The sequence below is a fragment of the Pontibacillus marinus BH030004 = DSM 16465 genome (assembly GCF_000425225.1).
In the GTDB taxonomy this organism is placed as follows: domain Bacteria; phylum Bacillota; class Bacilli; order Bacillales; family BH030062; genus Pontibacillus; species Pontibacillus marinus.
The window spans coordinates 67949-123631 of sequence record NZ_KE384332.1 but is presented as its reverse complement, the minus strand read 5'-3'; the positions used below and the strand labels follow the sequence as shown (position 1 = coordinate 123631).

Here is a 55683-nt window from a genome sequence, read left to right as displayed (position 1 = left end):
GCGACGGAATCCCTCGGGTAGGCGACAGAATCCCACGGCTAGACGCCGAATTCCCTCGCCCCCCTGCACTACCGCCTCGCACTTTATCTCGAAACCAAGTCTTCAAGATAAGGGGGCTATAGAGGAATAATATCAAAGAAGGGCGACACCTCATATGAGGTGTCGCCCTTCTTTGATTCTACTGACAAAAACCAATCACGTTGTAGAGATGGTTACGTTTATTCAGCAGTATCAAATTCATCCAGCGCTTCTTTAGCTGCGCTTTGTTCTGCTTCTTTTTTCGTACGGCCAAGCCCGATTCCTGCACGGTCGCCCTGTATAAATACATGAGCTACGAACTCTCGATTATGAGCTGGACCTTTTTCTTCCACAATCTCATATTCAATTACGCCATTCTTCTCTCGTTGCACAACTTCTTGCAACTGACTTTTATAATCCATCGCATGCGAAAAAGCACCTTTTTTAATCTTAGGATAAACGAACTCTTCTAAAAAGCGAATAACCGTTTGAAAATCTCGATCTAAATATAAGGCACCAATAAAGGCTTCAAATACATCCGCAAGAAGAGCAGGGCGTTCACGGCCTCCTGTCATTTCTTCCCCTTTACCTAAATAGATCAATTCACTAAAGTTTAAGTCATTCGCAAATCGCACTAAGGATGCTTCACAAACTATGGATGCACGAAACTTTGTGAGCTCTCCTTCTGACATATCTGGATGCTTACGATATAAATACTGTGAGATTGCTAGCTCTAACACAGCATCCCCTAAAAACTCTAAGCGCTCGTTATCATCATATTCTTTGGTGCGATGCTCATTCACATAAGATGAATGGGTGAAAGCCTGTTCTAGTAGTGATTCATTATTAAATACAATTCCAATCTGCTCTTGAAATTTCGAAAAATCCACTGTTTTCATGCCACCTATTCTCTATTTTTCACATAAACGATAGGATACAGAGAAAGCCTCGCATTTGCGAGACTCTCCTCCTCTATTATGATTGATGACTGTTTATGTAGTTAACAGCATCGCCTACCGTTTCAATCTTTTCAGCATCTTCGTCAGAGATTTCCATGTCGAACTCATCTTCAAGCTCCATTACAAGCTCAACCACATCAAGAGAGTCTGCTTCTAGATCATCCTTGAAAGAAGCTTCCATTGTGATTTTAGACTGTTCTACATCAAGACGCTCAGCAACAATACCTTTTACACGTTCTAAAACATCTGCCATTCTCGTTCACCTCCCTTCAGTAATTATAGAAGATTCTGTTGAAAAAAACTAGATCATGAACTTATTTTCATGAATAGTTTTCAACGAAAATTACATGACCATACCACCGTCGACATGGATCGTCTGGCCAGTAATGTAATTGGAATCGTCAGAAGCTAAGAACTTCACTACTTTTGCAATATCTTCACCATTTCCTAATCGAGCTAGTGGAATCATACTATTCATGGATTCAACTTGTTCATCAGTCAATTGGTCTGTCATATCCGTTTCAATAAAGCCTGGTGCAACAGCATTAACAAGGATGTTTCGACTCGCAAGCTCTTTTGCTGATGACTTGGTCATACCGATTACTCCAGCTTTAGCTGCTACGTAATTAGCCTGACCAGGGTTTCCGCTCACACCTACAACTGATGCGATGTTAATGATTTTACCGCCCCGCTTCTTCATCATAGGACGAGTCACAGCTTTCGTAGTTAAGAAAACACCTTTAAGGTTTGTATCAATAACTTGATCAAATTCTTCCTCTTTCATGCGCATAAGGAGGTTATCTCTTGTAATACCAGCATTGTTTACTAGGATGTCGATGCCCCCGTAAGTATCGACAACTTCTTTTACCATGCTCTTAACATCATCCTCAGAAGAGACATTGGCTTGAATTTTAATTCCTTCTGAGCCAAGCTCATTAATTTCATCAACTACTTCTTGAGCTTTTTGTTCACTTCCTGCATAGTTTACTGCTACCTTCGCTCCTTGTCTGGCTAGTTCTAAAGCAATGGCACGACCTATTCCTCTAGAAGCACCTGTTACTAAGGCTACTTTTCCATCTAACATCGATTAATCCTCCTTATACCATTCTAAAAATTGTTGTAACGATTCTGGGTCTTGAATTGTAAAAGTCTTCATACGACGATTCACCTTACGAATTAAACCACTTAGTACTTTCCCATTTCCAACTTCTACAAACGCATCAATATCTTTGTCCATCATATTCTTAATGGTTTCTTCAAAACGAACCGGAGAATATAACTGTTCCACAAGCAATTCAAAAATACGAGTCTGATCTTGAATGGCTTCTGCTGTTACGTTTGCATAAACAGGAACTTCAGCATCTTGAATGGAAACATCATCAAGGGTGTCCTGAAACTTTTCACTTGCAGGTTTCATTAGGCGAGAGTGGAATGGCCCACTAACATTTAGTGGCAAAGCGCGTTTAGCACCTTTTTCTTTTAATCGTTCACACGCATTGTCGACGCCTTCTTTTGAGCCTGAAATAACAATTTGGCCAGGACAATTGTAGTTTGCTACATCTACAACTTCGCCTTGATCACGAATTTCTGCTGCTACACCATCAATCGTTTCAGCATCAAGACCAAGAACTGCAGCCATTGCACCTTCACCGGATGGTACAGCTTCCTCCATTAACTTTCCTCTAGTCTGAACGAGTTGTATGGCATCTTCTAATGATAGTGAACCAGCTGCAACTAAAGCGCTATATTCACCAAGACTATGTCCTGCCACCATTGCTGGTTTTACGCCTTCTTCATTTAATAAGTTTGTGATTACGCTACTTGTTAATAATAAAGCTGGTTGAGCGTTCTCTGTTTTTGTCAATGTTTCTTGAGGGCCTTCTAACATGTATTCGGACAATGGAACGTCTAACAAGGAATCGGCTTTATGAAATAATTCTTTTACAGAAGGATATTCATCATAAAAAGCTTTTCCCATTCCCACTTCTTGAGAGCCTTGTCCTGGAAAAACAAAAGCTACTTTCTTCATTCGTTATCCTCCTCCATAAAATCTATGTTCTGTACAGTATCAGCTATGGTTTGATTCACATCATGTTCAATCATATGGCAAGCTTGTTTAATCGCATTGTACATCGCACGGGCATTGGATGAACCATGAGCTTTAATGACTGGAGATGCTAATCCAAATAAGCCAGCTCCACCATACTCAGAGTAATCTAACTGGTCTTTCAACCCTTTGAGATCTTTTTTAACCATGCTTGCGGCCAATTTAGTCTTCCAATTCGTCATAAAAGTGTCTTTTATCATTGAAAACATGGATAAGGCTGTTCCCTCTACTGTTTTCAATGCAACATTGCCTGTAAATCCATCTGTTACGACTACATCAGCTACACCATTTAAAAGGTCACGCGCTTCAACATTTCCTACAAAGTTAACAGGGGCTTGCTTTAATTGCTCAAAAGCTTTTTTAGTAAGGTCGTTCCCTTTTCCATCTTCTGTTCCTACATTTAATAAGCCTACTCTAGGGGCTTGTATACCTCTTACATTTTCAGTATAAATCGATCCCATAACTGCATATTGAACGAGGTGTTGTGGCTTTGCATCCACATTAGCCCCTACATCTAATAATAAAAATCCTTTTCCATCAATCGTTGGAAGTGTTGGACTTAGAGCAGGACGTTCAATTCCTTTGATACGACCGACTACAAATAAGCCTGCACTCATTAAGGCTCCCGTATTCCCTGCAGATATACAAGCACCTGCTCGTCCTTCTTTAACTTCTTTAGCCATTAACACCATAGAAGCGTTCTTCTTGCGACGCACAGCACGAACAGGCTCGTCCTCACTCGTGATTACTTCCGTTGTATGTATAATATTAATAGAAGAAGCATCCTCTACTAATGGCTGGATTTTCTCTTCGTCTCCAATAAGAGTGATTTCAAGGTTCGGGATTTCTTTAACAGCTTGAACTGCTCCTAATACAATTTCTTTAGGAGCATGATCTCCTCCCATGGCATCAATTGCTATCTTCATGGTTAGGACTCTCCTTTATGTTCATTTGAACGATACATAATAAATTCACCCGAAAACACAGTTTCACTTTCAACTGAACTTACCACATTTACGATCGTTCTCCCTTTTTCATCATGCCCTTCTACACTAGCTTTAGCCACTACACGCTCACCTTGTTTAACTTGTCGTTTAAACTGGAGCTCTGATTTAGCTGTTAAAGCAAGTTCATCATTTATTACGGCAACAGCTAATGAATTGGCCTGAGCAAATAAATGGTGACCTCTCGCAATACGGTTTCGGGAAAATACATGCTCTTCTCGTATATCTAATATGGATATCGCTTTTTGATCAAGTTCTAAATCTATAACCTCACCAATAACTTCATCAAGGGGTAAGGCTTTGACCGTCTCATTCCATTGATTTGTAGCGACGGATTTAATTCGTTCGCGTAATTCAGGAATCGATAATTCCATTCGATCAAGACGAATCGTTTGTATGCTAACTCCAAAAGTTTTAGCAAGCTCTTCATCTGTAATGAATGGCATTTGTTCGATTTTTTCTTGTAAGCGTGCTTGTCGTTCCTGTTTATTTCGTTTCATACTTAACACACCGTCCAATTATGACTAGGTACTAATAGTAATATATAATACCTACCCATCTTATGCAAGGGGGAGATTTAGTCGAATACCGTTAGATTGTGGGTGTTTCTTAAGCATTTATACATAATCTTCCTTCAGCTTTCATGCCTTTCTAATTCCTAATCTAACACTTCCCCTTGTAAAACAGGGTCCTTCCGTAGTTCTTCTTTCAACCCTTTATATTCTTCATCGTTATCAAGTGAACCATTCATGATGATCGTTTGAGCATCATTGCGTGCAGTCTCTAAAGCTCGGTAATCATGAACCATATCAGCTACTTTAAATACAGGCATTCCACTTTGTTTAGTACCAAAGAAGTCTCCGGGTCCACGTAATTGCAAGTCATGCTCTGATAATTCAAATCCATCTGTTGTCTCCGTCATAACACGCATTCTCTCTTTTCCGACGTCATTCTTTGGATCTGCTAGTAATATACAGTAACTCTGAGAGCTGCCACGTCCTACTCGCCCACGTAGCTGATGAAGTTGAGATAACCCAAAGCGTTCTGCATCATAAATTAACATAATGGTAGCGTTAGGTACGTTTACACCAACTTCAACAACCGTTGTAGACACAAGCACTTGTATTTCATTTTCGGCAAACTGCCTCATGACTTCTTCTTTTTCATCTACACTTAAGCGTCCGTGCATTAACCCTACTTTTACTGAATCTGAAAAATACTGTTGAAGCTGCATATGAATATCAACAGCGTTTTGAATGTCAAGTTTATCTGATTCTTCAATCAATGGAGCGATAACATACGCCTGGTGGCCTTGATTGACTTCATTTTGTATAAAGGTAAGCACACGGTCTAGCATATGATCTTTTGCCCAATATGTCTCTACAGGTTTACGACCAGCAGGCATCTCATCTATAACAGAAACATCCATGTCACCAAAAGCTGTTATAGCAAGCGTTCTGGGGATAGGCGTTGCCGTCATAAATAAAACATCAGGTGCCAATCCTTTGTCTCGAAGTGTACGCCTTTGGTTCACACCAAATCGGTGCTGTTCATCAACAACAACTAAGCCAAGATCAGAATACTGCACATCATCCTGAATGAGCGCATGTGTACCAACAACAATATTGGCTTCATGCTGTTCAATTTGTTCAAGAATCTCACGACGACGTTTACCTTTCGTAGACCCTGTCAACAGAACAACATTAGCTTTGTCACCAAACATCTCTTGTAACGACTCATGGTGTTGTTCAGCTAAAATTTCTGTAGGCACCATCAAGGCACCCTGTTTTCCTGCTGTGATGGTCCCATAAAGTGCAATAGCTGCCACGGCTGTTTTTCCTGAACCAACATCACCTTGTAGTAGCCTATTCATTCGATAATGAGACTTCATATCATGAAGAACTTCCTTCAATGCTTTTTGTTGTGCTCCAGTCAACGTAAATGGAAGACTATTCATAAATGATGCAAGCGCATCACGATCATATTCCTGCTCATTTCCGAGTGACGACTCTCGCTTCATTTTTCGTAGCAATTGCATTTTTAACTGAAATAAAAGAAACTCCTCATAGATAAAGCGCCTTTTGGCATGCTTAAGCATTCGCCTGTCTTCAGGAAAATGCATGCTTTGAACCGCCTGATCTCGTGCTGGGAGTTTATATTGTTCAAGATACTCATACGGGAGAATCTCTTCTATGTAGGAGTGGTATTGATTAACGGCTTTATGAACCCACTTACGGAATGTAGCAAGCTTCACATCACCTTTAAGAGAATATACGGGGTCAATCGTACCTTGAGATTTGATTTTGCCTTTTTTGTATTGGCTCACGGTGATTTGGAGACGATGTTGGTCCCATTTTCCCGTGACTGTAACTGTATCACCAGGATTTAATTGCTTCTTAGCAAAAGCTCGATTAAACATAACCGCTTTAACAGCAAATTGTTCAACTTGAAGTGTTAGCATTAAGCGAGATTTTTTCCGCCCATAAAAGGTTAGGGAAGGTTCTCCAATAACCTCCCCTTCAATCGTTTCTTTTTCATTATGAACAAGCTCTGTTAGCGGTTTCACCTCGTGAACATCATAGCGGAATGGAAAATAAAACAGTAAATCTTCAATCGTGTAGATCCCCATATTCTCGAGGGATTCTTTCATCTTTTCTCCAATACCGGATACTTGTAAAACCGACTGTTGTAACACCTAGTCTCACTCTTTCTTTAAATTAATTCCGTACACTTTTGCTTCTAATTCACGCCCTGTAGGTGTTGCAGCAAGACCACCCTGTGCCGTTTCTTTTAAAGCGGTTGGCATGGACTGACCAATCTTGAACATCGCATCGATCACTTCATCACAAGGAATTCGACTCGTCACACCTGCTAGCGCCATGTCTGCAGCTACAACAGCATTTGAAGCTCCCATAGCATTCCGCTTCACACAAGGCACTTCAACAAGACCAGCAACCGGATCACACACTAGACCAAGCATATTTTTCAACGTAATAGCCATGGCTTCTGCACTTTGAGCAGGAGTTCCTCCAGCCATTTCTACAATAGCTCCGGCAGCCATACCAGCAGCAGATCCTACTTCTGCCTGACAACCTCCTGCTGCACCAGAAATGGAAGCATTATTTGCAACAACAAACCCAAACGCACCTGAGGTAAATAAGTAGCGTACCATTTGCTCTCGAGTTGGGTTTAATTTATTTTTTACAGCAAAGAGAGTACCTGGTACACAACCAGCACTTCCAGCTGTCGGTGTCGCACAAATTGTTCCCATAGCTGCGTTTACTTCGTTTGTGGCTACTGCTTTACTTACCGCATCCATTAAGATATCTCCAGATAACGGTTCATGATTTTGCATATATTTTTGGATTAATACTGCGTCTCCACCTGTAAGACCAGAGTGTGATTCAACACCCTTAAGGCCATCTTCAATGGCTTTTTCCATAACGTCTAAGTTTTTCTCCATTTGGCCATAGACTTCATCATAGGACAAATCCTTAACATTCATCTCTTGTCGGATCATCAATTCAGAGATTGATATATTTTCACTTTCACAAAGTTCAACCATTTCAGCTACATTTCGAAATAGTACCTTCATTCAAAACTCCCCCTTATTCCACTACTTTAGCTACTTGCAATATATTGTCAAATGCTTCAAGTTCTTTTAACACATTATCCGAGACATTTTGGTCAACTTCGATCACCATTAGCGCTTCTTTCCCAACTTCTTTACGAGAAACTTCCATATGACCAATGTTTAACTCATGCTTAGCGAGCGCCTGTGTAACAGTAGCGATAGCTCCAAAACGATCATTGTGCATGACTAAAATCGCTGGGTGTTCTCCTGATAAACGAAGCTCAAATCCATTTAATTCAGTAATTTCAGCCTTTCCACCACCGATAGAAATTCCTACAAGCTCGATGTCACCGTCATCATCCCCAATACGAACTCGAGCAGTATTAGGGTGATCTGTGTGTGCATCCTCTTCATGAAATTGTACTTTAATGCCTTTTTCTTTAGCTACTTCTAATGACTTACTAATTCGTGGATCATATGTGTCGTAATCTAATATGCCACCCATTAAGGCCACATCTGTACCATGACCTTTATATGTCTTAGCAAAAGATCCATATAAATGAATCTTCACCCACTTCGGTTCTCTTCCGAATAAAGAGCGTGTAACTCGCCCAATACGTGCAGCACCTGCTGTATGAGAACTAGAAGGTCCAATCATAATAGGACCAATAATATCAAAAACGGATTTGTATTTCATTATGCCACCATCCTCTTTTGCTTCTTCATTTCTATATTTATTTTTGTAAACGCATTCATTCTTTTAAAATAGCACAAAACTTTAACCATATCTATTATAACAAAAATCATCTCTTTCGAATAATGGTTGATAAATTCCTAGAAAGTTCTTATAATAAACTCTTGTGGATTAGGTGCAATCGCTTTACTAGTGATTACACGTAATCGGGCGGGAGAGGGCTACAATTGAACGAGGATTGCAAATGAAACAACAGAACCTAGATACAACAGGTCATTCTGTTCGTAAGGATATAACTGCTGGACTTATTGGCTATTTAACAACCGTTTATATTGTTGCTGTGAATAGTTCGATTTTAAGTGAAGCAGGTGTATCGGTTCAAAATGCAATGATCGCGACGATTCTAGCAAGTTTTGTAGGATGTGTGCTACTGGGACTATGGGCCAACGCACCAATGATTTTAATTCCTGGCATGGGAGTTAATGCGTTGTTTGCGTATTCCATTGTTCAAGGAGCAGGGCTCACCTTCCAAGAAGGATTAGGTGTCGTATTGGTATCCTCCGTCTTATTTATCATAGTTGCTATGACAAAACTAGGCGGATGGCTCCAAACAGCCATACCTGATAGCCTTAAGCATGCCATTACAGTCGGACTCGGCTTTTTCTTAACACTTATTGGGTTAGAAAAAGGGGGTCTCGTTGTAAGAGGTGAACATTCTCTTATTGAATTAGGAGACCTCACTTCCCCTATTGTAATGGTAAGTTTACTGACTCTAGGAATCGGAATTTTTCTTTTTGTCAAAAACGTACCTGGCCACTTTTTAATTACGATGGCTTCTGGAACGTTATTGGCCTATATGTTTGGTGTGTTAGACGGAAAAACAGGTGTCAATCAGAACTTAGATGTTCAGTGGGCATTCATGCCATCCTTCTCAGCTATTGATGAACTAGCGTTTTGGATGGGCGTATTTCCATTAACGATTGTTCTTGTGTTTGAGAACATGGGACTCATTAACGGTCAGTTAAGCATGCTAAATCAACAAGATAAATTCCGTAAATCGTTCAAGTCCACTGCATTCTCAGCCTTAACTTGTGCTTTCTTCGGGACGTCACCAACTGTTTCTTCTGCAGAAAGTGCAGCGGTAATTGCATCAGAAGGGAAAACTGGTAAGGCATCGATTACAACAGGAGTTCTTTTCCTTGTAACGATTCTTTTCATTCCATTTATCTCATGGATCCCTTCGATGGCTATTAGTCCTATTTTAATTATTGTAGGGGCTTTAATGGTACAGAATATCCGCCATATTTCTCTCGAGGATCTGTCTGAAGCGATTCCTGCTTTCTTGATTATGGTGATGATTCCGTTCACGTATAGCATTGCGGATGGAATGGCATTTGGATTTATTGCTTACCCGATTGTGAAGTTCGCGATTGGGAAGAAAAAAGAAATCTCTGTGCCTATTGTCATCATTGCATGCATGTTTTTAGCTGAGTTTATTATGAAGTCAATTGGATATTGATCTGGAAAAAGCCGCTTGGACCCAAGCGGCTTTTTTTGTATGGGAGAAATCATGAGATCTTCATTTATAGCCCCCTTGTTGAAGACTTGGTTTCGAGATAAGGTGCGTATGGTTCCGTTGCCTTTGTGCAGATCGGCGGGCTGTGGAACGGGTTGCTTTCCCCGGAAGACCGATCGAGCTTCCTCGTCACTTCGTTCCTGCGGGATCTCGCTCGCCCTTTCTACCGGAGGAGTCACCCCGTTCCACAGCCCGCCTTAGCCGAATGGAGATTAACGGAACCGCCGTAATTCTGGGATGAGGTGTTCTGTTTCCAGGTAGTATAAGCCTATCATGACAAGACTCTGAACAACTTCTCTGAATATGATTTCCAACCAACATGAGGTGGGATAGTCAAATTATGGTCCGTTAGTTTCTATAAACGCGTGGAGGGAAGGAAACGGCAAACTGTCGTGGTACAAAGGGAAGACGAGACCCCGCAGGCACGAGGAGGCTCGGCTTTTCTTCCACAACAGGCTTGCCGTTTCACTGACCGCAACAAACTACTCAATAGCAACGGACTCCTCCCAACCAATATCTCGGAATCAAGTCTTCAACAATCCTGCCATAGCTGAATACACAAAAAATGCCTGCAAGCTAATCGCTTGTAGGCATTTTATAGATAAGTCTTATTCAACTGAAAAGATGAAAGAATAGATCGGCTGGTTTCCTTTGTGGACTTCAACCTCTAAATCTTCAAAGTTTTCCTCTAAGAAAGCTTCTAAAGCTTCAACCTCTTCCGTTGTCGCTTCTTCACCTTGTAGAATTGTAAGAATTTCATCTTCCTCTTCGTCAATCATATCAGATAGAAGACCTTTAGCTGCTTCTAATTTTTCTTTATGAGTAATGGAGATCTTTCCATCCTTAATCCCCATAAAGTTCCCCTCTTCGATATCCAAACCATCGATTTGGGTATCGCGAACAGCATAGGTTAACTGACCTGTCTTCACAGCACTTGCTGCTTCTTGCATACCTTCAGAATTATCCTCGATGGATTGCTCAGGGTTAAAGGCTAATAAAGCACTCATACCTTGAGGTACTGTTTTTGTTGGAACAACGGTTACATTATCCTCAGCAAGGTCTGCAGCTTGTTCAGCAGCCATAATGATGTTTTTGTTATTCGGTAAAAGAATGACATTTTTCGCATGCGCTTCTTGAATGGCCTCTGCTAAATCCTGAGTACTTGGATTCATCGTTTGGCCACCTTCAATAACAACCGTAGCTCCTAGGCTTTCGAACATTTGTTTAATACCTGATCCCATAGCAACCGTAACAATAGCGTAGTCCGCTTTTTCTTCTGATTTTGGTTGGGCCTTTTTCTGTTCTCCTACGATAGAAGTGTGTTGTTCGCGCATGTTTTCAATTTTCATGTTAATTAAACTACCGAAACGTTGTCCAAGATTCATCGCATCGCCTGGATGTTCAGCGTGAACGTGTACTTTTACAAGTTCATCATCGGAAACAACTAATAAAGAATCCCCTATTTCACTTAATTCATTACGGAATGTATCCTCGTCAAATGGGTTCTCTTGTAATTTTTCATCTTCAAACTTCACCATGAATTCTGTGCAATAACCGAACTCGATCTCTGACGTATCCATGAAGTCTTGTGCTAATTTGTGGTGTTCAGCGTTAACCATCTCATCCATTGATGGAGTGGTTTCAGTACTTTCAGGAAGCTCTTCTCCCTTAAGATTAGCTAAAAACCCTTCATAGATCGTTACGAGGCCTTGTCCACCACTATCAACTACACCAACTTCTTTTAAAACAGGTAGTAGTTCTGGTGTGCGTTTTAAAGATGCATTCGCATGCTTAAGTACATCTTCCATGAACTCAATAATATCTTCATGGTCTTCAGCAGCTTTTTGAGCTGCTTCAGCTGAATCTTTTGCAACGGTTAAAATCGTTCCTTCAACAGGCTTCATTACAGCTTTATACGCTGTCTTCACACCTGCATCAAAGGCTTCAGCTAAATCAGCAGTTGTAATGGTTTGTTTATCTTCAACTGCCTTTGAAAATCCACGGAACAACTGAGACAAAATGACTCCAGAGTTCCCACGCGCTCCCATTAACAATCCTTTGGCAAAGCTTTTTGCTACTTCTCCAACATGATCATTTTGAACATTACGCACCTCATTAGCTCCTGAGGTCATAGATAAATTCATATTCGTTCCTGTATCACCATCTGGCACAGGAAACACATTGAGAGCGTCGATCATTTTTGCATTATTCGTTAAATGGTGTGCTCCTGAGAGTACCATTTGGGCAAATGTTGCTCCATCTAACGTACGTGTCGTCACTCCAGCTTCCTCCTTCATTTCAACCTTGATCCCTATTCGTCGTCTTGGGCCACACGAACTCCTTGAATATAAATATTAACGGAGTCCACAGATAATCCAACGGTTTGATTTAAGGTGTATTTTACTTGGGATTGCACATTATGCGCTACCTCTGAAATTTTCGTTCCATAGCTTACAATAATGTACATATCGATATGTACAGATTCTTCCTCTTGGCGAACAATTACACCTCTAGAAAAATTCTCTTTACGAAGAATTTCGGCTATGCCGTCTTTCAATTGGTTCTTTGAAGCCATCCCTACAATGCCGTAGCATTCTACTGCAGCTCCCCCTGCGACGGTAGCGATCACATCATTTGTGATGGTTACATGACCATAGTTTGTATTTAAATCGATGGACATAAGTATCCTCCTTCGTTCTTCTTAAACTTAAGGTCATTTTACTATAAGCTCTTCATTTTTAAAAGTTTTATCCGTTTTATACCTATGCATGTACAGAAAAACCCCTTATTACAATGAATCAAAACCATTAGTCTGTCAAGTTTATTTTCTTGATATATTTTGTGTGAATCCTTGAAAAACTATGAGTGATATGATAAATTGTATAAGTATTTGAAGACATACAAGAAAGCTTTATATGCAAGTAGGAGGGAAAAAATATGAGCCGTAAATGTGAAATCACAGGTCGTAAAACAACTTCTGGAAACCACCGTTCACACGCGATGAATGCGAATAAACGTAAGTTCAAATCAAATGTACAAAAAGTACGTGTTATGATTGACGGAAAGCCTCAAAAGGTTTACGTTTCAACTCGCGCATTGAAATCTGGTAAGGTTCAACGCGTTTAATCATAAACGCTGCAAAAAAAGCACCCAATTTTGGGTGCTTTTTTTGTTTCATAATCTTTTTCAGATGACATGTAATAATAGCATGGTGTAAACAACGTAAACCGTTGTTAATTCTTCTTAAATGTGCCCATAACTACGCGTACAAAACCACCAATAAAGCGTGGGAGTTTAATTGTATAGAACTTCATTCGTTCCCCCTCCTCTACCATACTGTGACCAAGAATTGATTAGATGATAGCCAGGATCTACATTGATACCTCATTTACATCTCGGCTCTTTACAAGTAATAGTATGCCTTCATTAAATGAAAAAGTACCTTTTTCTGAAATAAGCTTATTTGAAATACATAAAGTCGAGCCCCATGGTACGTCTTGATTCTCTAGAGGATAGTAGAAACCTTCCAATGTTATCCCTTTAACCTCAGGTGTGAATGGAATAAAGGAGATATTCGGATAAAGATCATCATACTCTACTATATGTGTTCCAGACTTCCTTAATTCAACCCAATTTCCTTTATCAATAACAATGCCTCGAATGCCTTTCTCTTCAAGAGGGTAAAGAAGTTGCAAATTAATTAAACCATGATCCATACGACCGCCTGTTACCCCAAACAAATATAAAACATCTGGCTGATAGGAGTATGCTTTTTGCAAAGCTAGTTCAAGGTCTGTCTCATCTTTCTCTGAAGGATGCTCCTCAAAATGCTGAGCTTTCTCTTGTATGAGAGACTTTTCTTCATTCGTCACGGAGTCAAAATCCCCTACAGCTTCTGTGGGTTGAATCCCTTGACTTAATAAAACATGAGCCCCTCGGTCTGCTCCTATCCAAAGAACTTCCTCATCAAAAAGTCTTAAATCAGGAATCGCTTCTTCAGGTCCTCCCCCAACAATCGCTACTTTTCTCATATCAAACACCTACCTTACTATCATTACAAAAAACTGCCTTTTGAATAAAAGGCAGTTTTCTTATTATTTATCATTTAAAATGTCTTGAATAGCTTTAGCTCGGTCTTCTTGTTTAAATACAGCACTACCTGCTACAAGAACATCAGCACCTGCATCAACACATCGTTTTGCCGTACCTTTTTTGACTCCTCCGTCGATCTCAATTTCAAAAGAGAGGCCTAGTTCTTCACGCCATGAAGATACTTGCTCAATTTTTGGAACAACTGAATCAATAAAGGATTGTCCACCAAAACCAGGGTTCACAGTCATTAGAAGAACAAGATCTACATCAGCTAAGATTGGTTTAATGAGCTCAGCTGGTGTAGCTGGGTTGATTACGACTCCAGCCTTCACACCATAGCTCTTAATCAACTGAATCGTTCTATGCAAGTGAGGGCATGCCTCTTGATGGACCGTGATAATATCTGATCCAGCCTTAGCAAACTGTTCGATATATTGATCTGGATTTTCAATCATTAAGTGTACGTCGAGTGGTAAATCGGTTATCGGACGAATCGATTCAACAATAAGAGGTCCGATTGTAATATTAGGTACAAAGTGGCCATCCATGACATCCACATGAATATAATCACTACCGCCTCGTTCAACATCTTTTATTTCTTCACCTAACTTTGAAAAGTCTGCAGATAGAATTGATGGTGCAATCTTTGTCATATGTTAATACCTCGGCTTTCTGTTCTGAATTTCCTCTAAAAATTGTAGATAATGCTCATATCGGTATTCAGGAATATCTCCATTTTGTACAGCTTCTTTCACAGCACACTTCGGCTCTTTTTTATGCAAGCATCCACGAAACTTACAATACTCTCCATGCTCTCTCAGTTCAGGAAAACAGTCAGGTAGCTCATCATACTCAAGGGTTTGGAACTCTAACGAACTAAACCCAGGAGTATCGGCTACAAGGCCTCCATACATATCAATCAACTCTACATGACGCGTTGTGTGTTTTCCTCGGCCAAGACTTTTAGAAATATCATTCGTTTCAAGGTCTAATTGAGGTTTCAACGCATTAAGCATTGAAGATTTCCCTACCCCAGACTGCCCAGCTATGACCGTTACTTTATCCTCTAAATATGAGGATACTTCATGCAAGCTGTCTTCTATTTTCGATGAGCCAACCACTACTTGATACCCAAGCGCCTCATAATCTTTTTTATAGGATTCAATAGAAGCTTGACCATCCTCACTCAATAAATCCATCTTAGTTAGAACTATGATCGGTTCAATGTTCATAGATTCAATAAGTACTAAGAAACGATCTAGTAAGAGTGGTTTGAAATCTGGTTCGACAACGGATGATACTATGATCGCTTGATCTATGTTAGCTATTGGTGGTCGTACGAGTTCATTTTTCCTAGGTTGGACGTCAAGGATATAACCTTCTTCGTTTTGATCCATTTCAAATGTAACGTCATCGCCAACTAAAAGTGTAATTTTCTTTTTTCGAAAGTTCCCTCTTCCTTTACATTGATATACAGAACCTTCGGATTGTACATAATAAAAGCCGCTTAACGATTTTATAATTTTACCGATTGGCATTTACTCATTTTCACCTTCTTCATATGGTACAACTTCCTCTTTTACAACGGTATCATCAAGCATCACTTTATAACGAGCTTCTCCCCCTGCCGGGATCGTCAAGTTTAGGTTGTATTGGGTGCTCTCTCTAATTTTTTCTTCCCTTGCAACCTCCGTGATGTCTCGATTCATATCACCTATATAGATTTTAACCTTGTGTTTTTCTGGTTTTTCTTTATCATCTTCATCTTGATTTTCATTCACTCTTATCGTAAATGTCACTACTTTATTTACCGGAGGTTTCTCTTTCATCCCTTTAGAAACCCATACTTCCACTTCAGTCCCAGGAGTAACTTGTGCATATGGTTCAGGCTTCTGTCGAATGACCTCTCCCTCAGGTACGGTTTCAGAAAACTCATATTTGGGTTCTTTTAGAGAAATATTATTGGTTTCTCCAACTACGTTATACACTTCTTCCAATGTTTTTCCTGTCAAATCACGTAGTGTGACTTTCTTAGGACCATCACTCACTTCAAAAATGACTGTTGTGTTTTCTGGAATAACCATCTCCCCAGGGTTGGGCTCAGTTTGGCGAATAATTTCACCCTTAGGTATATCAGGATTATTCATAGTGTATTTAATTACAGAATACCCTTTTCCTTCGAGTAGCTTCTTAACTTGTGAAAATGTTTGTCCCACATAGTCATCAAATTTCACACGCTCTTTTCCTAAACTCGAAAAGACCGTTACACGTGCGCCCTCTTTTATCGTAGTACCTGCCGCAGGATCCGTTTTAATTACATAACCTTCCTTCACTTCATTGGAATGGATTGATTCACGCCTTACTTCAAGGTTTTGCTCACTAAGCTGTTCAAATGCATCTGCATATTCCATGCCTGACACATCTTCAACTTGGACATCTTTAGGGATAAGTAATTTAGGCAAGAAGAACAAACCAGCAATTCCTGCTGCAACAACGAATAAAAGTAAGCCTATTAACCAAGGTTTCCACCTAAACGACTTCTTTGCTTTATTTTCTTTATTCTCATTCTTAAAGCTTGAATGATCTGTATTATGAATGATCGTCTCGTCCTTAGCCCCATCTTCTTTATACATATCGTTTGTTATAACTGGAATTGCCTTTGTAACTTCCTCATCTTCTGGAACAGGTATAACAAACTTCTCTTCATTTTGACGAGAAGGATGAAGAGCTTTTTCCAAGTCTTCTACCATATCATGAACATCATTATATCTGTGAAACGGATCCTTAGCAGTTGCTTTTAATACAACATTCTCAACGCTTTGAGGAGTGTCAGGATTCCACCTTTTTAATGAAGGGGTTTCACTTTGCAAATGTTTCAAAGCAATCGAAACAGCAGATTGGCCTGAAAATGGCAATCGACCTGTAAGCATTTCAAACATGACTATACCAATTGAGTAGATATCTGATTTCTTTGTTGCCATACCTCCACGAGCTTGTTCAGGAGACAAATAATGAACGGATCCTAAAACAGAATTGGTTTGTGTTAAAGATGTAGCACTTAACGCCATTGCAATGCCGAAGTCCGTTACTTTCACTTGTTTATGTTCATCAATTAAGATGTTTTGAGGCTTAATATCGCGATGAATAATATCATTGTCATGTGCATGAGTAATAGCAGCAGTAATCTGTTTTGTAATTTCCAAAGATTCCTCTACTTCAAGTGGACCATAGGTTTGTATGTATTGCTTCAAGGTCATCCCGTCTACATATTCCATCACCATATAATAAATATGTTCCTCTTCACCAACATCATAAATATTGACGATATTCGGATGTGATAAACTTGTAGCTGAATGGGCTTCACGTCGAAAACGAGCAATAAATTCATCATCATTCGCATATTCTAACCGTAACACTTTGATCGCTACGTCGCGATTAAGAATTGTGTCCCTCGCTACATAAACATTCGCCATGCCTCCGCCACCAATGGTTTCACGGATCTCATAGCGATCATTCAGTAAATGGCCATTGAGCATTAGGATGCACCTTCTTCCATAGGCTCATCATAATGCACAAGCACTAATGAGATGTTATCCTCTCCACCACGTTCATTAGCGAATTGAATTAGCTTCTCAGCTGCTTGCTCTAGAGGTAATGGTTCTTCAACAAATTCAATTAATTCATCGTCTGACATTTTGTTAGATAGACCGTCCGAGCATAGCAACAGCTTATTATCCTCTGTCCATCCAATAGTCTTTACATCTACGCTTGTTTCTTCTTCTGTTCCAAGAGCTTTCAATAATACATTTTTACGAGGGTGATGTTCTGCATCCTGCGTAGATATTTGGCCTGTCCGAACGAGTTCATTAACTAATGAATGGTCTTCAGTAACTTGTTTGAATCCAAACTCGTTAGCAAGATAACAACGACTGTCACCAATATGAGCTACGGTAATGAATTCATCCGTACCAATTGAAGCAACGATTGTCGTCCCCATTCCCTGACATTCCTCATTTTCCACCGCATGTTGGAATACTTCTTTATTAATATCCTGGATTTGTTCATTCAACCATTTTTCTGCATCTTCAGGAGTTTCAATCTTTTCAGCTTCTAGCCATCTTTTATGTATAGAAGTTGTTGCAATATTACTTGCAACATCACCAGCACGATGACCACCCATGCCATCAGCCACAACAGCTAAAAACTGATCATGTTGATTGAAAAAGATTCCCCCTGCATCTTCGTTATGGCTACGAACTTGACCTTTGTCTGTTAAAAAATAGCCATTCATGGTTTCACCTCGTCTCTTTCTTACGTTCCATAGCACGTTACTTCCCACAAGTGTTTTTATGTTTACTATAGGATGGATTTCTCCTACTTCCATAATTACCACAAAGGCTATACGTTCTCCTGCATCACTGCAAGCTTTTTGTACTTTTCCTTCGTAACATTCGTGAACGTATAACCTCTGTACTGATATAAACTCTTCATCTAGTTTATCATGAAGTTTTGTCATAAGGGTTAATCAATTTATTTCAGAACCTTTAACCCCCTGTCTATTTTATTCGTTTCACAAGGATCGTTATGCCTTCTTCAATCTCGTTAAAAAGAAACCATCTGTATCAAAATCCTGAGGGAATAATTGTAAACCCCATTCTGTAATTCCTGGTAAGTCTCGAGCTTCTTCAGGAAGTTCATCGAAAAATGCTTGGTCCACCTCATACTCAGGATGATCCTCCAGAAACTGTTGAATACGCTTTTCATTCTCTTCATGGTCAACTGTACACGTACTATAAACCAATTTCCCATTTTCTTTTAGCAGTGAACTCACAGCATCTAACAGTTCTCCCTGAATGTTAGATAGAGCCAAAATATCATCCGTTGTTTTTGAGTATTTAATATCAGGTTTACCACGGACAACTCCAAGCCCGGAGCAAGGTGCGTCCAGTAAAATCCGATCAAAAGTATTTTCCTCATGCATGGAAGGTAAGTTACGTCCGTCCGCCTGCTTAGCTGTAATGTTTTCAAGTCCAAGTTGTTCGGCTTTATCTCGAACAAGCTTTACTTTCTTTTCATGTAGATCATAAGCAAACACTTCACCCGTATCATTTAGCTTTTCAGCAATATGAGTAGCCTTACCCCCTGGTGCCGAGCAAGCATCTAAAACTTTCATATCAGCTTTCAAATCCATCATTTCACCAACAAGCATAGAACTCTCATCCTGAATTGTGACAAAACCTTGTTGAAATAAAGCATGATTTACGATATTTCCTTTAAAAATAAGAATTCCTTGTGGAGATAATAATGATGGTTCACAATCGAAGCCATCTTGCTGCAAGCGATCGATAACCCTTTCTCTAGTAGCTTTCATAGGGTTAATTCGCACGCTCATCGTTGGACGCTGCAAGTTCTGATGACACATACTTTTCGTTTCATCCACGCCATACATATCAATCCAACGCTTCACAAGCCATAATGGATGACTCGTTTCAACAGCCAACCTTTCTACTGGATCTTCGATAGAATCAAGTGAAGGAAGTCCTTTGCGTTGAACATTACGCAAAATCCCATTCACCATAGACACAATTCCTTTGTGACCACGTTTTTTTGAAATCTCAACCGCTTCATTAATAACAGCATGATCTGGTACTCGTTCTAGATATACCATTTGATAAACTGACATATAAAGAAGCCAAAGCACCCATGGCTTTAGCTTACTTTTCTTTTGAACAAAGGGTGTAATATAAAAGTCTAATGTATGTTTGCGTTGGATCGTACCATAGACAATTTCCGTTAACAGAGAAGTGTCGCGATTGCTTAGACCTCTCTTTTCAATTGCTTGGTTAATAAGGAGATGACTATACCCACCTCCATCTCCAACACGTGTTAAAATATCTAATGCCGCATTTCGTAATGCCATATTACTCATCGTCTTCTCCTAACATTTCACCAAGGTAAAGAGCTTGTCCAGCTCCTCTTAAGAAAGAACCAGCGTCCATACGTTTTTTACCTGAAGGTTGTAAATCCAAAATTTTTATGCCTTTGTGATCACCACATAGGACTACAAATCCATCTTCATCGATCTGGACAACTTCACCTGGTCTACCATCAAAGTTTTCCTCAACCTTTTGCCCCCACCAAACTTTCATAGGTTTGCCATTCCATTTTGTAAAGGCAACAGGCCATGGGTGAAGGCCACGAATATGATTGTAATTCGTCCAAGCATTTTTTGACCAATCAATTTCTTCTTGCTCACGTTTAATATTGGAAGCAAACGTCACCTTGGATTCATCTTGTTTCACAGGTTCAATGTCACCCTTGAGCAGTGCAGGTAACGTTTCGCTTAAAAGCTCTGCGCCCGCTGCTGCCAGTTTATCATGAAGGGTTCCAACATGGTCTTGGTCCTCTATTTCAACAGATTTCTGAGACAGAACATCCCCTGCATCTAAAGCTTCAACCATATACATGATCGAAATACCTGTTTCCTTCTTCCCTTGCAAAATGGAATAATGGATCGGAGCGCCGCCGCGTAATTCCGGTAATAAGGATGCATGGACGTTAATACACCCATACTCTGGTCCTTCTAAAAGCTCTTTCGGCAAAATTTGTCCAAAAGCAGCTGTTATGATTAGATCAGGTTCAAAGGCTAATACATCCTCATATTCATGTTTGATTTTCTCTGGTTGCAATACTGGAATATCATGATGCTCCGCTTCCACTTTTACTGGTGGAGGTGTAAGCTCACGTTTTCTTCCTTTTGGTCGATCCGGCTGTGTAACAACGGCTACAACATGATAGCCATCTTTTATAACTCTTTGAAGAACAGGTACGGCAAAATCCGGCGTACCCATAAACACGATGCGTTTCATCCGGATATCTCACTCCTTACATTAGCTGGTATGGTTGAAAATCAATCGTAATTTGTAAATCATTGTTTTGTATCGCATCTTCATGTATTTGAAATAGTCGATTCATAATCTTTAACAACGATGGTTCATCTCTATATTTTATCATGCATTGATATCGATATCTATCCTTGATCCGTGTTAAAGGCGATGGTGTCGGGCCAAGTATAATTGAATTGTCCGATAAGTGGTTCCGCAAAAACTGACCCATTTGCTTCGTAATATCCATCGTGTACATCTGATTCGGGTGAGATACGGTGAGAAGCACTAAAAAATAATAAGGTGGATATTGGAACATCTTTCTCATCTGCATTTCTTTTAAGAAAAATGCGTCATAATCATATTGGCTCGCGAGCTCAATGCTGTAATGCTCTGGTGTGTAGCTTTGTACAATAACTTCTCCAGGTAACTTGTGACGACCCGCGCGCCCACTTACTTGTGTTAATAGTTGAAACGTTTTTTCAGATGAACGGAAGTCAGGTAAATGAAGTAAAGCATCCGCCGCTAATACGCCGACTAATGTTACGTTAGCAAAGTCTAATCCTTTTGCAATCATTTGTGTTCCAAGCAATATATCTGCTTCCTGATTTGCAAATTGGGTCAACAAACGTTCATGTGCACCCTTTCTTCTTGTTGTATCAACATCCATCCTAATAATTCTTGCCTCGGGAATCAGCTGACCTAATGACTCTTCTACCTTTTGTGTACCAGTACCAAAATAACGAATGGAATCACTCTCACAAGAAGGACAAATGGTAGGCATGGCTTCCTCATAAGAACAATAGTGACATTTTAACCGCTCACTACGCCGATGATACGTTAAAGCAATATCACAATGCGGACACTCCATCACATGACCACAGTCTCTGCACATCACAAAAGTCGAATAACCACGTCGATTTAAAAACAAGACCACTTGTTCCCCTTTTTGAATACGGTCCAAGATCTTTTCATGTAGTACATGTGAAAACATCGACCGATTCCCTGCACGCAATTCTTCCCGCATATCAACTTTCTCTACTTCAGGCATGGCTTGTTCATTCATACGCTTCTTTAGACTCAGAAGCTTATATACGTCCTTTTTCGCTCTTGCAAAAGATTCTAATGTAGGGGTTGCACTGCCTAGTACAACAGGACAATGGTGATGTTCTCCTCTTTTAATCGCCACATCTCTCGCATGATAACGAGGGTAATCCTCTTGCTTGTAACTCGATTCATGCTCTTCATCAATAATAATGATACCGACATTTTCAAAAGGAGCGAAAATGGCAGAACGAGCGCCTACAACGACTTGCACTTCTTTTCGTTGTATTTTACGCCATTCATCATATTTTTCACCGTAAGAAAGGGCACTGTGCAGCACAGCAACCTTAGAACCAAATCTACCTTTAAACCGTTCCACCATCTGAGGTGTCAGAGCAATTTCAGGCACAAGAACAATCGCTTCTTTCCCTTGGTCTATCACCTTTTGAATGGATTGTAAGTACACTTCTGTCTTACCACTACCCGTAACACCATGTAATAGAAAGGTGTGGTGCTCCTTATGTTCAATCGATTGTAAAATAGGTTCAATTGCGCCTGCTTGTTCTTCTGTTAGATCAAATGGAGTTGTTCGCTCATACTCCCGATCTTGGTATGGGTCGCGATACACTTCTTTATGAACTTCTTCTAGGAGACCTTTTTCGATTAATGGTTTCAGGGATGCAGTTGTCGTCGACAAAACCTCTAGTAGTTTTCGTCGGTGTACTTCTTCGGGGTTCTCTAAAAAGTAGGAAAGGATCAACCTTTGTTTTTTAGCTCCTTTAGACAGATCTTCATAAGCCTCTTCTAATTTCATAACATCTACAGCTGGGGCTATAAATGTTTCGGTCTTTTTTGTTTCTCGCCCTTTAACTTTGTATTGAACCTCTAACAAACCGTCCTGAATTCCTTTTTGTACTTGCCTATAAGAAACGGTCGAATCTTGCAAATCTTCATAAGAAATAACTGCTCTTCCTGCGAATAGCTTAGCTAGATCGTCATTTAATTCTTCCTCTTCAGCAAGTAGCCACAATTCCTTTTTATATTTTGCCTTAAGTACTTGGGGAAGCATGGCTTGAAAGGCAGTTATGTATAGACATAGAGTCGTTTCAGAAATCCACTTACCCAAATCAATGAGTTCGTTTGTAAGGACTGGGGTGAAATCCATTACATCGACAATATCTTTCAATTTATCTAATTTGGTCTCACCCGTCACCTCAATGACAAATCCCATAATTTTTCTGGGACCAAAAGGAATCACAACACGCATACCTCGCCCAACAACAGATTCCAGATGTTCAGGGATACGATAATCGAAAAGACGGTTTGTTTGACTTGTTGGTACATCAACTATGACACGAGCTATCTTCAATTCTGAACATCCTTTAAATCATCCATTATTCGATGCAAAATTTCATAAGCGACTTCTTCCTTCGATAAAAGCGGATAGTCTTTTTGTTCCCCATGACGGTTCAGATAGCTTACGATATTTGTATCGCCTCCAAACCCTGCACCTTCTGATGAAATATTGTTTACAACAATAGCATCAAGATTTTTCTTTTCTAATTTTTGCTTTCCATAAATATGAGGATCTTGCGTCTCTGCAGCAAATCCTACTAAAAACTGATGTTGTTTCTTTTCACCAAGCGCTTTTAAAATATCCTGAGTTCGTTCCATTTCAATCACAAGATCTCCGTCTTTTTTCTTCATCTTCTGATCGAAAGTATGTTTTGGTTTGTAATCCGCAACCGCCGCTGATTTTATAATGATGTCCTGTTCTTTGTAACGCTCTAAAACACGTTCATACATTTCATGAGCTGAATGGACTTGAATAACAGTTACTCCCTTTGGAGGATCTAGGTTTGTCGGGCCAGACACTAGAGTAACCTCGGCACCTAACGAAGCTGCTTCCTTTGCGAACGCATAGCCCATTTTTCCTGAAGAGTGGTTTGTAAAAAAGCGAACAGGATCGATTTCTTCATGAGTAGGACCTGCTGTAATCAACACACGCTTACCTTTTAGCAACGAGGATGATTCTTCAGACTTTTCTAAAACACTCACAATGGTTTCGGGTTCTTCTAATCGGCCTTTTCCAACATAGCCACATGCTAGATAGCCATCTCCTGGTTCAATAAAACGATATCCAAAGCTTTCTAAGCGTTTAAGGTTATCTTGTACAGCTGGGTGAGCATACATATGTACATTCATAGCAGGTGCTACATATACGGGTGCAACAGATGCCAGTAATGTTGTCGTTAACATATCATCTGCGATTCCATTCGCAACCTTACCAAGTAAGTTTGCTGTAGCAGGAGCTAACACAATTAAATCTGCCCAATCCGCAATATCAATGTGAGCGATTTGCTCAGGTATTTTCTCATCAAATGTATCCGTGTAGACCGGATTTCGTGACAGCGCTTGAAAGGTTAGTGGGGTTACGAACTCCTGTGAGCTCTTTGTCATCACTACAGTTACATTCGCACCTGCCTGAACAAGCTTACTGGTTAACGCACAAGCTTTATAGGCAGCGATCCCACCTGATACCCCTAGTAATACATTTTTTCCTTTAAGCATATTTAGTCGCTCCTATTCTTAAAAAAGAGGTTATTATAGAGAAGCGCAAGCGTCCCATACAAACAAAAATAACAACCTGAGTAGGTTGTTATTCTGCGTCTTCATCTACGGTGTAGTATAGTTTCCCTTGATTTACTTCCTCAAGAGCAATACCAACATACTTTTCTGAATCATAATTCTCAATAAGGTACTTATTTGTTTCTTGCATTTGTCGCGCACGACGTGCAGACAACGTAACTAAAGTATATTTCGAATTAATATTTTGCATTAACTTATCAATGGATGGTTCTAACATCATTATTCATCACGCTCCAATGCTTTTTTATACTGAATCGCAACACGCTCACGTTTGCAATGTTCACTGCGAACAATGGATTGCACCGTCTGAACAGCTTTGTCCACTTGATCGTTGACGACTACGTAATCATAATAGTCCATCATTTCGATCTCCTCTTTCGCAGCAGCTAAACGATTCGTTACTAAGTCTTCTGTTTCAGTTCCTCTACCGATGATACGATCTTTTAAATCCTCTAAACTAGGTGGAATTAAAAAGACAAATACACCTTCTGGGAAGTTTTCTTTTACTTGAAGAGCACCTTGGACTTCGATTTCTAAAAATACGTCATTCCCAGCATCTAGTTGTTGCTGCACGTATTCTTTCGGTGTTCCGTAATAGTTTCCCACGTATTGGGCATATTCAATCAATTGTTTATTCGCAATTAGATCTTCAAACTCCTCTTTTGTTTTAAAGAAATAATCTTCACCATCAACTTCACCTTCACGTGGAGGGCGCGTTGTCATGGAAATGGAATATTTTAGATCCGTATCTTTTTCGAATAACGACTTACGAACCGTACCTTTCCCTACACCAGATGGTCCAGAGAGTATAAATAAAATGCCTTTCTCATCAATCACAATAATGCTCCTACCCTTCTTCTGACATGTCCTCGTGACTAATCACTCGACCTCCAACTGTTTCTGGTTGAACAGCCGATAAGACAACATGATCACTATCTGTAATAATAACCGCACGGGTACGGCGGCCATATGTAGCATCTACCAGTTTATTATTGTCACGTGCCACCGTAATAATCCGCTTAATTGGAGCAGATTCTGGTGAAACGATCGAAATAATTCGATTTGCTGATACAACGTTACCAAATCCTATGTTGATTAGTCGTAAGCTCAAAATGGCTCCTCCTTCGATGTAATGCCAATACTATAATTATATGAAAAATTTTAAAGAAAACACAATCATTATTCAACATTTTGTACTTGTTCTTTTATTTTTTCTATCTCACTCTTTAATAATACAACCCATTCACTGATTTTTGCATCGGTTGATTTAGAGCCTACTGTGTTGGATTCACGGTTCATCTCCTGGACAATAAAATCTAATTTCCGTCCAATTGCACCATGATCGTGTAAGGTTTGACGAAACTGATTGATATGACTAAACATGCGTGTGATCTCTTCTGCAATATCACCTTTTTCAGCAAGCAAACCAACTTCATGTAAGATTCGTGAATCCTGATCTCTCAATTCTTCTTGGGTGTACTCCGCAATGCGACTTTTAATGCGTTCTCTGGTTTCTTCAATAACTATGCCCCGTCGAGATTCAAGGTCTTCAACTGTGCGTTCAATTACAGACAATCGATTTTCCATATCCTCTCGTAAGGCACGCCCTTCATGTAATCGCATATCACGAACTTGTTCAGCTGATTCTCTCACCGCATCAAGTATTGCAGTTTTCATTTGATCTTCATGTTCCTCTTGTTCCTGAATTGTAAACAAGTCATCCATTTCGGTTAAGCTTTGAATAGAGACTTCACCTTGCAATTGATAACGTTCTTGAGCTGTTTTTAGTTGTGTAATAAATTGATCCATCAAATCCCAATCAACATTTAACGTCCTTGTGGTCAGCCCTGAACCCTCAAGCGTAACATATACATCAACACGACCTCTTTGAAAATCCTTTTGAATGATTTTCTTCATTGCATCCTCTAAATATAAAAGTGACCGTGGCATCTTGGTAGACATATCTAAAAAGCGATGATTGACGGTTCGGATCTCAACGGTAATCGTTGTGTCATCCAGTCGTTTTATACTGCGTCCATAGCCTGTCATACTTTTAACCATTCGTATCACTTCCGTTTCTATTCGGTTTTCTTTTCTATAGGTAGTTTATCATGAAATTCAACACATTACCTTTAAAAATCGTATAATGATGAATTCAATGAATATTACCGTACCATAGAAAAAGAGCTGCCGCAAAAGCGAACAGCCCAAAATACCTTTATTTTTAATGCATTGGGAAGAAAACAAGCTGAATAAGAAAAAGAAACCCAAATACATAAAGTAACCAATGAACTTGTTTTCCTTTTCCGCTAACAAGCTTTAATAACGGATATGTGATGAAACCCATAGCAATGCCCGTTGCAATACTAGAAGTTAGTGGCATCGTTAAAATAATAATGAACGCTGGAAATGCCTCATCAAATGTTCTCCAGTCGACACGAGAAAGTCCTTCCATCATAAAACAACCCACAATAATTAACACGGGTGCTGTAATCGCAGACACTCCTGCAATCGCTCCAATGAATGGGGAGAAAAACATGGATACGAAGAACAATCCTGCAACAACAAGTGATGTTAAACCTGTACGCCCACCAGCTGTAACGCCTGATGTCGACTCAATGTAAGCCGTCGAAGGACTTGTACCAAGTGTTGAACCAACTGTTGTAGCCACAGCATCTGCCATTAAAGCTGATTTCGCTTTCGGTAATTTACCATTTTTCATGAAATTTGCTTGCTCTGCAACACCAATGAGCGTCCCTGTTGTATCAAATATTGTCACAAGAAGAAAAGCAAATACAACAGCAAATAACCCTTCTGAAAACACACCAGCTAGATTCATATCAAAAAATGTTGGCATAGGTGGTGCTGATACCACACCTTCAAACTTAAGGTCTCCCATAAACATCGCAATAATAGCTGTTGCAATCATTCCGAAGAATAGGGCTCCCTTTACGTTCCGTGCCATTAGTGTAAGCGTAATAAATAAACCAGCAATTGCAAGGATCGTTGTCGGCGCTTGCAAATCACCAAGCGTAACCATATTCGTTTCACTAGGAACAATTATTCCTGCAAATTTCAGCCCCAGAAACGCTATAAATAATCCAATACCTGATGTAATCCCAAATTTCAAGGAATTCGGTATCGCCTCTATGAGCATTTCTCGAATACTCGTTAAACTTAGAGCGAGAAATAATACACCCGCAACAAATACAGCTCCAAATACAATGTCATAAGAGAAGCCATTTTCCATCACAACCGTTACAAAATATGCGTTTAATCCCATACCTGGTGCTATAGCGATCGGATAGTTAGCGAGGAGTGCCATTAACCCAGTACCTACAATAGCTGAGATAATTGTTGCCATAAATACTTGACCAGACGGCACACCTGCAGCGCTTAAAATGGCTGGGTTTACTACGATGATATAAAGCATCGTTAAGAATGTTGTAAAACCTGCGTTCACTTCTGTTCGAATGTTCGTGTTATTTTCTTGCAATCTAAAAAACTTCTCCATCGTCAACACCTAACTTTTCACGAATAATGATAACAAACAGTTATTATAATATTCGTTTTTAGGTGGTTTTTCAATGGTTTTCTATAAAAAATCTTTGTATTTAATATAAAAAGCTGTTTTTGAGCATAAAAAAGAGCTTGAAGAATTTCAAGCCCTTTTAAGCAAAATGCATGGAGTATTTGTTCTCTTATTTTTTCGTATAGCCAAACAAAACAGTTGGTATTGCACTTAGTGCTAATATGAATATCCAATCTCTAAAACCTAAGTTCATTGTATGGAACACATCTTGTAGTGGTTGATAATAAATAACGACCATCAGTAATAATACAGACGAAATGACAGCTCCTACGAGATATAAGTTTGAAAAAGGATTTCTAGCAAAAACCGAACGATCACTTCGGCAATCAAAAACATGAATAAGCTGCGCCATCACTAACGTAGTAAATGCGACAGTCTGACCATAACGTAAATGTTCTGGATCACCTTGATACGCCAACATAAAGGCAATTAACGTGACAATCCCTATCATAAATCCACGTGATATAATTTTAAAGCCAAGCCCTCTTGAGAAAATCCCCTCTTTAGGATTTCGAGGTGCACGCTGCATAACATTACCTTCAGATTTATCCAATCCCAATGCCATCGCTGGTAGACCATCCGTAACTAGATTCACCCATAAAATTTGAACCGGGACTAACGGTAAGGGAAGTGCCAACAACATGGCAAATAACATGACCAAAATTTCTCCAACATTAGAAGCTAGTAAATAACGAATAAATTTTCTTATATTCTCATAAATGTTACGTCCTTCATGAATAGCAGATTTGATCGTTGCAAAGTTATCATCTAGCAATATAAGAGATGAGGACTCTTTGGCAACATCTGTACCACTCCTACCCATTGCAACACCTATATCGCTCGCTTTAATCGCAGGCGCATCATTTACCCCATCGCCTGTCATCGCTACGACATGACCTTGTTTTTGGAAGGCTTTCACTATACGTAATTTATGTTCAGGTGTTACACGTGCAAATACATAAACATCATCAATAATATCTTCAAGTTCTGTTTGTGACATCGTGCTAAGTTGATTCCCTTCCAGAACTAAACCATCCTCTGTCATAAGGTTAAGGTCTAAGGCAATAGCACGTGCTGTTTTGGCATGGTCACCTGTTATCATAACTGTTTTAATGCCTGCTTCTTTACACTCACGTATAGCTTGTTTCACTTCTTTTCTTGGTGGATCAATCATACCTGTGAGCCCTACAAAAACTAGATCCTTCTCTAAATCAAAATCTTTTAAGGAATCTGTCGGTTTTAAAGGTTTCATACAGATTGCAATCGTTCGTAATGCACCATCAGCCATTTCATAAAGTGCATTCTCTATCTTTTTCTCATCTTTCGGTTTAATTGGCGTCTGTCCATTATCAGTCCTTACATATTTAACTCTCGGCAATAAAACATCAGGTGCTCCTTTTGTAATGACAAAACGATTACGCTGGTCATCCTCTATGACCATGCTCATCCGTTTACGATCAGAATCAAATGGGATTTCATGAATGACCGTATAGGAAGAAAGATCCTTTTCAGCAATCCCTGCTTTTCTTGCCGCAACAAGTAACGCTCCTTCAGTTGGATCTCCGTCTATATAATATTGGTTATCTTTCTGACGAAGGGTGGAGTGATTACATAAAGCCCCGTACGTTAACATGTCACGCATAAGTGGAACTTCCATCGGATTCACTTTATGTTCACCATCATAGTAGCTTCCATCTACATCGTATCCTTCACCAGATACATGAAAACGATCGGATAAAGTAAATGCTTGTTTCACCGTCATTTGGTTTTCTGTCATCGTTCCAGTCTTGTCCGAACAAATAACAGATGCACAACCTAACGTCTCTACAGCAGAAAGCTTACGAACAATGGCACGTTTTTTGATCATCCTTTGTACGCCTAATGATAAGGCTACTGTTACAATAGCAGGCAACCCTTCTGGTATAGCTGCAACCGCTAGTGAAACACCAGCAAGGAACATGTTATATAGCGGATGACCTTGAACCACACCAAGAACAACGACAAAAGCTGTTAATAATAGTGCAGTAATGATTAAGATTTTCCCTAATTCAGCAAGCTTTCGCTCAAGCGGCGTTTGAACACGTTCTGTACTAACAAGCATGGATGCAATTTGCCCCATAGCTGTATCCATGCCAGTACCCACAACAACACCCACTCCACTTCCTCTAGTAACGAGTGTGCCTGAAAAAGCCATATTTAACTGATCGCCTATTTCTACATTTTCATCAACCAGTTCTTGTGCGTTTTTGGCTACAGGCAGAGACTCACCGGTTAGCGATGACTCTTCCATTTCAAGAGATTTCACATCTACTAAACGAAGATCAGCACTTACTCGATCTCCACTAGAGATTTTCACAACATCTCCAACGACTAGTTCTGAAGAAGGCACCTTCCTCCATTCACCATTTCGCAAAACAGAAGCTTGGGGCGCGGACAACTCTTTTAATTTTGAAAGAGACTTTTCTGCCTTTTGTTCTTGAATAAAACCAAGAACGCCATTAATAAATACAATGGCCATTATTGCAATTGCATCTACGTACTCACCGAGTAATCCTGAAATTAACGTGGCAGCCAATAAGACAAGGACCATAAAGTCTTGAAATTGGCGAAAAAATAGAATGAGCCAGTTTGTCGCTGACCCTTCCTCTAAAACATTAGGTCCAAATTTGGACAGCCGTTCCTCTGCTTGGTTTTCTGACAAGCCTTCTCGTATGTTTACAGCGAGTTTTCTTGCTAAGCTTTCTGTTTCATACTGATACCATTTCACGCTACATTCCTCCAAGTATGAAATTCTGTCTTATACTTATTCATACTCGTCCAAGAAAATGCTAGAAAGTCTTTCATGGAAAGTTGCTACTTGAAGAATGAGCTTCTGAGACAGGTATAAACACAGTGGGTTATATACAAACTAGAAAATAAAATTCATAACGTAAGGAACTATGATTTATGATGACGAAAACAACAGATAGAAGATTCTCTATAATTATTGTCCTTTTCATTTTGAGTACAAATCTACCTTATGTTGGAGGTACATTACTTCTCATATACCTGATGTACTTGACTTTTATAATGTACAAAGATCGTTCGTGAAGATGTACAGTTCTTTGCAAAATAAGATTGCATGGTTCTGTACATTTTTTATGGATTATAATAGGGACGTCATCCCTTCTCAATACCAAAGCGCACTTGAAACATGCTATAATGGATAATTGCGAGGTGATTACCATGTCATTTGATGGAGTTGTCACCCGGGCGGTAACTCATGAATTAGAACAGACGTTAACTCCCGGAAGAATTATGAAGATCTATCAACCAACACAAACAGAGCTTGTATTTACAGTACGTAGCGGAGGTAAAAATCATTCCTTATTAATCTCAGCCCATCCCTCCTATGCACGTATGCACATTACAGATATGAGCTTTCAGAATCCAAAAGAACCGCCAATGTTTTGTATGCTACTGCGTAAGCATTTAGTCGGTGGATTTATTGAATCCATCGAACAAGAAGAAATGGAACGTATCATTCGTATAAACGTTAGAGGAAAAGATGAAATTGGTGACGAAAAAACCAAAACACTTGTTGTAGAAATTATGGGGAAACACAGTAATATTCTCCTCGTAGATCAAGAGCGCGAGATGATTTTAGACAGCATCAAACACATCTCCCCAGCTCAAAATCGACACCGAACATTACTGCCAGGCCATTCTTACGTTTTACCACCTGGGCAAGGAAAAACGAATCCTCTCAAGTTAGAAAGCGAACAATTCGTCAAAAAACTTGATTTTAATGCTGGTAAAATGGACAAACAAATTATGGGGATACTAATGGGCTTCTCTCCCATGATCGCAACTGAAATCGCTTATAGAGCACGACTCGGATCATCAGAAAAGTACAAGCAAGTGTTTGAAGATGTTCAATCTATATTGCTCAACCATGAATATACACCTTTAATTATCCGTGACCCTAAAGAAATTTTTTATGTGGTGCCATTGCAATCTAAAGGCGCTGAACCTGAAACTTTCGAAACAGTAAGTGCTATGCTGGATGCTTATTATTCTGGTAAAGCTGAACGCGATCGAGTGAAGCAACAAGCCGGTGACTTAGCACGCTTTATGAAAAATGAAAAAGATAAAAATGAACGTAAAATAAAGAAGCACCACGAAACCTTAAAGAAAGCCGAACAAGCTGATCAATATCAACGATTCGGTGAACTTCTCACCGCTCATATGCACCTAGTAAAGCCTGGTGCTGAGTCGGTTACTGTAGTGGATTATTACGACCCTGAACAATCGGAACTCACTATCGAGTTGAACCCAAATAAATCGCCAAGTGAAAATGCGCAAAGCTATTTCCAAACGTATCAAAAGATGAAGAAATCTGGTGAAGTGGTTTTACAAGAGATTGAGAAAGCAAAGCAAGAAATTCGATATTTCGAACAGCTACTCCAACAAATTGATTCTGCTCGTGAGGAAGACATCGAAGAAATACGCGAAGAATTGCGAGAAGAAGGATACCTAAAAGCAAAAACAGAACAAAAGAAGAAAAAGAAAAAGCCTCACGTTCCTCAACCAGAAACGTATCAGTCAACAGATGGTACAACGATTCTGGTCGGAAAAAACAATAAACAAAATGAATACGTTACGAACAAAATGGCTCACAAAGAAGATACATGGCTTCATACAAAAGATATTCCTGGATCTCACGTTGTCATCCGCAGCAGCGAACCGAGTGAGGATACCCTTTTAGAAGCAGCTCAATTAGCAGCCTACTTTAGCAAATCCAAAGCCTCATCATCCGTACCGGTCGACTATACGAAAATTCGTCATGTCAAAAAACCAAGCGGTGCCAAACCTGGCTTTGTAACGTACGATAACCAAAAAACGTTATTTGTCACACCAGATGAATCGATCATTCGATCATTAAAAGCGTAAACCAAAGCAGTTCAATCTCGATGATTGAACTGCTTTTTTACGGAGCTATTAGACTTATCTTCCATTAAAGCCCCCTATTGTGGAAGACTAGGGTTCGAGATAAATTGCTGTGGAGCTCCGTTGCCGGAAAGAGAGTAAGGGGTTCATTGAAACGGCAATACTCCTGCGGAAGACCGGCCGAGCTTCCTCATTCGCTACGCTCTCTGCGGGATCTCGTCCGCCCTTTCTATCGCGGGAGTTTGCCGTTTCCTTCACCCCTTTGCGTTTATGGGGAATAACGGACCCTAGTTGTGTGAGCTCTAAACCATACGGACATTTGTTCCGTTATTTTACCTTAATCTAACTTCTTTGAAGAGCTTACGGACATTCATTCCGTTATTTGCTTTAAATCACCTTGGAAAAGACCAATTTGTCACAAATAAGGTATCATATGTCCGTAACGACACTCGAAATGTCTTTAAAGTTCAAAATAACGGAACAGATGTCCGTAAGCATCGACTTCTCAATATCGCTGCGGTTCCGTTAGTCACATTCGGCCAAGGTGGGATGGGAAATGGGTTGACTCCAGCGGTCAAACGGGCTAGCGAGACCCCGCAAGGATGAGGAGGCTCGATAGTTCGTCCGCAGGAAAGCAACCCATTTCCCAGCCCGCCAACTCTCTATTTGGCAACGGAACCTCTCTACGCTTTCTTCCATATTACTGCCATATAGTTGAATAATTTAATATACAAAACTATAAAGAATAAAAAACCAGAGCTCATAATGAACTCTGGGTATCCTATAAATTAGAATAATATCGTATTAACTTAATCATTATATATATCTATTACGAAACTGAAAAAATCAAAATAAAGAGTGCGATGGTTCCTATATAAGTAGTGAGAGCATAGATCCAGCCTACTTTTTTATGCTCTTTGACCACAAGAGCATTAAATACTCCAAATACTAACAGAGAAATCAACAGGCTCACTAATGCTTCTATACTAATGATCGAACCATTAAAGGAAAATGCAATCCAAAAATACAAATATAAATAACATGTAAATAATCCAATCAATGCATTTCCAACCATAATCAAAGCTTGTCTTTTGAAGGACATTTTCGTATCACTGCCTTTAGGATTCATGCTTTGTCATGATTGTACACCTGCCTACTGAGAATGGCAAGGTTCTCAAGACTGGTATGTTAAGGAAAATGCATTTGGATCTTCACTCCACTGCATGAGCCGTTCTTTCTCCTTAAGATCCAAATGACCATGATCTGACATATAAGTCAGTAGCTCAGCAAAGTTTGTTAACGCTGTATATGGAAGGGATTCTTGTTTAAAAGCTTCCTCAGCTTTTTTCAATCCATAAGTAAAGATTGCTGATACTCCAAGAACATTCACGCCTTCATCTTGTAAACTTTTAGCTGCTTGAATAGAACTTTTTCCAGTGGAAATTAAGTCTTCTATGACCACTGCTTTTTGTCCCTCTTCTATATGCCCTTCAATTCGATTTTGTTTACCGTGACTTTTTGCCTTATCACGTACATATACCATTGGCAAATTCAACTGTTCGGCAACGAAAGCAGCATGAGGAATGCCTGCTGTGGCACAACCAGCGATAACTTCTACTTCAGGGAAATCTTCTTTTATTTTATTAGACAGTTCTCTAGTGACAGTTTTACGTACATCCACATAGCTCATCACTAACCGATTATCACAATAAACAGGTGAAAGGATTCCTGATGACCACTGGAAAGGTTTCTTAGGGCTTAATTGCAATGCATGAATATCATATAAAGCTTTGGCTATTTGTTGTTCTCTTCTCATCATCCCACTCCTTTTTTGCTTCAGCATAGGCTGTTGTCGGATCTAGTGAACTCGTTACGCTACGGCCGATTACGATTGCATCAGCTCCACGCTTTCTCGCTTCCTCTGGGGTTGCAATGCGGACTTGGTCATCGAATGCATTTCCTTTTAACCTTATACCTGGCGTAACAGTCATAAAATCATCTCCGCATAGTGTATGAATCCAATCAGCTTCATGAACGGAACACACGACCCCATCAGCACCTGCATCACGAGATAACCTCGCATAATGACTTACCGTTTCTTCCATATTTTTCGAGATTAGTAATTCATCTTTTAAAACCTGTGAGCTCGTTGAAGTTAGCTGTGTAACAGCAAGTAGTTTTGGCTTTCTTTCTCCATCTGGCGTTCCTTCTTCTAGTCCTTCTTGTGCTGCTTTAATCATTTCTTTTCCGCCAGCAGCATGAACATTGACTACATCTACACCTAATGATGCCAAACCTCTCATTGCTTTTTTCACTGTGTTTGGAATATCATGTAGTTTCAAATCTAAAAAAATGGGATGCCCCTGAGTTTTTAATCTACTAATGATAGTTGGGCCTTCTTGATAATATAACTCCATTCCTACCTTTACTGGGACCTGATGAAGGTTATGAGCTTGTAAAAAGTGAATGGCCTTTTCCCCATTTGGAAAATCAAGTGCGAGAAACAGAGGATTGTTCTTCAACATGCTTCCAACTCCTTCCCACACATTCTTCTAGAGAATTATATCCATAGTTCGATAAAGTTTGAGGTAACTCTTCAATGATTTCAGGACATATTAACGGGTTTCTAAAGTTTGCTGTACCCACAGCAACGGCACTTGCACCTGCTAATAAAAATTCCAACACATCCTCAGCACAAGTCACCCCTCCCATCCCAATAATCGGTATGTTCACCACTTGAGATACTTCATAAATCATGCGAATGGCAACAGGTTTAATTGCAGGCCCAGATAGCCCTCCAGTTTTATTGGAAAGCAAAGGGTCTCCTTTTTGTAAATTCAATTGCATTCCAACGAGCGTATTAATCATGGAAAGCCCATCTGCACCTGCTTCTTCAACAGATAACGCCATTCTTTTAATATCTGATGTGTTAGGAGACAGCTTTACGTATACAGGTAGGTTTGAAGCTCGTTTTACCGATCTCGTTAAAGTAGCAGCAAGCTCTGGATCCGTTCCAAACTGAATTCCACCCTCTTTAACATTAGGGCAAGAAATATTTAATTCTAATGCGTGAACTCCAGGGGTTTCAGAAAGCTTGGACGCAACCTCAATGTACTCTTCAACTGTACTACCCGCGACATTCGCAATGACAGGTGTATCAAAACGCTCAAGAAAAGGTAGTTCTTGCGAGATGATCTTATCAACTCCAGGATTTTGTAAGCCAATTGCATTCAACATCCCTGAAGAGGTCTCTGCCACTCGAGGCGTTTGGTTACCATAACGGCGTTCCTTCGTTGCTGCTTTAATAACGATCGCACCCAATTTGTCTAGGTCATAAAACTCACTAAATTCACGCCCAAAACCAAAGCAACCGGAGGCTGGCATGATTGGATTTTTTAATGTTAGTCCTGGAAGTTTCACAGATAAATCCATTACAACATCACCTCTTCTACCGGAAATACAGGGCCATCCTGACATACTTTTCGATACCCTTTTTCATCCTTTGTATCAGCCGCTTCACATACACAGGCAAAACATGCACCAATCCCACAACCCATACGTTCTTCTAATGACATAAAACCAGGGATTGTAAGGTGATTGGTAACGGCTTTTATCATCGGTTTTGGACCGCATGTATAATAAAGATCAACAGGCTTCTCTATACGTTCAAAAACGTCTGTAACAAGTCCTTTATGACCATAGCTTCCATCATCAGTTGTGATAAAAAGATCTCCTAGCCCCTGAAACTCTTTTTCATAAAAGACTGCTGAAGATGTTTGAAATCCAAGAACTGTTGTCACTTTATTCCCTTGTGCTACTAGTTTCTTAGCAAGATAGAATAAAGGCGGCACACCAACTCCTCCTCCAACGAGGAGAATATGTTGGTCTTCATTTGTTTGATAAGGGAAGCCGTTTCCTCTTGGTCCTAGGACATCAATAGAATCTCCTTGCTTCTTTTCCGTTAATGCTCTCGTGCCTTTTCCAACAATTTTATAGATTACCGTCACAACATGGTGCTCTACATCAGTGATAGAAAGAGGGCGGCGGAGTACATGCTCCCAACCCTCTCCGATCATCACGTGTAGAAATTGTCCTGGTTCAGTCATGTCCTGAACTTGAGGTCCTGTTAATTTAAGCTCGAATGTATCTTGAGCTATTTTTTGATTTTGCAAGACTTGCATGTTTTGTGGTTTTAGCATGGTACCCCTACCTCTTGTTTCGGCATTGATTTTGCCGTAAACGTCATGGATTCAATCACTCGTAGAATGGCATGTGCTGTATCAAGAGATGTTAAGCAAGGGATGCCATGTTCAACGGATTCACGTCGAATGCGGAATCCATCAGTACGAGGTTGTGTACCATTTGTTAACGTATTTACAACAAATTGGACGGTTTCGTTTTCTACCACATCTAGAACAGTATAGTCTCCTTCTCCAATTTTATCGACAATATTAATTGGAAGTCCTTCATCGGATATCACTTGTCCTGTACCTTCTGTCGCATATAGGTTAAATCCTAACTGATGGAAACGTTTAGCAATCTCTAACAGCTCACTTTTATCCTGGTCTGCAATCGTTAATAAGACTGATCCTGCAGTTGGAATATGAATACCTGAAGCTGTTAGTCCTTTATATAATGCTTTTTCTAAGGTTACATCTCGACCAATTACTTCACCTGTAGATTTCATTTCAGGTCCAAGATAGGTGTCTACACTGCGTAATTTATCAAAAGAGAATACAGGCACTTTTACAAAAACATCATCTGGTTCTGGTAATATTCCGTCTTGTAGACCTAAATCCGTTAGTTTGTTTCCTAATATTACTTTGGTTGCTAGATTAGCCATCGTTACACCTGTGATCTTACTTAAGAAAGGAACTGTACGACTTGATCTTGGATTCACTTCAAGTACATAAATTTCATTGTTATGAAGAACAAATTGAATATTAATGAGTCCTTTTATGCCTAATTCTTTTGCAATTCGTACGGTGTAATCTACACAACGTTGTTTCATTTCAGGAGAAATTCTTTGCGTTGGATATACAGCAATTGAGTCACCTGAGTGAACACCAGCACGCTCGATATGTTCCATAACTCCAGGGATCACTACTGTTTCACCGTCACTAATCGCATCTACTTCGATTTCAATCCCAGTCATGTAGCGGTCAATTAAGACCGGATGATCAGCATGAACCCGTACCGCTTCAGCCATGTATCGTTTAAGCTCATCTTTGTCATAAACAATCTCCATCGCTCTACCACCCAGGACATAGGATGGTCGTACGACAAGCGGGAAGCCTAAGCATTCGGATGTTTCAATAGCTTCTTCTGTACTTGTAGCTGTGACGCCTTGTGGTTGAGGTACACCAATTTTAGAAAGTGTGTGTTCAAATTTATCTCTATCCTCTGATCGATCAATCGCTTCAAGAGAAGTACCCAGTAATTTCACACCTCTTCTTGCTAGGCCATCTGCAAGGTTGATAGCGGTTTGACCACCAAACTGGACGATGACGCCCATTGGTTGTTCATTTTCGACAACATGCATAACATCTTCCAGACTAAGTGGCTCAAAGTAAAGCTTGTCAGAAATACTAAAGTCTGTAGATACCGTTTCTGGGTTGTTATTCATGATAATGGCTTCATAACCCGCTTCTTTTAATGCAAGAACAGAATGGACTGTAGCATAGTCAAACTCTACTCCTTGCCCAATTCGAATCGGTCCAGAACCCAATACAAGTACTTTTTCACGTGATGATCTCTCTGCTTCATTTTCTTCTTCATACGTGCTGTAGAAGTAAGGTGTGGTAGATTCAAATTCCGCAGCACATGTGTCCACCATTTTATAGACAGGAGAGCACATTTGATTTTTTCTATAATCATAGACTTCATCTTCAGTTGTGTTCCATAGTCTTGCCAACGTAACGTCTGATAAGCCCTTTTCTTTCGCGAGTTTAAGGAGGTGTGGATCCCATTGATTTTCACTTAACTCATTCTCAAGTGCGATTAACGCATGAATTTTTGTAAGGAAGAATAGATCGATTTGTGTAAGATTTACCACTTGCTCAACAGAGTACCCTCTTCTGAATGCTTCAGCAATAACAAACAGACGCTCATCATCTGCTTTTTGAAGACGATACTCCATTTCTTCTTTGCTAAGCTCTTTCATTTCTTCGATATAAAGTTCTTCTGTTCCAATCTCAAGTGATCTTACGGCTTTTAGAAGGGACTCTTCAAAGGATCTTCCAATCGCCATAACTTCCCCTGTTGCTTTCATCTGTGTTCCTAATACACGGTGGCCCTGAATGAACTTATCAAAAGGCCAACGAGGAATTTTGGTTACGATATAGTCAAGTGCAGGTTCAAAGCATGCATACGTTTGTTCTGTAACTGGGTTTTTCATTTCATCAAGCGTCAAGCCAACCGCAATCTTTGCAGCGATTTTCGCAATTGGATAACCAGTTGCTTTTGAAGCTAGTGCAGATGAACGACTTACCCTTGGGTTTACTTCAATAATGTAATATTGAAAACTGTGAGGATCTATGGCTAACTGAACGTTACATCCTCCTTCTATCTCAAGAGCGCGAATGATTTTTAAGGATGCATTACGAAGCAACTGATACTCACGGTCGCTAAGCGTCTGACTCGGAGCAACAACCACAGAGTCCCCAGTATGAATACCAACAGGGTCGAAGTTTTCCATGTTACATACAACAATCGCATGATCTTGTTTATCACGCATCACTTCGTATTCAATTTCCTTAAAACCAGCAATGTTTTTCTCGATTAAACATTGTTGAACAGGAGATAAATGCAAACCGCTAGCGGCAATGTTTCGTAACTCTTCTTCTGAGTAACACATTCCACCACCTGTGCCCCCCATTGTGTAAGCCGGACGAACAATCACTGGGTAGCCAATATCATCTGCAAAATGCACTGCCTCTTCTACCGTACTTACAATCGTACTATCTGGAACAGGTTCATTTAATTTACCCATAAGAGAGCGGAATTTTTCACGATCCTCAGCTTGTTGGATGGCACTTAAAGAAGTTCCGAGTAATTCTACGTTGAATTCGTTAAGTACACCAGCTTCCTCCAATTCAACAGCAAGATTTAATCCTGTCTGTCCTCCTAGGGTAGGTAGAAGAGCATCCGGATTTTCTTTACGAATAATTTTGGCTAAGAAGTCTACGGTTAATGGTTCCATATACACTTCATCTGCAATCGTCTGATCCGTCATGATCGTCGCTGGGTTGGAGTTGGCTAAAATAACTTCAAATCCTTCTTCTTTTAATGATTGGCAAGCTTGTGTTCCAGAATAGTCGAATTCAGCAGCTTGGCCTATAATGATGGGTCCTGATCCTATTACTAGAATTTTGTTTATATCTGTACGCTTCGGCATGCTTCTCGCTCCCTTCTAATGTTCGTTTGAATCATGTTGAGAAATTCATCAAATAAGTTGTTAGAGTCTTCAGGTCCTGGTGCACTTTCAGGATGATATTGTACAGAAAAAGCATCATACTCTTTATGCCTTAACCCTTCTACACTTCCATCGTTCAAAGCATATTGAGTTGAAATAAGAGGAGTAGATTGTAAAGACGTTTCATCAACTGCATACCCATGGTTTTGAGATGTCATATAAACTCTTCCAGTTGCATGGTCTTTCACAGGATGGTTCGAACCTCTGTGTCCAAACTTCATCTTGCTTGTATTTGCTCCACAAGCTAAGGCGAAAAGCTGGTGACCTAAACAAATACCAAAGAGTGGGATCTTCCCAATAATCCCTTTCAACATTTCAATTGCTTCCTGCACATCTTTCGGATCTCCAGGTCCGTTCGAAAGCATAACGCCATCTGGATTTAAGTGAAGAATCTCTTCAGCTGATGTATGATAAGGGACTACGGTAATGTGACAATTGCGCTTGGTTAACTCTCTTAAAATCCCATGCTTCATTCCGTAATCGACGAGTACAATGCGCTCACCTCTGCCTGGTACAACATAAGGTTTGATCGTGGATACCATAGAGACTTGATCTTTTCGTAAAGGACGCTCTTGCAGTTCAGCTACTACCTCTTCAACAGATCGGTCTACAGCTGTGAACATCCCTTTCATCGTCCCATGTTTGCGTAGAACTTTTGTGAGTTTTCTTGTATCAATCCCACTAATTCCAGGAATGTTTTTAGCTTTTAAAAATGTATCCAAGGATTCCTGCGAGCGAAAATTACTTGGAGTTGAACATGCTTCTCTTACCACAAGGCCATTAATAGAAGGATCAATGGACTCGAAATCTTCTCGATTTATTCCATAGTTACCGATCATCGGATACGTTAATGTAACGATCTGTCCACAATAAGATGGGTCTGAAATGATTTCCTGATAGCCTGTCATTCCTGTATTAAATACTACTTCTCCAAATGATTCTTCCTCACTTCCTATTGCGTTTCCGATAAATGTTGTTCCGTCTTCAAGCACGAGTTGACGTGTTTTCATTTGATGATCCCTCCCATACAAATTCACCTGCAACCATAGTCCATAGTGGTACTCCTGTAACATCCCATCCATGGAAAGGCGTGTTTTTTCCTTTTGATAAAAATTGCTGTCGATCTACGTTTACGTTTTTCTCTAAATCTATTAATACCAAATCCGCTGTAGTACCTTCTTCAAGCTTTCCGTATGGTAGATTGAATACGTTTGCTGGTTTGACTGTTAGCCAGTCGAGCAGTGTTTTTAGGCTGCAAATGTCCTTTTGAACCAAGTGTGTATGCAGTAGGGAGAATGCTGTTTCAAATCCTACAATGCCAAAAGGAGATTTGAGTAATCCTTCTTGCTTTTCCTCCTCTGTATGTGGAGCGTGATCCGTCGCAATGCAATCAATGGTTCCATCAAGCAACCCTTCGATTAATGCCTCACGATCCTCTTTCGAGCGTAACGGAGGATTCATTTTAAACATCGCATTGTCCGCTTCTACATCATCTTCCGTTAAAAGAAGGTGATGCGGAGTTACTTCTGCCGTTACAGGAATTCCTGCTTTTTTAGCATCACGGATGACACGCACAGACTCTTTCGTACTCACGTGACAAACGTGATAGTGACAGCCTGTAGCTTCAGCCAATAGTACGTCTCTAGCAATTTGAACAGATTCACATATTGATGGAATTCCAGGTACATTAAGACGCTTACTTGCTTCGCCTTGGTGTATCACGCCACCTTGAATAAGAGAGTTATCTTCACAGTGAGCAACAACTGAAGCATTTAAAGAAGAAGCGGTTTTCATCGCCTCAAGCATCATGCCCGCTGATTGAACGCCTACCCCATCATCTGTAAAAGCGACTGCTCCCATTTGTTGTAGTGTAGCCATCGGTGTAAGTTCCTGACCAAGCTGCCTCGTTGTAATGGAGGCGTATGGTAAAACTCTTACGTTTGCATCTTCTTGAATTCGATCTAGCACATGTTGCATATTTTCTTCACTATCAGGTACCGGACGTGTATTTGGCATAGCACAAACGGTTGTAAATCCCCCGCGTGCAGCAGCTGCTGTGCCAGTAGATATGGTTTCTTTTGCTTCGCCACCTGGCTCACGTAGGTGGACATGAATATCAACAAAACCTGGTGATAAAAGGTTCCCCTCACAGTAGATGATCTCATCCACTTCTGGCTCATCATTCGTAAAAGCTTGAACTCGATCATCTTCTACCAGGACATTCGTCTCAACGAATTCATTACCTTGAAAGATGCGTGCTTGTTTCAGTAGTTTTTTCATTTTCAGTTCCTCCTCTTAATACATGTTCTAAAGCAGCCATTCGAATGTACACACCATTAGACATCTGTTGAAAAATACGTGATCGGCTACATTCAACCAACTCACTTGCTATTTCAACTCCTCTGTTGACTGGAGCTGGATGTAAAATAATACTTTTGTGCTTCATTCTTTTTTCTCTATCTACTGTTAAACCAAATTGTTGTAGGTAACCTTGTTGGTTGTTGATACGATTTTGATGACGTTCTTCTTGGATGCGCAACATCATGAGGACATCACACTGTTCCACAGCCTCATCTATAGGAAGGTATGGAAAAACTAGACTTTCATCCTGCCAACTTTCAGGTCCTGTGAAGGAAACGTTTGCTCCTAGACGGTTAAGGATATAGGCGTTTGATCTTGCTACTCGGCTATGTTTGATATCTCCTGCTATTACAACCGTTAGTCCTTCAAAATAACCATATTCTTGATATATCGTGTAAAGGTCAAGCAAGCTTTGTGTTGGATGTTCACCTTTTCCATCTCCTCCATTAATGATTGGTATGGAAACACCCTCTAGTAGATCATCGTAGTAATTTTCTTTTTCATGCCTGATCACAACTGCATTTGCTCCTAGTGCTTCAAATGTTCGAACGGTATCGTAAAGAGACTCTCCTTTTTGAACACTTGAAGATTCAGAAGTGAAATCGAGTGTTTCAAGTCCAAGCTTTTTTTCCGCTACTTCAAAACTCATTTTCGTTCTCGTACTTGGCTCAAAAAATAGGTTCGCTACAAATGCTTGTTGTACATGAATCTTGTTTTCTTTTGCTTTGTCTGCTTTATCGAACAATCTATAGAGATCTTCATCTGTTAGGTCACACATGCGAAGGATATGATTCAAAGCTAGCTCTCCTCTCTTTTTTGACTATAAAAAAACCAGCACCCTTTGCTTAAAAGAGTGCTGGTACAGTTCTCGGCCCCCTAAAATTGGGTACGTCAAACATGTCGAACCGAACACCCTTTAAAGCCTCACGGGACTTTATTAAAACGTGTCTTTCGAGTCATTTATGCTGCAGAATCCTCTGCGTTTTCTTTAATTTCTTCATTCTCTTCAAACATCTTACCATTGCCATAGCCTTTTTCTTTTCCTGGGAGGACTAAGTTAAGGATGACACCGATAAGGGCAGCTAAGGCCATACCTGATAAGTCAAGGTTGAAAGCTGGTACTTTAACAGAAGCTCCACCAATTCCAACTACAAGGATGACAGAAGAGATAATTAAATTTCGCTTATCTCCTAAATCCACCTGATTATCAGTAAGCATTCGAAGGCCTGAAGATGCGATTATTCCGAATAGCAGAATGGAAACACCACCCATAACAGCTGTTGGAATGGCTGAAATAACTGCTGTCACAATTCCAGTAAAGCCAAACAGTATAGCTAGTACTGCAGCTCCTCCGATGACAAACACACTGAATACACGTGTTATTGCTAATACCCCAATATTTTCGCCATAGGTTGTATTTGGTGGTCCACCAAGCATTGAAGCGATGATGGTTGCAATACCGTCGCCCGCAATTGAGCGATGAAGTCCAGGTTCTTTTAAGAAGTTACGCCCTGCTACCTTAGATAGAACCATCTGATCTCCTGTATGTTCAGCTAATGTTACAAAAGCAATCGGAACCATGATCGTTACGATGTTTAATGTTAAGACATTCAACGGGTTATAATCTGCAAATGGGATGACAAAGTCTGGTACTTGGAAAAGTGCTGTTAGAAACTCTCCAACTCCACTAGCAGATGTTAACTCGATCCATTCCGCTTTCACTTGAGATCCGTCTACCAATCCAATTCCAAGAGCTAAAAGATAACCACTTGTTATTCCTAAAAGAACTGGGATGATGTTTAAGAAACCTCTGAAAAACACCGTAGCAATAATGGTCACACCAAGTGTTACAAGTGCAATCATTAGGTGAGTTAAACTATAATTTCCATCAGCATCATTTGAAGCCATATCAACTGCAGTAGAAGCAAGTGAAAGCCCAATTACGATGATGACAGGCCCCACTACGATAGGAGGTAAGATTTTCATAAGCCAGTTTAATCCAAACATGCGAATGAGTACTGATATAAGTCCGTAAACCAATCCGGCTAGAAAACTTCCTACCATGGCACCTTCTACGCCCCCGGCAGACATGGCCCCCGTTATTGGAGCAATAAAAGCAAAGCTTGACCCTAGATAAGCTGGTACCCTACCTTTTGTAATGAGTAAATAAGCAAGTGTGCCAAGTCCACTTGAAACAAGTGCAACTGCTGGTGATAAGTTCGTTAAGAAAGGAACTAATATTGTAGCACCAAACATGGCGAATAAATGCTGTAGGCTTAAAGTTAACCATTTTGGCCAATTGGGTACATCACGTACATCTAAAATCTTTTCATTTTTATTCATATCTTTCGTCCTCCCTTTTTCCTCATAAAAAAACCTCTTTGCGAAAAGCTCGCAAAGAGGTACACGTATCCTCGAAGATACACGTTTCCTATCTAAGCGACCTTTTCAGTTTCTCTGAACTAAATTAAAGGTCTTCTGTTCTATTTTGAATAAATGCTTACTTCATCTGTTTCATCGGTTTCACTTAAGTTAACTCCGATGATCTCATCTAAAGATGTAGGAATGTTCTTGCCTACATAATCAGCTCTTAAAGGTAACTCTCTATGTCCTCGGTCTACGAGTACAGCTAATTGAACCTGCGCTGGTCTTCCATGATCCATTACTGCATCCATTGCTGCTCGAACTGTGCGACCTGTGTATAGGACATCGTCTACAAGTATCACTTTTTGATTCGTGATATCCTGTTTAACATTCATTCCTTTAATTTCAGGCTCTTCCTGATCATTTTCTTTCGTAAGATCATCACGATAAAGGGTAATATCAACTTCCCCTATAGGTACGTCTACGCCTTCTATCTCTGAAATCTTTTTGGCTAAACGTTGTGCCAAAGGTACCCCTCTTGTTTTAATGCCAATTAAAGTGAGTCCGTCTGTACCTTTGTTTTTCTCTAATATTTCATGAGCAATTCGTGTTAATGCTCTTCGAATGGCTGCTTCATCTAGTAGGGAAGCTTTTTTCTCCAAATCGTGCACCTCCTTGGTAATGACCACAAAAAAATCCCCTTGCCATGAGAGACAAGGGGATTTTGGATATACGAAGTCTATAAAAGACATAGTTGTATATTCATCCGCATTCCTTGTTAGCCTCACGGGACTAAGTTAAAGGGTCATGTTATGTTTTCTAATTAAAGATTATCACAAATGATAAGGGAAAAGTCAAGATCTTTTCTGAAGTTCATCCAATTGTTTTTGGAATGCTTCAGGTGGCTCTTGATCGAATTCCATCCACTCCCCTGTAGTTGGGTGTTCAAAGGCTAAGTGTTTGGCATGCAAAGCCTGCCCATCAATCGGTAATGTCCTTCTTGGGCCGTACTTGGGATCACCAGCAAGTGGGTGTTCAATGTAACGCATATGAACACGAATTTGGTGCGTTCGCCCTGTTTCGAGTACGCATTCAATATACGAGAACTCAGGGTATAAATGCAATACCTTAAAGTGAGTTACTGCATCTTTTCCCCCTTCCACCACAGCCATCTTTTGACGATCTTTAGGGTCTCGGCCTATTGGAGCTTCAATTGTGCCGTACTCATGTTGAATCTCTCTATGTACGATAGCAACATATTTTCGATCGATGGTCTTCTCAGATAATTGTTCAGCAAGTGATGCATGGGCTTTGTCATTTTTCGCAACCATTAACAATCCACTTGTATCTTTATCAATTCGATGCACAATTCCTGGACGCATGACACCATTAATCCCTGATAAATCATGACAATGATAAAGTAATGCGTTTACTAACGTTCCTGAAGGATGACCTGCTGATGGGTGAACCACCATACCTCTAGGTTTATTAACTACAGCAATATCCTTATCCTCATATACAATATGAATAGGAATATCTTCAGCCACAACTTCAAGAGGTTCTGCTTCAGGTACTGTCCAAGAAATATCATCACCTTCTTGGCACTTGTAATTACTTTTTACATGTCCTCCATTTACCATGACATATTGATCTTTAATCCAAGACTGAATTTGTGAACGAGATGCATCACTATTAAGATCAACGAGCAACTTATCCAAACGTGCTCCTTGTTCTTCTGCTGTTACGATATGATTATTTGAACTCATGATGACTTGCTTCCTTTCTTACGTTCATCTAGCATCGTTGCAAAAAACACGAGGATTACACCTACAACGAGCGCTGAATCTGCTATGTTAAAAATCGGATAGTCATAGCTTCCGATATAGATATCTATAAAATCTACAACTTCTTTACGAAACAGTCGATCGATAAAGTTTCCGATTGCCCCGCCTAAGATCAAGCCAAGGGATAAACCTAAAACTTTACTAGAACTAGCGTACTTATGCATATAATAAATGACCACGCAAATCACAATGGCTGTAACGATGTAGAAGAACCACATCTGTCCTTGTAAAATCCCCCATGCCGCTCCACGGTTGCGGTGAGACGTTATGTAAAAAAAGTTTTCAATGACAGGAATATGTTCTCCTATTTCCATTCGTTTTACAATCATCCATTTAGTTAGTTGATCTAGGATTAGTACAGCAGCTGCTATGAAATAATACCACATGGGTCGTCCTCCGTTCTTTCACAAACTCTTCCTTCTGCATTTTACCATACTTTTGCAATATATGCTTAGTGTTATTGAAATGAATTGGAGGCCATCTTGTCTCTTTTCTTATTCCATTATAGCCCCCTTATCTTGAAGACTTGAACTCGAGATATATTGTGGTGGAGGTCCGTTGCTTTTGTGAGAGTAAGGGGATCGGTGAAACGGCAATACTCCTGCGGAAGACCGGCCGAGCTTCCTCGTTCGCAAGCTCTCTGCGGGATCTCGTCCGCCCTTTCTACCGCGGGAGTTTGCCGTTCCCTCACCCCTTTGCTGGTATGTAGATTAACGGACCCATAGCTGAGATCGTTTGATTTCATTCTTAGGGAAACTGTATTTCAGATCCTAAAACCCTCTACATATAAAGCATTAGATCACTTGAATGCAAAATGATATAACCACAAATTCAAAGTCAGAAAACCGTACGATAGCTGCGGTTTCGTTATTCACCATTCGGCCAAGGTGGGCTGTGGAACGGGTTGACTCCAGCGGAAGAACGGAGTGACGAGACCCCGCAGAGAGCTTGCGAATGAGGAGGCTCGGCGCTTCGTCCGCAGGAAAGCAACCCGTTCCACAGCCCGCCGCTCTGCATAAAAGCAACGGAACCACCCCGCACCAGCTTATTCAAGATAACTGCCAGATTGTTGAATAAACATAATCAAATAAAAAGTAGTCCAATCAGGGTGCAAATGGTTAATTTGCACCCGAAACTGAACTACTTAACAATTAGCTATTAATTTCTATTCATATTGCTCTTCTACAATAGATGCACAGCGTGGGCAAAGGTCAGGGTGTTTTTCACTCTGGCCTAATTCTTCCGTTACAACCCAGCAACGCTGACACTTTTCACCAGGATGAGCTTTTACAGCTACATCAACATGATCATATTGCTTCGCATCGCTTGCTTCATCACTGATGGAAGCACCAGATACAATAAGAAGCTGTTCTAAATGATCCACTGATTGAAGTAATTCTTTCGTTTGCTCATCTTTAGGCACTAACGTAACATGCGCTTCTAATGATTTACCAATTACTTTTTCATTACGCGCTTCTTCAAGAGCTTTTAACACATCGTCGCGCACATTCATGAAGTGGTCCCATTTTGCTTTTAAGGCATCTTGGTTTGGAACATCTTTTGCTTCAGGCATGTCTGTTAACTGAACGCTTTCTGCTTCAACACCAGGAATGTGCTTCCACACTTCATCAGCTGTGTGAGAAAGGATTGGTGAAAGCATTTTCGTAAGCGACGTTAGCATTTCATAATAAACTGTTTGGATGCTACGACGTCTAGGATTGTCCTGTGACTCAATGTAAAGAACGTCTTTTGCAAAATCAAGGTAAAATGCACTTAAATCGATCGTACAGAAGTTGTGAATAGCATGATAAATTGTTGCATATTCATATGCATCATAACCGTCACGAACTTTTTGTGTAAGTTCTTGTAAACGAAGTAACATGTATTGGTCAACTTCTTGTAGATTCTCTGTTGCAACCGTATCTTTTGCAGGATCAAAATCATGAAGGTTACCAAGTAGGAAACGGAACGTATTACGAATTTTACGATAAACTTCTGAAACCTGTTTTAGAATGTTATCAGAAATACGTACGTCTGCTTGATAGTCTGCACTTGATACCCAAAGGCGTAAAATATCAGCACCAAGCTGTTTCATTACCTTATCAGGTACAACAACATTCCCCATCGACTTACTCATCTTACGTCCTTCTCCATCTAGGGCGAATCCGTGACTTAAAATCGTTTTGAATGGAGACTTACCTGTAATCGCTACAGATGTAGATAGGGAAGAGTTAAACCAACCACGATATTGGTCAGAACCTTCTAGATACACATCTGCTGGACGATCTAATTCGCCGCGTTCTTTTAGCACAGCCTGATGGGAAGATCCACTATCGAACCAAACGTCCATGATATCTTCTTCCTTCGTAAATGTACCATTCGGGCTATGTTCAGAAGTAAACCCTTCTGGTAGTAAATCCTTAGCTTCACGCTCAAACCACACATTCGAGCCGTGCTCACGGAATAACTTAGATACGTGGGAAATCGTTTCGTCAGTAATAATTGGAGTGTTATCTTCACCATAGAATACCGGAATAGGTACACCCCATGCACGCTGACGAGAGATACACCAGTCTTCACGGTCACGCACCATGTTATAAAGACGTGTTTCGCCCCATTTAGGTATCCAATTGATTTCGCGAATCTCACTTAAAATGTCTTCACGGAAATCTTTAATAGAAGCGAACCATTGAGATGTTGCACGGAAAATGGTTGGCTTTTTCGTACGCCAATCGTGTGGATACGAGTGTTTAATAAAGGTTAAGTTTAATAGAGCTCCTGTTTCCTCAAGCTTTTCAGTAATATCTTTATTTGCTGCATCATAGAACAAGCCTTCATATCCTGGAGCTTCTGAAGTGAAGTAACCTTTTTCATCAACAGGACAAAGTACTTCTAGACCATACTGTTTACCAACCCAGAAGTCATCCTCACCGTGACCAGGTGCTGTATGAACACAACCAGTACCTGCATCTGTTGTTACATGCTCTCCTAAAGTAATAAGAGAGTCACGATCATAAAGTGGATGTTGAGCAACAACATGTTCAAGCTCACTACCTTGATAGGTTTTCACGATTTCAGGGTTATTCCACTCTAGTGCCTCTGCTACTTCATCGATTAACTTTTCAGCAATAATGTATTTCGCTCCGTTAGCTGCAACGGTTACGTAATTTAATTCAGGATGCAAGGAAATCGCCATGTTTGCTGGGATGGTCCAAGGTGTTGTTGTCCAGATAATAAACTTCTCATCGCCTTCTAGGACACCTTTACCGTCTTTCACATCAAAAGCAACATAGATAGATGGAGAACGTTTATCATGGTACTCAATTTCTGCTTCTGCAAGGGCAGATTCAGATGAAGGAGACCAATAAACAGGTTTCTTCCCTTTATAGATATAACCTTTCTTCGCCATCTCGCCGAATACTTCAATTTGAGCAGCTTCATAACTTTCATCTAATGTAATGTATGGATTGTCCCAATCACCACGAACGCCTAGACGCTTAAATTGACTACGCTGATTATCAACCTGGTTCAACGCATATTCTTTACAACGCTCACGGAATTCTGCTACTGTCATTTTCTTACGATTTACTTTTTTCTTAGCTAACGCCTGTTCAATCGGTAAACCGTGTGTATCCCAGCCTGGTACGTAAGGTGCATGGTACCCGGCCATTGATTTATAACGAACTACAAAATCTTTAAGGATTTTGTTTAACGCATGTCCCATGTGAAGGTCTCCGTTAGCATATGGAGGTCCATCATGAAGGACGAATAGTGGACGTCCTTCTGTTCGTTGTTGAACTTTTTCATAAATATTCTGTTCTTCCCACTCTTGTTGTTGATTTGGCTCACGATTTGGAAGGTTCCCACGCATTGGGAATTCCGTCTTTGGCATCAACAAGGTATCTTTATAATTCATTGCATTTTCTCCTCCTTCAATTACTCATGATGGTCATGTTGAACATGGGAAATACCTCTAAATATACAAAAAACCTCCCCATCCCATAAAGGGACGAGAAGGTCTCGCGGTACCACCCTTATAGACTTGCCCAAAAATTGGAAGCAAATCCACTTCAGCATTCGTAACGTGAATGAAACGCCCTAACCTACTATGTTCAGTAAGGGTACTCGAGGGGGATAGGACAATAAATGTCATGCTTCAGGCTTCCACCATCCCTGATTCGCTAGTCAAGATAGATTTATTGTACGAACCCTGTCATCGTAATTAACAATGGTATGATTTCTGTTTATGAATTATATGTAAAAATAAATTCAACGTCAAGAATTATTTTCGGCTAATTCTTTTTCATACTCTGTTTCTTCATCAATTTCAACGTTAAACAGATCGTCCCAATCATCATTATCAATCATATCTAGTTGTGCTTCAACCATCATTTTCAGACGAGTACGGAAGACCTTCGCTTGTTTCTTCAGTTCCTCTACCTCTAATGAAATACGACGAGACTTAGCAAGAGCTTCATTAATAATACGATCAGCATTTTTCTCTGCTTCTTTTACAATCAATTTACTCTCTTTATTAGCGTTCGTTTTCACTTCTTCAGCCGTTTCCTGGGCAACAAGAATAGACTTGTTTAGCGTTTGTTCAATGTTACTGAAGTGTCCTAGTTTTTCTTCTAATTCTTGAACTTTATCTTCAAGTTTTTTCTTTTCACGGATGACCACTTCATAGTCTTTAATGATCTGATCTAAAAACTCGTTTACTTCATCCTCATCGTAACCGCGAAAGCCTCTTGTGAATTCCTTATTATGAATATCCAATGGTGTTAGTGCCACACGGGCCACCTCCTTAGGGTGTAGGGTTTTGATATACGGACTGCTCTTCACGAACAGTCTTGTAGATACTATTTATTTCGACAAAGATGCACATATTCCTTCTAGTTCCTTGTACTTATTTTAACTGAGACGTCACAATTCTCCATTTGTCTTTTTTTGTTTTTCCTTCAATGGAATTGAGCTGACTTCGTCCTTTACCACGTACAGAGATCATATCTCCTTCTTCTAATAAGAAAGCTGGTTGATCTACAGTTTGGAAGTTTACTTTAACCAACCCTTTTTCAATATAGAGGGAAGCTTTTTGACGGGATAAGTTGTAAATCTCTTTTAACATAATATCTAACCTTAAAGAAGCTACAGTACCTGTACTCTCAGACCACTCTTCTGTGCTCTCAAGTAAATGTACATGAGGCTTTTCCTCAAATTGAACGCCTGCTTTTTTGATCCCTGTTAAGTTCATTTGGACATACGTTACAATTTCTGAGGCTACTAGAATTTGAATGGTATCTTCAGTAACAATTAAATCTCCAAGTTTACTTCGTTTAATACCAAGGGACATGAATGCTCCGAGTACATCCTTATGCTCAAGTGTTACAAACTTACTTGGATACTTTGCTTCAAGCAATGTCACTTGAAAATCATCTTCCTCAATCTGCTCATAATAAGGAGCTAGGATCATCCTTTTTCGTTCTGCAGTTGAGGATCCTCCATAATCTCTTAATAAAAAATCATCATGATTCCCAATAATCGTCCGAAAGATCTTCTGCTGACGAGGATCCAGAAAGTCTGTCAGTTTCCGTTGATACATCCGTTCCACATCTTCCTGCCAGGATAAGACCTGATCAATGAACGGCTGCTCTTCTTTTCGAAAGTGCTGATAAATCTCCATAAGCTATACTCCTTCAGAATTCTCTCTAAATGAAAAAGGAGATCATGTCTCCATGAGTCTCCATTAGCCTGCTAGATTATATATAAGGCGTTCTAATGCAAGTAAACCAGAACCTTGTGCAAATTGCAGTACGAAAATCGCTACAATTGGTGAAATATCAATCATACCAATTGGAGGAATTACTTTACGGAAAGGTTCTAAATAGGGTTCACAAATCTTTGTAAGGAAGTTTCCAATCGATGAATCACGTGCTCCAGGAAACCAAGACATAAGTATGTAACCGATTAATGCAAAGAAATAGCCTGTTAGCAGTAAGTCTACAAGCTCTAAAATCATTAGTAAAATACCAGTCAAAATCGTTAACCACCTTTTCTAAAAATCATCGCTCTCATTCATAACTTCTGATATTGTACCAGAAACATCAACATTCTCAGGTGTGCAAAGGAATGTTTGAGCGCCAAGTTTTTGAATATCTCCACCAATAGCATACACCGTTCCGCTTAAAAAATCTACAATTCGTTTTGCTTGTTGATGATCTACACGCTGAAGATTGATCACAACAGCTTTGCGATTCACAAGATTATCAGCAATCTCTTGGGCTTCATTATACGTACGTGGCTCACAAAGGACAACCTTAGAAGACTGTTGCATACTTTTTAAGCTTACTACATTTTGCTTTTTAGAATCACTTGATTGTTGTTGTTGATGCATCGGCTCCGGTCCTTCAGCTTCTTCTTCTGTTTCAATATACTCGTATTCATCTTCTATAAAAAAGTTTCGTAGTTTGTTTTTTAAACTCATAATGTTTCACCCCTTTGTTAAAATTCCTTGCCAACTAGCTTGGAGCCAATTCGTACGTGAGTAGCTCCTTCTTCAATGGCAATTTCATAATCATTACTCATTCCCATAGATAGATGCTTACATGGTGCATGAGACCATTCTTTCGCTTCAACTTCTTCTTGAATTGTTCTGAGCTCTCTGAAGATTGATCTTAACTTTTCCTGGTCTTCTATATAAGGAGCCATCGTCATCAGACCAGTCACTTCAATATTTTCATAGTTGCGAAGTGTTTCAATAAATGGAATGACATCCTCAGGCTCTAATCCATGTTTAGATTCTTCACCACTAACATTTACTTGAACAAAACATGGCACCTTACGATCGGAGCGCTTATGAATCTCTTTTGCTAAAGATTTGCGATCGAGGGAATGGATCATGGATACTTGATCGATCACTTCTTTAACTTTCCGAGATTGCAGAGTTCCGATAAAATGCCATTGAACATCTTGTCCAATTTCATCATACTTTTCATTCATACCTTCTACTCTGTTTTCTCCTAAGTGTTCGACTCCCGCTTCAATCGCTTGCTTAGCTCGGTCAATCGACACATACTTTGTAACAGCAATAATGGATATCTCATTAATGGATCTACCTGCTCTCTCACAGGCTTGTCTGATATTCGTTTGGATTGTTTCTAAGTTTTCTGCAACGTTCACGAAGGACATGCTCCTTCCTTGCTATAATTTTTCTTTTAGTCCAATGAATCCTAACATTCGTCCTGTTTTCCCCTGGTCACGTCGGTGCGAGAAAAATAAATGATCATTTTGATATGTACAGTACTCGGATTGTTCAATATGTTTTTCCTCTACACCAGCTTCTAATAATAGATCAACATGCATATCTTGAAGAGATAAAAGGTAACGTCCATTTTCTTGAGATTGAACTATTGGCTCTTCTCGATACTTTTCTGGAAGCTGTTGGATAACAGTGTCATCCACTTCATACATATCTCCACAAATCGATGGACCTATCCCTACTCGCAACGTTTTAGGATCTACGCCTTTATCAACCAAAGCCTGAACCATTTTAGGGCCCATCTTCGCTACAGTTCCTCGCCAACCTGCATGCGCGATTCCTATCCAGCCAGTAATGGGATCAAAGAAAAACAAAGGAACACAATCAGCATAAAAAGCTGTCAGTAACACATTTGGTTCTCTTGTTATTAAACCATCACAGTTTGGGATAGACGATTCCTGGTTATATGCACCCTTCCCTTTATCTTTCTTGGTTACGGTATAAATATCCGTATCGTGTACCTGTTCTCCACCAATCCAAGTCTCCATTGGAAATTGTAAAAGAGAGGCCAATGTCTCTCGATTTTGGTGTACTGTTTCCTGACGATCTGGTACATGCCACCCGAGATTAAATGAATCAAATGGAGGCTCCCCTGATCCACCTAAACGGGTGGTCATGCCCACAACAAGCTCTGGGTGAGCATAAGTCCATTTTGTTATTTCTAAATAGGACGGATGCGTATGATGAAAACCTTCCGACATGTCTCATCCTCCATACATTTAAGTTTATTCTAACGATTAATATGACTGTTTTAAAACTCTAGTAAGTATAAATTCATAGTCTAATATAGGCTTAAAACTTGCCGTTCGGCAAGTTTTTCTATATTCTATCATATTTTCAGACAAAATTCTTGTGAGATTAGGCTTAATCTGCTTGATTTGGAGCAAATAAAGCAGGCTGGGTTGCTTTCTTTACAAGAATAACATCTTCACCAATTTTTAAAATCGACTCCCAAGGAATAATGATCTCTTCATCCTTACCAAGAAATCCCATCATCTTTCCTTTTCCACCTATGATTATAGAGATGAGTCTTCCTCGATCTACATCAATTTCTAAATCAGTCATATGTCCAAGTTTTTCCCCATTTTCAACTGAAATAATCTCCTTAACTTGTAATTCAGAAATCGTAACCATATCCACACCACCCCTATAATTACTATATGCACACCCCTTCCCTAAATAGAACGGTACCGTGCATTCACC

At 39.9% G+C, this 55683-nt stretch carries 51 protein-coding genes and 1 other annotated feature; of the genes, 3 read left to right on the top strand and 48 right to left on the bottom strand.

Features of this window, described 5'->3' with window-relative positions; genetic code table 11:
* Nucleotides 1–218: 218 nt before the first annotated feature.
* The 9 genes from rnc to sdaAB form a co-directional block, all read right to left on the bottom strand.
* Complete coding sequence (gene rnc, locus H514_RS0118285) at nt 219–908, bottom strand: ribonuclease III (RefSeq protein WP_407946869.1); 690 nt, start codon at nt 906–908, stop codon at nt 219–221.
* An 85-nt stretch (nt 909–993) separates the two neighbouring features.
* On the bottom strand, nt 994–1230 hold the full coding sequence (gene acpP / locus H514_RS0118280) for an acyl carrier protein (protein ID WP_027448255.1): 237 nt from the start codon (nt 1228–1230) through the stop codon (nt 994–996).
* Between the two features lie 90 nt (nt 1231–1320).
* Nucleotides 1321–2061 carry a 3-oxoacyl-[acyl-carrier-protein] reductase gene (fabG, locus tag H514_RS0118275; protein ID WP_027448254.1) on the bottom strand — a complete coding sequence of 247 codons (741 nt, stop codon included), beginning with the start codon at nt 2059–2061 and terminating at the stop codon, nt 1321–1323.
* Between the two features lie 3 nt (nt 2062–2064).
* Nucleotides 2065–3006 (bottom strand): ACP S-malonyltransferase, encoded by a 942-nt coding sequence (fabD, locus tag H514_RS0118270; RefSeq protein WP_027448253.1) that lies wholly within the window; start codon nt 3004–3006, stop codon nt 2065–2067.
* Nucleotides 3003–4010, bottom strand: a complete 1008-nt coding sequence (plsX, locus tag H514_RS0118265) for a phosphate acyltransferase PlsX (RefSeq protein ID WP_027448252.1) — start codon at nt 4008–4010, stop codon at nt 3003–3005. Before plsX ends, fabD begins: the two co-directional genes overlap by 4 nt.
* Nucleotides 4011–4012: 2 nt before the next feature.
* The gene (fapR, locus tag H514_RS0118260) at nt 4013–4588 is read right to left on the bottom strand and encodes a transcription factor FapR (RefSeq protein ID WP_027448251.1); all 576 of its coding nucleotides are present in this window, start codon (nt 4586–4588) and stop codon (nt 4013–4015) included.
* Between the two features lie 158 nt (nt 4589–4746).
* The gene (recG, locus tag H514_RS0118255; protein ID WP_027448250.1) at nt 4747–6783 is read right to left on the bottom strand and encodes an ATP-dependent DNA helicase RecG; all 2037 of its coding nucleotides are present in this window, start codon (nt 6781–6783) and stop codon (nt 4747–4749) included.
* A 6-nt stretch (nt 6784–6789) separates the two neighbouring features.
* The gene (gene sdaAA / locus H514_RS0118250; RefSeq protein ID WP_027448249.1) at nt 6790–7683 is read right to left on the bottom strand and encodes an L-serine ammonia-lyase, iron-sulfur-dependent, subunit alpha; all 894 of its coding nucleotides are present in this window, start codon (nt 7681–7683) and stop codon (nt 6790–6792) included.
* Nucleotides 7684–7696: 13 nt separating this feature from the next.
* A complete protein-coding gene (gene sdaAB, locus H514_RS0118245; RefSeq protein ID WP_027448248.1) occupies nt 7697–8359 on the bottom strand; it encodes an L-serine ammonia-lyase, iron-sulfur-dependent subunit beta in 663 nt (220 codons plus the stop codon).
* A 241-nt stretch (nt 8360–8600) separates the two neighbouring features.
* On the opposite strand from sdaAB, the gene H514_RS0118240 reads away from it, so the two are divergent.
* Entirely contained in the window at nt 8601–9875 is a 1275-nt protein-coding gene (locus tag H514_RS0118240) for an NCS2 family permease (RefSeq protein ID WP_027448247.1), read from the top strand.
* Between the two features lie 665 nt (nt 9876–10540).
* Here H514_RS0118240 and H514_RS0118235 read toward each other — a convergent pair.
* Both H514_RS0118235 and H514_RS0118230 read right to left on the bottom strand, forming a co-directional pair.
* Nucleotides 10541–12211 carry a DAK2 domain-containing protein gene (locus H514_RS0118235; protein ID WP_027448246.1) on the bottom strand — a complete coding sequence of 557 codons (1671 nt, stop codon included), beginning with the start codon at nt 12209–12211 and terminating at the stop codon, nt 10541–10543.
* 32 nt (nt 12212–12243) lie between these two features.
* Entirely contained in the window at nt 12244–12612 is a 369-nt protein-coding gene (locus H514_RS0118230; protein ID WP_027448245.1) for an Asp23/Gls24 family envelope stress response protein, read from the bottom strand.
* A 257-nt stretch (nt 12613–12869) separates the two neighbouring features.
* Here H514_RS0118230 and rpmB point away from each other — a divergent pair, with 257 nt between their 5' ends.
* A complete protein-coding gene (gene rpmB, locus H514_RS0118225; RefSeq protein ID WP_027448244.1) occupies nt 12870–13058 on the top strand; it encodes a 50S ribosomal protein L28 in 189 nt (62 codons plus the stop codon).
* Between the two features lie 107 nt (nt 13059–13165).
* Here rpmB and spoVM read toward each other — a convergent pair whose 3' ends face one another.
* The 16 genes from spoVM to H514_RS0118145 all read right to left on the bottom strand — a co-directional run bounded on the left by spoVM (nt 13166) and on the right by H514_RS0118145 (nt 30960).
* Nucleotides 13166–13246: a stage V sporulation protein SpoVM gene (spoVM, locus tag H514_RS23485; RefSeq protein WP_036842541.1), complete on the bottom strand. Its 81-nt coding sequence runs from the start codon at nt 13244–13246 to the stop codon at nt 13166–13168.
* A 57-nt stretch (nt 13247–13303) separates the two neighbouring features.
* A complete protein-coding gene (locus H514_RS0118215; protein ID WP_027448243.1) occupies nt 13304–13963 on the bottom strand; it encodes a thiamine diphosphokinase in 660 nt (219 codons plus the stop codon).
* Nucleotides 13964–14026: 63 nt separating this feature from the next.
* The gene (gene rpe, locus H514_RS0118210; protein WP_027448242.1) at nt 14027–14677 is read right to left on the bottom strand and encodes a ribulose-phosphate 3-epimerase; all 651 of its coding nucleotides are present in this window, start codon (nt 14675–14677) and stop codon (nt 14027–14029) included.
* A gap of 3 nt (nt 14678–14680) precedes the next feature.
* Complete coding sequence (gene rsgA / locus H514_RS0118205; RefSeq protein ID WP_027448241.1) at nt 14681–15562, bottom strand: ribosome small subunit-dependent GTPase A; 882 nt, start codon at nt 15560–15562, stop codon at nt 14681–14683.
* Entirely contained in the window at nt 15563–17560 is a 1998-nt protein-coding gene (pknB, locus tag H514_RS0118200) for a Stk1 family PASTA domain-containing Ser/Thr kinase (protein ID WP_027448240.1), read from the bottom strand. It abuts the gene before it with no gap.
* Nucleotides 17560–18540, bottom strand: coding sequence for a Stp1/IreP family PP2C-type Ser/Thr phosphatase (locus H514_RS0118195; protein ID WP_324604054.1), 981 nt, complete (start codon nt 18538–18540; stop codon nt 17560–17562). The genes pknB and H514_RS0118195 overlap by 1 nt, the downstream gene beginning before the upstream one ends.
* A 66-nt stretch (nt 18541–18606) precedes the next feature.
* Entirely contained in the window at nt 18607–19953 is a 1347-nt protein-coding gene (gene rsmB, locus H514_RS0118190) for a 16S rRNA (cytosine(967)-C(5))-methyltransferase RsmB (protein ID WP_027448238.1), read from the bottom strand.
* Nucleotides 19946–20893, bottom strand: coding sequence for a methionyl-tRNA formyltransferase (fmt, locus tag H514_RS0118185; protein ID WP_027448237.1), 948 nt, complete (start codon nt 20891–20893; stop codon nt 19946–19948). The genes rsmB and fmt overlap by 8 nt, the downstream gene beginning before the upstream one ends.
* A gap of 16 nt (nt 20894–20909) precedes the next feature.
* Entirely contained in the window at nt 20910–23321 is a 2412-nt protein-coding gene (priA, locus tag H514_RS0118180) for a primosomal protein N' (protein ID WP_027448236.1), read from the bottom strand.
* Nucleotides 23318–24523 carry a bifunctional phosphopantothenoylcysteine decarboxylase/phosphopantothenate--cysteine ligase CoaBC gene (coaBC, locus tag H514_RS0118175; protein WP_027448235.1) on the bottom strand — a complete coding sequence of 402 codons (1206 nt, stop codon included), beginning with the start codon at nt 24521–24523 and terminating at the stop codon, nt 23318–23320. Before coaBC ends, priA begins: the two co-directional genes overlap by 4 nt.
* Before the next feature lie 88 nt (nt 24524–24611).
* Nucleotides 24612–24821 carry a DNA-directed RNA polymerase subunit omega gene (gene rpoZ, locus H514_RS0118170; RefSeq protein WP_027448234.1) on the bottom strand — a complete coding sequence of 70 codons (210 nt, stop codon included), beginning with the start codon at nt 24819–24821 and terminating at the stop codon, nt 24612–24614.
* Nucleotides 24821–25438: a guanylate kinase gene (gene gmk, locus H514_RS0118165; protein WP_027448233.1), complete on the bottom strand. Its 618-nt coding sequence runs from the start codon at nt 25436–25438 to the stop codon at nt 24821–24823. The genes rpoZ and gmk overlap by 1 nt, the downstream gene beginning before the upstream one ends.
* A gap of 10 nt (nt 25439–25448) precedes the next feature.
* The gene (gene remA, locus H514_RS0118160) at nt 25449–25712 is read right to left on the bottom strand and encodes an extracellular matrix/biofilm regulator RemA (RefSeq protein WP_027448232.1); all 264 of its coding nucleotides are present in this window, start codon (nt 25710–25712) and stop codon (nt 25449–25451) included.
* Nucleotides 25713–25780: 68 nt separating this feature from the next.
* Nucleotides 25781–26662 carry a YicC/YloC family endoribonuclease gene (locus H514_RS0118155; RefSeq protein WP_027448231.1) on the bottom strand — a complete coding sequence of 294 codons (882 nt, stop codon included), beginning with the start codon at nt 26660–26662 and terminating at the stop codon, nt 25781–25783.
* Between the two features lie 163 nt (nt 26663–26825).
* Nucleotides 26826–28115, bottom strand: coding sequence for an NCS2 family permease (locus H514_RS0118150; RefSeq protein ID WP_027448230.1), 1290 nt, complete (start codon nt 28113–28115; stop codon nt 26826–26828).
* Nucleotides 28116–28302: 187 nt separating this feature from the next.
* The gene (locus H514_RS0118145; protein ID WP_027448229.1) at nt 28303–30960 is read right to left on the bottom strand and encodes a calcium-translocating P-type ATPase, SERCA-type; all 2658 of its coding nucleotides are present in this window, start codon (nt 30958–30960) and stop codon (nt 28303–28305) included.
* Nucleotides 30961–31418: 458 nt separating this feature from the next.
* On the opposite strand from H514_RS0118145, the gene H514_RS0118140 reads away from it, so the two are divergent.
* Nucleotides 31419–33125 (top strand): Rqc2 family fibronectin-binding protein, encoded by a 1707-nt coding sequence (locus H514_RS0118140; RefSeq protein ID WP_027448228.1) that lies wholly within the window; start codon nt 31419–31421, stop codon nt 33123–33125.
* Nucleotides 33126–33951: 826 nt separating this feature from the next.
* Here the strand turns inward: H514_RS0118140 and H514_RS0118135 are convergent.
* From H514_RS0118135 to H514_RS0118035, 21 genes are all read right to left on the bottom strand, one after another.
* A complete protein-coding gene (locus H514_RS0118135; RefSeq protein ID WP_154657413.1) occupies nt 33952–34224 on the bottom strand; it encodes a DUF6903 family protein in 273 nt (90 codons plus the stop codon).
* 72 nt (nt 34225–34296) lie between these two features.
* Entirely contained in the window at nt 34297–34941 is a 645-nt protein-coding gene (gene pyrE, locus H514_RS0118130) for an orotate phosphoribosyltransferase (RefSeq protein ID WP_197063094.1), read from the bottom strand.
* Nucleotides 34901–35644 carry an orotidine-5'-phosphate decarboxylase gene (gene pyrF, locus H514_RS0118125; RefSeq protein WP_027448225.1) on the bottom strand — a complete coding sequence of 248 codons (744 nt, stop codon included), beginning with the start codon at nt 35642–35644 and terminating at the stop codon, nt 34901–34903. Before pyrF ends, pyrE begins: the two co-directional genes overlap by 41 nt.
* On the bottom strand, nt 35613–36554 hold the full coding sequence (locus H514_RS0118120; protein WP_027448224.1) for a dihydroorotate dehydrogenase: 942 nt from the start codon (nt 36552–36554) through the stop codon (nt 35613–35615). The genes pyrF and H514_RS0118120 overlap by 32 nt, the downstream gene beginning before the upstream one ends.
* Nucleotides 36554–37321 (bottom strand): dihydroorotate dehydrogenase electron transfer subunit, encoded by a 768-nt coding sequence (locus H514_RS0118115; protein ID WP_027448223.1) that lies wholly within the window; start codon nt 37319–37321, stop codon nt 36554–36556. Before H514_RS0118115 ends, H514_RS0118120 begins: the two co-directional genes overlap by 1 nt.
* Nucleotides 37315–40518: a carbamoyl-phosphate synthase large subunit gene (gene carB, locus H514_RS0118110; protein ID WP_027448222.1), complete on the bottom strand. Its 3204-nt coding sequence runs from the start codon at nt 40516–40518 to the stop codon at nt 37315–37317. Before carB ends, H514_RS0118115 begins: the two co-directional genes overlap by 7 nt.
* Nucleotides 40497–41606, bottom strand: a complete 1110-nt coding sequence (locus H514_RS0118105; protein WP_027448221.1) for a carbamoyl phosphate synthase small subunit — start codon at nt 41604–41606, stop codon at nt 40497–40499. Before H514_RS0118105 ends, carB begins: the two co-directional genes overlap by 22 nt.
* A complete protein-coding gene (locus tag H514_RS0118100) occupies nt 41581–42876 on the bottom strand; it encodes a dihydroorotase (protein WP_036842531.1) in 1296 nt (431 codons plus the stop codon). The genes H514_RS0118105 and H514_RS0118100 overlap by 26 nt, the downstream gene beginning before the upstream one ends.
* Nucleotides 42836–43753, bottom strand: a complete 918-nt coding sequence (locus tag H514_RS0118095) for an aspartate carbamoyltransferase catalytic subunit (RefSeq protein ID WP_027448219.1) — start codon at nt 43751–43753, stop codon at nt 42836–42838. The genes H514_RS0118100 and H514_RS0118095 overlap by 41 nt, the downstream gene beginning before the upstream one ends.
* Before the next feature lie 164 nt (nt 43754–43917).
* Nucleotides 43918–45300, bottom strand: coding sequence for a solute carrier family 23 protein (locus H514_RS0118090; protein WP_027448218.1), 1383 nt, complete (start codon nt 45298–45300; stop codon nt 43918–43920).
* Nucleotides 45301–45440: 140 nt separating this feature from the next.
* Nucleotides 45441–45983, bottom strand: coding sequence for a bifunctional pyr operon transcriptional regulator/uracil phosphoribosyltransferase PyrR (gene pyrR / locus H514_RS0118085; protein WP_027448217.1), 543 nt, complete (start codon nt 45981–45983; stop codon nt 45441–45443).
* Between the two features lie 192 nt (nt 45984–46175).
* On the bottom strand, nt 46176–47087 hold the full coding sequence (locus H514_RS0118080; protein WP_036842529.1) for an RluA family pseudouridine synthase: 912 nt from the start codon (nt 47085–47087) through the stop codon (nt 46176–46178).
* Nucleotides 47084–47551, bottom strand: a complete 468-nt coding sequence (gene lspA, locus H514_RS0118075) for a signal peptidase II (protein ID WP_027448215.1) — start codon at nt 47549–47551, stop codon at nt 47084–47086. Before lspA ends, H514_RS0118080 begins: the two co-directional genes overlap by 4 nt.
* Nucleotides 47552–48330: 779 nt before the next feature.
* Nucleotides 48331–51081, bottom strand: coding sequence for an isoleucine--tRNA ligase (ileS, locus tag H514_RS0118070; protein WP_027448214.1), 2751 nt, complete (start codon nt 51079–51081; stop codon nt 48331–48333).
* A gap of 86 nt (nt 51082–51167) precedes the next feature.
* Nucleotides 51168–51391: a binding site (T-box leader), on the bottom strand.
* A 49-nt stretch (nt 51392–51440) separates the two neighbouring features.
* On the bottom strand, nt 51441–51956 hold the full coding sequence (locus H514_RS0118065) for a DivIVA domain-containing protein (RefSeq protein WP_027448213.1): 516 nt from the start codon (nt 51954–51956) through the stop codon (nt 51441–51443).
* Between the two features lie 115 nt (nt 51957–52071).
* A complete protein-coding gene (locus tag H514_RS0118060) occupies nt 52072–52845 on the bottom strand; it encodes a YlmH family RNA-binding protein (protein ID WP_027448212.1) in 774 nt (257 codons plus the stop codon).
* A 63-nt stretch (nt 52846–52908) separates the two neighbouring features.
* A complete protein-coding gene (locus tag H514_RS0118055) occupies nt 52909–53181 on the bottom strand; it encodes a YggT family protein (RefSeq protein WP_036843245.1) in 273 nt (90 codons plus the stop codon).
* 36 nt (nt 53182–53217) lie between these two features.
* Nucleotides 53218–53646, bottom strand: coding sequence for a cell division protein SepF (locus H514_RS0118050; RefSeq protein ID WP_027448210.1), 429 nt, complete (start codon nt 53644–53646; stop codon nt 53218–53220).
* A 17-nt stretch (nt 53647–53663) separates the two neighbouring features.
* Entirely contained in the window at nt 53664–54341 is a 678-nt protein-coding gene (locus H514_RS0118045; protein ID WP_027448209.1) for a YggS family pyridoxal phosphate-dependent enzyme, read from the bottom strand.
* Nucleotides 54342–54362: 21 nt separating this feature from the next.
* Nucleotides 54363–55181, bottom strand: coding sequence for a peptidoglycan editing factor PgeF (pgeF, locus tag H514_RS0118040; RefSeq protein ID WP_027448208.1), 819 nt, complete (start codon nt 55179–55181; stop codon nt 54363–54365).
* A gap of 163 nt (nt 55182–55344) precedes the next feature.
* Nucleotides 55345–55614: a YlmC/YmxH family sporulation protein gene (locus H514_RS0118035; RefSeq protein WP_027448207.1), complete on the bottom strand. Its 270-nt coding sequence runs from the start codon at nt 55612–55614 to the stop codon at nt 55345–55347.
* Between the last annotated feature and the right edge of the window lie 69 nt (nt 55615–55683).

Excerpts from the sequence above, each read along its gene's own strand:
- acpP (WP_027448255.1), bottom strand. The coding sequence starts at position 1,230 with ATGGCAGATGTTTTAGAACGTGTAAAAGGTATTGTTGCTGAGCGTCTT.
- fabG (WP_027448254.1), bottom strand. The coding sequence starts at position 2,061 with ATGTTAGATGGAAAAGTAGCCTTAGTAACAGGTGCTTCTAGAGGAATA.
- fabD (WP_027448253.1), bottom strand. The coding sequence starts at position 3,006 with ATGAAGAAAGTAGCTTTTGTTTTTCCAGGACAAGGCTCTCAAGAAGTG.
- plsX (WP_027448252.1), bottom strand. The coding sequence starts at position 4,010 with ATGAAGATAGCAATTGATGCCATGGGAGGAGATCATGCTCCTAAAGAA.
- fapR (WP_027448251.1), bottom strand. The coding sequence starts at position 4,588 with ATGAAACGAAATAAACAGGAACGACAAGCACGCTTACAAGAAAAAATC.
- sdaAA (WP_027448249.1), bottom strand. The coding sequence starts at position 7,683 with ATGAAGGTACTATTTCGAAATGTAGCTGAAATGGTTGAACTTTGTGAA.
- sdaAB (WP_027448248.1), bottom strand. The coding sequence starts at position 8,359 with ATGAAATACAAATCCGTTTTTGATATTATTGGTCCTATTATGATTGGA.
- H514_RS0118240 (WP_027448247.1), top strand. The coding sequence starts at position 8,601 with ATGAAACAACAGAACCTAGATACAACAGGTCATTCTGTTCGTAAGGAT.
- H514_RS0118230 (WP_027448245.1), bottom strand. The coding sequence starts at position 12,612 with ATGTCCATCGATTTAAATACAAACTATGGTCATGTAACCATCACAAAT.
- rpmB (WP_027448244.1), top strand. The coding sequence starts at position 12,870 with ATGAGCCGTAAATGTGAAATCACAGGTCGTAAAACAACTTCTGGAAAC.
- spoVM (WP_036842541.1), bottom strand. The coding sequence starts at position 13,246 with ATGAAGTTCTATACAATTAAACTCCCACGCTTTATTGGTGGTTTTGTA.
- H514_RS0118215 (WP_027448243.1), bottom strand. The coding sequence starts at position 13,963 with ATGAGAAAAGTAGCGATTGTTGGGGGAGGACCTGAAGAAGCGATTCCT.
- rpe (WP_027448242.1), bottom strand. The coding sequence starts at position 14,677 with ATGACAAAGATTGCACCATCAATTCTATCTGCAGACTTTTCAAAGTTA.
- rsgA (WP_027448241.1), bottom strand. The coding sequence starts at position 15,562 with ATGCCAATCGGTAAAATTATAAAATCGTTAAGCGGCTTTTATTATGTA.
- pknB (WP_027448240.1), bottom strand. The coding sequence starts at position 17,560 with ATGCTCAATGGCCATTTACTGAATGATCGCTATGAGATCCGTGAAACC.
- H514_RS0118195 (WP_324604054.1), bottom strand. The coding sequence starts at position 18,540 with ATGACAAAACTTCATGATAAACTAGATGAAGAGTTTATATCAGTACAG.
- rsmB (WP_027448238.1), bottom strand. The coding sequence starts at position 19,953 with ATGAGTAATATGGCATTACGAAATGCGGCATTAGATATTTTAACACGT.
- fmt (WP_027448237.1), bottom strand. The coding sequence starts at position 20,893 with ATGAAACGCATCGTGTTTATGGGTACGCCGGATTTTGCCGTACCTGTT.
- coaBC (WP_027448235.1), bottom strand. The coding sequence starts at position 24,523 with ATGCTTAAAGGAAAAAATGTATTACTAGGGGTATCAGGTGGGATCGCT.
- rpoZ (WP_027448234.1), bottom strand. The coding sequence starts at position 24,821 with ATGATGTTAGAACCATCCATTGATAAGTTAATGCAAAATATTAATTCG.
- H514_RS0118155 (WP_027448231.1), bottom strand. The coding sequence starts at position 26,662 with ATGGTTAAAAGTATGACAGGCTATGGACGCAGTATAAAACGACTGGAT.
- H514_RS0118150 (WP_027448230.1), bottom strand. The coding sequence starts at position 28,115 with ATGGAGAAGTTTTTTAGATTGCAAGAAAATAACACGAACATTCGAACA.
- H514_RS0118140 (WP_027448228.1), top strand. The coding sequence starts at position 31,419 with ATGTCATTTGATGGAGTTGTCACCCGGGCGGTAACTCATGAATTAGAA.
- H514_RS0118135 (WP_154657413.1), bottom strand. The coding sequence starts at position 34,224 with ATGTCCTTCAAAAGACAAGCTTTGATTATGGTTGGAAATGCATTGATT.
- pyrE (WP_197063094.1), bottom strand. The coding sequence starts at position 34,941 with ATGATGAGAAGAGAACAACAAATAGCCAAAGCTTTATATGATATTCAT.
- H514_RS0118120 (WP_027448224.1), bottom strand. The coding sequence starts at position 36,554 with ATGGATTTATCTGTGAAACTTCCAGGACTAACATTAAAAAATCCAATC.
- H514_RS0118115 (WP_027448223.1), bottom strand. The coding sequence starts at position 37,321 with ATGCTAAAACCACAAAACATGCAAGTCTTGCAAAATCAAAAAATAGCT.
- carB (WP_027448222.1), bottom strand. The coding sequence starts at position 40,518 with ATGCCGAAGCGTACAGATATAAACAAAATTCTAGTAATAGGATCAGGA.
- H514_RS0118105 (WP_027448221.1), bottom strand. The coding sequence starts at position 41,606 with ATGAAAACACGTCAACTCGTGCTTGAAGACGGAACAACATTTATCGGA.
- H514_RS0118100 (WP_036842531.1), bottom strand. The coding sequence starts at position 42,876 with ATGAAAAAACTACTGAAACAAGCACGCATCTTTCAAGGTAATGAATTC.
- H514_RS0118090 (WP_027448218.1), bottom strand. The coding sequence starts at position 45,300 with ATGAATAAAAATGAAAAGATTTTAGATGTACGTGATGTACCCAATTGG.
- H514_RS0118080 (WP_036842529.1), bottom strand. The coding sequence starts at position 47,087 with ATGAGTTCAAATAATCATATCGTAACAGCAGAAGAACAAGGAGCACGT.
- lspA (WP_027448215.1), bottom strand. The coding sequence starts at position 47,551 with ATGTGGTATTATTTCATAGCAGCTGCTGTACTAATCCTAGATCAACTA.
- ileS (WP_027448214.1), bottom strand. The coding sequence starts at position 51,081 with ATGAATTATAAAGATACCTTGTTGATGCCAAAGACGGAATTCCCAATG.
- H514_RS0118060 (WP_027448212.1), bottom strand. The coding sequence starts at position 52,845 with ATGGAGATTTATCAGCACTTTCGAAAAGAAGAGCAGCCGTTCATTGAT.
- H514_RS0118055 (WP_036843245.1), bottom strand. The coding sequence starts at position 53,181 with ATGATTTTAGAGCTTGTAGACTTACTGCTAACAGGCTATTTCTTTGCA.
- H514_RS0118050 (WP_027448210.1), bottom strand. The coding sequence starts at position 53,646 with ATGAGTTTAAAAAACAAACTACGAAACTTTTTTATAGAAGATGAATAC.
- pgeF (WP_027448208.1), bottom strand. The coding sequence starts at position 55,181 with ATGTCGGAAGGTTTTCATCATACGCATCCGTCCTATTTAGAAATAACA.
- H514_RS0118035 (WP_027448207.1), bottom strand. The coding sequence starts at position 55,614 with ATGGTTACGATTTCTGAATTACAAGTTAAGGAGATTATTTCAGTTGAA.